This is a genomic window from Paenibacillus roseus, from assembly GCF_016424485.1.
GTDB lineage: Bacteria > Bacillota > Bacilli > Paenibacillales > Paenibacillaceae > Paenibacillus_D > Paenibacillus_D roseus.
In genome coordinates this window covers 85,227-140,922 of record NZ_JAELUP010000065.1, presented here as the reverse complement: position 1 = coordinate 140,922, position 55,696 = coordinate 85,227, and the positions used below count along the sequence as shown (strand labels likewise).

The window sequence follows — 55,696 nt, the reverse complement described above, 5'->3', positions numbered from 1 at the left end:
TTCTGTCAGTTCTTTAGCGCCAGCGCGGCAAAGGAGCATTGCGGAGGGATAAAGGGGTTCTGGAGAAACGTAAGTGGTTGCCTTTAAAGGGCGATTTCCTACAGATGAAAAATGTAATAAGGGGAAATTGGTCTTTAACAGCAATCGGAAGAACCCCTTTGTCCCGCAGCTTCGCCCAATTTTCGCTATTACCGGCAGCTTCGCCAAATTGAAACTTTCAAACCGGAAAATAATCGTCCCCCTGCAGCTTGTCCACAAACTGCTGAAGCCAGGCATAATACTCTATTGCATGGTTCAGCTTCTCCAGATCGCCCGCGATGCGTAGTTTCTCTTCCTCGGACACATCACGAGATTCAAGCAATGCTCTCAGCTCCGGGAATGCCTCCTCAATGGCGGCTGTCATCACATCGACCTCCCGCTGCAGCTTCATCGTGAAGAAGCTCTTGAAGGTTTGGAAGAAATTCGTCTCTGCCTTGTACAGGTCTTTGCGCTCCTGTTTTTCCTCCAATTTACTGACCATGCCGGAAGCAATGAGCGAGCGTACGCCATAGCTCATGTTGCTTTTGCTCATATTCATATATTGCTTCATATCTTCAAGGGTCATCGGATGATCTTCGAAAAACATAATGCCATAAAGCTGGCCGAATGAGTAGTTGGCTCCGTACAGATCCATCGTTTGGGCAATTGCGTCAATGACTTGGCGCAGCGCAAGCTCGCGCGGCGACAGATCCGGGTTATTTTCACCAAATGCTGCTTGTTTCACAGGCTCACCGCATTTCAATAGATTTCAATGTCCAGTGTACTACTATTCCAAGCGAAAAGCTTCTGTTCCTGCTGCGTCAAAAAAATTTACAAAAGTCGCAAGTCCATTTTACGCGGCTATAACCAATCGGCGCAAGGTTTAGTGTACAATTTTTTTTGAACAGAACATTGGAAGGGGCGTGCAACATTGAAAGGTTCGACGTGGGTACGCGAGCTGAGGCCGATACTTTTTACATTGCCCGCTATGATCCCATTCACAATTTTTTGGTTGGGGCCACTGGTTTACGTGTTTTATTTAAGTTTTACAGAATGGGATTTTATGAGTCCGGACAAGTTGTTTGTAGGGCTCGACAATTATCGCTATCTGTTTGAGAATCCGGCGTTCTACAAGGCGCTTGGCGTAACCCTGTTTTTTTGTATCGGGACGGTTGTGCCGGTCATCGTGATTGGACTTGGACTGGCGCTGCTGCTGAACACGCGTATGAAAGGGAGGGGATTTTACCGGACGCTGCTATTCTCACCTTGGGTGACACCGACAGTTGCAGTCTCGATTGTATGGTCGTGGATTTTCGAGCCGGAAGCCGGATTCGCCAACACTGTCCTCAAATTTTTCGGACTGCCGGAACTGGGCTGGCTCAAAGACCCGCAATGGGCGCTGGTCGGCGTCCTGATCGTGACCATATGGAAATTGGTCGGCTGGGCGATGATTTTCTACATGGTGGCGTTGAACAATGTGCCGGAGGACTTGATGGAGGCTGCCGATTTGGACGGAGCCAACCGGTTCCAGCGATTTATGCGGGTGACATTGCCGCTAATTTCGCCAACGACACTGTTCCTGTTCGTTGTCCTGATGATCCAGTCCTTGCAAGCCTATGACCAAATTAACGTCCTTACCCAGGGCGGACCTTCCGGTTCAACCCGGACGCTGCTGTATATGTATTATCAGTCGGCCTTCGAGTCGTTCAACATCGGGGAGGCCTCGACTGTAGCAACCATACTTATTATCATCTGTATGCTGTTTTCCCTGCTGACGATGACGGTTAGCCGGAAGACTACACATTACTAATTCCATGAAGCGATGAAAGGGGAGCAACCTGACTTGGCTTCCAATCCAAGACCGCTGAGCCGGTTTGTCAAACATCTGATTTTTGCAGTTGCATCCTTGCTGATGGCTTTCCCATTCTATTGGATGGTCACGAGCGCACTGAAAACGAACGACGAAATTTGGCGTTCCCCGCCCACACTATGGCCGGAGGTTCCGCTGTGGAGCAATTTTGCAGATGCTTGGGCCGCTGCTCCTTTTTGGAAATACATGAGCAACAGTATCTATGTCGCCTTTGCTATTGTACTGATCCAGATATTTAACTCTGGCATGATGGCTTACGCGCTTGCGCATATGAAATTCAGGCTTAAAGGAGCATTGTCGGCGCTTGTTCTGCTCGGATACATGGTTCCGAGTACGGCGGTCTATTTGCCGGGATATTTGGTGTTGTCCAAGCTGCAGCTCCTGGATACCTATACCGGTCTGATTATTTCCAACTGCGTGAGTGTATTTTCGATCTTTTTGATTCGCCAGGCATTCTTGCAGGTTCCTCATGAACTTGTGGAAGCCGGACAAATTGACGGGGCATCGCATATGCGCATTCTTTGGACGATTATTGCTCCGATTGCGCGCTCTTCATTTGCAGTGCTGGCACTTATTACGTTCATCGACCAATATAACAACTATTTCTGGCCGATGCTCATAACGAAGAGCCCGGAAATGATGCTTGTATCCGCCGGTCTTCGCAGCTTTTTCGTTGAAGGAGGTGCTTACGGGTTAAAATGGCCGCTCATTATGGCAGCCAGCGCATTCACCATCGCACCGCTTTTGATTGTCTTTGTATTCACGCAAAAAACCATTATGCAAAGCGTTAATATGACAGCAGGCTCGCAAAAGGGCTAAATGAAAAAGCTAGAGAACCGACATTTAATGGAAATGGGGAGAAAAAGCATGTTGAAAATGAAAAAATGGTGGGCAATGACTGTTCTGTGCAGCTTGATGTTTCTGGCGGCGTGCGGCGGAAATACAGGTGCAGGCAATACAGGTACGGCCAAACCCGGATCAGAAGCTTCAACTAACAGCGGACAACCTGCCAAGCAAGAAATCCCGGCAAGCAAAGATCCTGTAACCATTGAGTTCTGGTACGGGCTTGGCGGCAAGCTGGGCGAGAATATGGCTAAAACTATTGAGAAATTCAACGCTTCCCAGAAGGATGTCATCGTCAAAGGAATCGTGCAGGGCGACTATTCAGAGACAGAGAAGAAGCTGCAGGCAGCAATTGCATCCGGTCAAGTCCCGGCGGCTGTTCTGGGCTCCAACGTTGATTGGGCGCGCAAGGGCTACTTTGCACCGCTTGATGAGTTGGTCAAGAACGACCCCAACTTCAAAAGCGAAGATTTCGTTCAAACTTTCCTGAACCAAGGTAAAGTGGATGGCGTTCAATACTTCCTGCCGCTGTACGGTACAACTCAGGTGATGTACTACCGCAAAGATGCGTTCCAAGAGCAAAATATTGACCCTGCTTCCTTGACTACGTGGGAAAAGCTGGCGGACGCTGCTGCCAAGATGACGAAAAAAGAGGGCAACAAAACAACGTTCTACGGCTGGGAGCCAATGTGGGGCAAGGATAACATGATGGATGCCGTGTTCGGCAAGGGCGGCAAAGTGCTGAGCGATGACGGCAAGCAGGTGCTGATCGATTCTCCGGAATGGGTCGAGACTTGGGAGCAATTCCGCAAGTGGATTCATGAAGATAAAATCATGCGTATTCACTCCGGAGGCCAAGGCTGGGAGTACTGGTACAAAACGATTGATGACGTCATGAAGGGCCAAGCTGCAGGCTATACAGGCTCCAGCGGCGACCAGGGCGATCTGGACTTTAATATTCTGGGTGCAATGGAGCAACCGGGCTGGGAAGGTAAAGGCGAAGGCAAGCCGGTTGCAGAAGCCAGATTGGCGGGGATTCCGGCGAAAGCAAGCAAGGAGCAGCAAGAAGCGGCATATAAATGGTTTACTTTCTTCAGCAACACGGAAAACACAGCTAAATGGTCGATGGATAACGGATATATTGCCGTGCGTCATTCTGCGCTTGAAGATCCTGAATTCAAATCATTCAGTGAATCCAACCCGCAAATCAGTGTTCCGCTGCGTCAGGCGTCCCATGGTTCTGAACCATTCAGCGACCCAACCGGCGGTAAAATCAATGATGCTTTGAGAATTGCGGCGGACAAAGTACAAATCGAAAACATTTCGGCTGCTGAAGCGCTCAAAGCTGCGAAAGTAATCGCGCAAAAAGAACTGGATAAATTGAAGTAGAGGTGAGAGGCGCAATGCCAGAGCTGAGAATGGGTACCGGCCGCTACATGGTCGACGGCATATTGCTGGATAAAGACGGGACGCTGCTTGATTTTATGTCGCTATGGGGAAATTGGAGCCTGGGAATCATCAAACGATTCGCTACTGCCCTTGAGCTGCGGGGATTGTCCCTTCCCGCGGAGCTTACTCCGTCCCTGTGGGGCCTTATTCAAGACTCTCGGGGTGTTGCGGTTGATTATGACCGCAATGGCCCGCTGGCGATGGGCACACTGGACGATCTGCTCGCATTGCTGGCATGGCAGGGATATACGCAAGGACTATCGTGGGCGGAGGCCAGAGAACTGGCCCACGCCTGCCGGATATCTGCTGACGAGATGCTGGAGCGCGAGCGCCCGGTATTAAGCATTCCAGGCGTGGTTGGCTTCCTTGAGCAGTGCCGCAAGCTGCGCATTCCGCTTGCGGTAGTTACGGCAGACGAGACGGAACCTGCCGAGCGGCATCTGGAATGGCTGGGCATTCGCGATTACTTTGCCGTCGTACTAGGTACGGACAAGGCGGCGCGCGGCAAGCCGTTTCCAGATCTGGCGCTGCTCGCCTGCAGCGAACTGGGGATTGCGCCTTCACGTACTGCTATTATCGGCGACACGAATGGCGATATGATTATGGCCAAGGCGGCCGGGGCGGCTGCTGCCATCGGAATCGACACTTCAGGAGATGCCGTTTTAGTAAGCCGTAATTTGCAGGATGCCGATGTTATCGTGCATTCCTATGAGGAAATGGAATTCGGAGGGATGGAACGATGAAGGATGGAATCGGCTGGGGCTGGCTGTTTCTGATCCTGGCAATCGGATTTGAACTGTCCGGAACCATTTCCATGAAGCTGTCCCAAGGCTTCACGAAATTATGGCCGTCCATTCTCATGTTCGTCTGCTACGGAATCAGCTTTACATCGCTTAATTTTGCATTGCACTCATTCAAGATAAGTGTTGCTTATGCGATCTGGTCGGGTGCGGGGATCATTCTCATTACAGTGGCAGGCGTTTTCTTTTTCTCGGAGCGGCTGTCACTGGCCTCGCTCCTGTGGAGTGGAGTCATTGTGGCTGGTGTTGTGGGACTGAATCTGAGTGCAAAGGTTCATTGACAGCAGGGTCGGGACTTCAATAGTGAATTGGCTGATATGAAGCGGCTTAAGCTTATATAGAGAGGAGCTTTTAGACACATGTCAACAGACAAACCAGTCATTTCTTTTCAGGTGATTACAGATACGCATGTGACTATAGATTCGGAGCATGTGCATAATGTCAATTTTGACCGGTCGCTCAAAGATATTATTCAACATGCAGACAACAGCTGCGGCATTATGCATGCGGGCGATATTACGGACCATGGGCATCCGGAGGAGTATATGGAGCTGCACCGGATCATCGCTGAGAACAAAGAGGGATTGCCGAATATTCGCTTTACGCTCGGCAATCATGACGTCGGCTTAGGGGACTGGCAGGCGCGTTCCTCGCTGTATTTCAAGAATTGCGGGACGAACAGTCCTTACCATGATCACTGGATTGACGGCTATCACTTTATTTTCCTCGGCACAGAGAAGGGTTTGAGGCTCCACTGCGACCTGTCCCCGGTACAACTGCAATGGCTAGAAGAAAAGCTGGCTGAGCAGGCGTCTGCTCATCAGCCGATCTTTCTCTTCCTCCATCAGCCGCTTCTGAACACGGTTGCCGGTTCCATGGAGGAGCAGGAATGGTATGGGGTTGTACAGGATGAGGAACTCAGACAGATTTTGTCCCGGTATCCGCAGGCGATCTTGTTCACCGGACATACGCATTGGGAGCTGGAAGCAAAGGCGATCATGTTCGAAGGCGGAGATCATATGGCGACCTGCTTCAATGCCGCTTCTACAGCTTATCTGTGGACGGACGAAGATGAACATAAGGATGGAAGCCAAGGCTTCTATGTCGATGTATATGAGGATCGTGTACTTGTGAAGGGGAGAGATTTTGCAGAAGGCAAATGGATCGAAGCCGCGCAATTTGTAGTTCCTTTGAAGACGAGTTAACTCCAGATATGCCAAGCGCCCCTTTCTTGTGAGGAAAGGGGTGCTTGGCTTGTTTTACGTTGGGCTTTTCTTAACTTCTGTCAGCCTGCAGGCATGGCTACCCAGTGTCCCTGGGACACCTCGACCAGCTTGGAATTTTCCACCTGATACTTGTCCGCGTCTGCGTATTCCTTGAACGGCGCTCTCAACCGTTTGGATTCGATTGTCGGATCAGGTACGGGAATGGCGGCCAAAAGGGATTTCGTATATTCATGCTGCGGATTCGCGTATAACTCCTCGCTCTCGGCCAGTTCGACGATTTTTCCCATGTACATAACCGCTACCCGATCGCTGATATGTTTTACCATGGAGAGATCATGGGCAATGAACAGGTACGTAAGCCCAAGGCGCTGCTGCAATTCTTCCAGCAGCTTGACGATCTGGGATTGGATCGAGACATCCAGCGCAGAGAGCGGCTCGTCGCAGACAATGAACTTGGGTTCGACAGCGAGCGCGCGGGCAATTCCGATTCTCTGACGTTGGCCGCCGGAAAACTCATGTGGATAACGCAGAGCAAAGGCCGGATCAAGGCCGACCATATCAAGCAGCTCTTCGACCCGCTTGAGTCGCTGAGAGCTGCTGCCGGTGAGTTGATGCAAATCGAGCGCCTCTCCGATAATATCCACCACCTTCAGGCGCGGATTAAGGGAAGCATACGGGTCCTGGAAGATCATCTGCATATGGCGCCGCATGATCTTCATTTCGGATGAGGTCAGACGGTTCACCGCCATGCCCTGATACAGCACTTCGCCGCCAGTCGGCTGGTGTAGACGCAAAATGGCGCGTCCGGTTGTCGATTTGCCGCTGCCGGACTCGCCGACTACCCCCAGCGTTTCTCCCTCTTTAATGTGAAAGCTGATATCATTAACAGCCTTCAGCACATTCCCTTTGCCGAGGTCGAAATGTTGTTTTAACGATTTGACCTCAATCAACGGGTGTGAAGTGTCGCGTCCGGCTAATAAAGGAGAAACAAGCTTCGCCTTCTTCTTCTCATCCAGCCGGGGCAGGGAGTTCAGCAGCTTGAGCGTATAAGGATGGCGGGGTTGCTCAAAAATATCATGGGTCGTCCCGCGCTCGACGATCTCTCCGTTCTTCATGACAACTACCCGGTCGCACATGCCTGCCACAACGCCTAGATCATGCGTGATCAGGATGATGGAGGTGCCAAAGCGCTCCTGAATATTTTTCATCAATTTCAGGATTTGCGCCTGAATGGTCACATCCAGCGCTGTTGTCGGCTCGTCCGCGATCAGGAGCGCGGGACGGCAGGCCAAGGCAATGGCAATCATCGCCCGCTGGCGCATGCCGCCGGAAAACTCATGGGGATATTGATTATATCGTGTCTCGCTATTACGGATGCCGACAAGCTTCAGCATCTCCAGCGCTTCTTTTTTCGCTTCCTTGCGTGAGAGTTTCTGATGCTTGATCAGCACCTCTGCGATCTGCTCCCCGATCTTGATCGTCGGATTCAGTGAAGTCATCGGGTCCTGAAAGATCATGCCGATATCCCGTCCGCGGATGCTTTCCATCTCCTTCTCGGAGCAGGCGGAAAGATTGCGTCCGAAAAACAAAATTTCACCGTTCTTCATATGAGAAGGAGGTGAAGGCAGCAGCCGCATGATCGAGCGGGCCGTCACGCTTTTGCCGCTGCCGGACTCTCCTACAATACCAAGCGTTTCGCCCTTGCCAACCTCGAAGCTTACACTTCGGACGGCTTCGGTCTCCCGGTCTCCGCTGAAGAAGGAGACGCTCAAATTATTAACTTGCAATATGGATTCCATCTGTTACACCTGCCAGTTGTACGATTATTTAGACATAAGCTTGACAGAAAATTTATTCTTAAATAAAATATATTGTATTCTAAAATAAAATATACTATATTCATCGGAATAATGCAATTTGATCATCAAGGGGGCAAGGAATGTTGTGGACGCAGCGCGGATAACCAGCGAGCAACGCGGAGATACATCATTTAGCGGTATCCTTAGCAGCGCATTTGCCAAAATGCTTACAAATCCGTCTTATCGGGTTGTTGTGCTGGCATTAGGAGCTCCGGTTACCATCTTTATATATTTGGTCTACCTTTTAAGAAAGAGCAAGGGCACTTACTACACTCTATTGCAGGAGACACGCGCTCAATTGCTGCAAGACCGTCTGCTTGACAGACTAAGGGAAGAGAGCCGCCAGCAATTGATCCATAAGTACAACTTTTTTGGTCAGAAAGTCAGCCAAGGGGAGCTTGAACGCCATACTGAAAAATTGGCGAAAGCACGCTTTCGCGAGGCGGTAGAAGAGGAGATGTCGCGGCAGCTTCAGATCAGCCAAAAGCAGAAGCTTACATTCACGACGACAGCTCAATCGTTGATAGAACAGCGGTTATTCCTGACGCTTTCCTTTGTGCCCGGACTTTTGATGTACATTATAATTTTACTATATAGCAATCCGTATTTGAAATATATTTTTGAAAGATTTGTGATGAGCGTATTCGTTATTTTCGGTGTTTCGGTGTTGGTCTTTAGTATCTTGTATGTGTCGCCGATGAATCCGGCTGCCAATATTCTAGGGGAAACGGCAACCAAAGAGCAGATTGCCAATTTCAACCATGTGTATGGGCTTGATCAACCTTATCTCGTGCAGCTTTGGAACAGTATCAAAGGCATTGCCACCTTCGATCTGGGCAAATCCTTTGCCGGCAATGAACAAGTCACCGAGACGATCGCCAGGAAATTTCCCATTACACTTACGCTGACGCTGATTTCGCTTCTTTTGGCGATTATCATTGCTATCCCGGTGGGAATCATTTCAGCTACCCGTCGTAATTCATTGTGGGATTATAGCTTTATGTTCATCGCGCTGATCGGCTTGTCGATTCCGAGCTTCTGGCAGGGTCTGATCTTTATTTTGAACTTTTCCATCAAGCTTCATTGGCTTCCGGCTACGTTCAATCCGCAGAACTGGCTGTCCATCATCATGCCGACTATTGTGCTTGGGACAAGCCTGACGGCGGCTGTAGCGAGGATGACGCGATCCTCCATGCTGGAGGTCATTAGTGAGGATTATATGATTACGGCCAAAGCCAAGGGTCTTGGCAGGCGGCAAGTGCTGATGAAACATGCCATACGCAATGCGATTATTCCGATCATTACAGTGATTGGCTTGCAGTTTGGCGGTATGCTGGGCGGTTCCGCGGTAACGGAAAAAGTGTTCAACATTAGCGGGCTTGGCAGCTATATTATAGACAAGCAATTCATCCCCGATATTCCGAGCATTATGGGGGGCGTCGTCTATACGGCCATTACAATATCGCTTGTCAATGTCATTATCGATGTGCTGTATGCCTTTTTTGATCCCAGAATTCGAACCAAGATGAAACAATACTAAAGCAGGTGCAACCATGACTCAAACCCGTATACAATCGACCGGCGGCTCCGGAAATCCTGCCATCTCGGCGGCCTTTGCCAAGAAGCAAAGAAGCCCGGAATCCATTCTGGCTTTCTATATGCTGCTTAACGGTATTCTGGTTATTGCCGTATCGGCATTAAACATGTTCAAGCCTTATGTTTCGGACACCTTCTTGCCGTCGATGTTTGGCTTGACACTGATTTCCTTGTTCCATCTGGCTATTCTGCTGCCGATTAACCGTCATGTGAAGCGGGGCGGACCGGCGCCATGGCTGCCATGGGTAGCCGGCTTGCTCATTGCAACCTCTGTGACGGGAAATCTCTTCGCTCTGCTGCTCGGATTGAATCTGCTGGTGAAATACCGCGGCAAAGACAATCTGGCTGCCAACAGATGGGCAGATGTATGGACGAAGCTGACCCGGAGTACTATGCCGATGGTCGGGCTGTCATTTATCGTCTTTTTGTTTTCAATTTCGATATGCAGCTTTTTTACTTTTGATATTGCTATGGCGACCGAGAACAACTACGGTGCGATTCTCCAGCATCCAAGTCTGGCGTATCCGCTTGGCACAGATAATTTTGGCCGCTGCCTGTTCTCGCGCATTGTTTTCGGAGCGCGCATTTCCCTGATTGTCGGCTTTTTCTCGACGTTGCTGCCTGTTGTTGCAGGCGGTCTGCTAGGGGCCATATCCGGTTATTACGGACGGAGGACCGATAATATTATCATGCGTCTGCTGGATATTTTGTACGCGATCCCTGGTATTCTGCTCGCGATTGCGATAATTGCCGCTTTTGGGGCTAACACGGTAAACCTGATTATCGCGCTCGGCGTCGGTGCGATTCCGACCTTTGCCAGAACGATGCGGGCAAATGTGCTGCTCGTCTCGACATTTGAATATGTCGAAGCTGCGCGGGCGCTCGGAGCCAAAGATTCAACGATTCTCTTGAAGCATATCATTCCCAATTCGGTTGCTCCTATGATTGTCAAGTCTAGCTTGACGATTGGCGCTGCGGTCATCTCAACGAGCAGTCTTAGTTTCCTTGGGTTAGGCGTAGAGCCGCATATTCCGGAATGGGGCAACATTTTGAAGCTGGGAAGCGCCTATCTGGAGTCGCATTCTTATCTGGCAATTTATCCGGGAGTGGCGATAATTGCCCTTGTCTTATCTTTTAATTTCCTGGGAGACGGACTTCGGGATGCGCTTGATCCGAAGCTGGGCTGACGGGTATCCTAAAAAAGCTAGTCCACGTTTTTCGTACGCGAAAACCGACTATATATATAAATTAATGGAGGTAAACAGCAATGAAGAAACGCACTGTATTTACACTTTTGCTTGCACTTATGGTCGTACTTAGCGGATGCTCCGTTAAAACGAAAACCGACGTTCAAGTCAAGGATGGAGAGACTGCAACGGAGGATACCAAGAACCAGAAACCGGTAGACATTGAACTGCTCGCAATGAGCTCTAATGAATCAGATACCAATATTTTGCGGGATCAGTTGACCAAAAACGGTTTTAACGTTAAGCTGAACATCCAGCCGGACTACAGCACCTTCAAAGCCCAGCAGGATGCGGGCAACTATGACATTGCTGTATCAAGCTGGACAACTGTTACCGGAAACCCTGACTATGCCGTGAGATCCCTGTTCAAAACAGGCGGCGATTACAGCATTTTGGCGGATTCGGAAATCGACGCGCTGATCGAAAAAGCGGCTACAGAAACCAAAGAGCAGTATACCGAAACCTACAAGCAGTTGGAACAGCGCCTTGTATTTGACAAAGCTTATATCGCACCGCTTTATATTTCCTTGAAAAGCCAGGCGATCAACAAAGATATTTTGAACCCGGACAGCGTCAGACTGTCTAAATCTCGCGCTTTGACATGGGAAACGATTGATTTCAATGACACTTCCAAGCGGGATAAAGATTCATTGAACCTGACTCAGATCGCTTCCGTACTGACTTCCCTTGACCCGATCAAAGGCAACGACGGTTCGATCAACCAATTGAACACAAATATGTATGTTCGTCTGATTAACCTGACGGATGATGATGTCATTACATCCGACGGTTCCTTGTCTTACAACCATACGATTGCGGAAGGCAATTCCGAATACTATTTCATTTTGCGCGACGATATCAACTTCGCCAAAATTGAAAACAAAAAAGCGGTCGATTCCGGCGAGCGTGTAGGGGCCGATGATGTTATCTTCTCCTTGAACCGTGCGAAGGATAAAAACTCCGTACCGGATCACCGCACATTCACCTTGCACGAGCACATTAAAACTGTAGAGACAGTCAGTGACCTGTCTGCGCTTGAAGGTCTGAAGACAGCTGCAGGCGACAAATCGGTCAAAGAAGCGCTGGAAGCTGGACTGGACACGAAAATTCAATCGCTTGTATCCGATAAAAATCAAGCTGACAGCAAAGCAGGAAAATACCAAGTCATCAAGCTGACAACGACTGAGCCGTTCCCGCAAGTTCTGAACTATCTGGCTCACCAGTCCGCTGGTATTGTGTCCAAGAAGCAGGTAGAGAGCATCAATACGTATGACGTAGCCAAATTCGATGTGAACAAGGATATTCCTTACGGAGACCAGAACACCGTCACAGAAGGCAACAAGTACAACAATACGCTGTACACCAGCGGCCCTTACATTCTGTCTTCCAAAAATGACTATGAGGGTACCTTCTACAAAAATCCGGGTTACCGTAAAGGATCGGAATTCGAGCCTAAAATCTCGACAGTAAAAGTTCGCTTCATCTCGGATGCCGACAGTGCGCTTTCCGCGCTGCGCAGCAGTGAAATTCACCAATTGTTCGCGATTCCAGAGACCAAATATGATATTGTCAACGGCGACAGCAAGCTGAAGCTCGTAACGATCGAGAGCAATGCCGTAACGTATCTGCTCTTCAACACCGCCAACAGAGATGTAGCCAAGAGCGAGAATCTGCGTAAAGCCGTCCTGTACTCTGTGAACCAGGATGAGATTCTGCAATTTTACAAAAACAACAAAATTAAAGCTGTATCCACTGTAAGCCCAATCGTGAAGACTGGCAATGAGCTGGTAGCTGATGCGGCAAAAGTGAAGGAATTCCTGAACGCTTACAGAGCGGAAAAATAAGCATAAACGTATTTTGAAGCAAACCCTGGCAGTCTCTTGATGAGATCGCCGGGGTTGTTTTTTTTTGAATATTAAAACCTAGATTAAGCGGAAGAATGTAAAGATTTTATAAAGTTTCATTAAATGTCATAATTACACAGCATTCGACTTGTAATTGCGATTATACTGTAGTCAATTGAGAGGAGAGAAATAATAATATTTTATTTAATTCTTTAGTAGGGGGAATAAGTTATAGAAAAGGAAAAGAGAAAGCTCAAAATTACATTAAAGGGATTGCTTATCACGGTGATGCTTGTATTGAGCGGCGTATTGGGGGTTTATAGTTTTGGTTTAATAATGACAATACTTTTGACTTATCCAACTGACAGTGCTAGTGGATGGATAAATTTTTCAAATGGAAGCGAGTTTAAAAAAGCTTTATTAATTTTTATAAGTCTGATGGCTGTGTTTTCATCAGTATTGTACTTTTTAAGAAAACAGTTGGAAGCCTATGTAATTGCATGTATTTTTATATTTATTTTATCCATAGTTTTTACTCCATTTGTTCAAAGCCAGATAGCAAAAATTAAAAGTTATGAACCTCCTATACACGACAGTATTCAAGAGCAAACATTTAGTGAAGTAGAAAATATTATTCGTGAGTATGGGCTACCGTATGAAATAAATTTAAAAGAAAGTAAACATTCTACTAGTCGTAGTCGAAAGCTTACATTAATTTTAGTAAAAACAACAAATGAAGATTTTAAACGAAATGAAATTGATTTGTTAGTAAAAATTCGCTCGCTTAAGAATAAGAATTTAGATTATAGTTTGTTTCTTTTTTTTGAAAATAGATATGGAAGTTTGGCACTTGACGTAAATAATAAAAATACTATTACTGGCTGTGGTCCAATTAATGAATGCAAAAATCTAGGTTATGAGACTAATTAAGAGGAGTAGCATAAGTGAAAAATAAAATTATTTTAGTACTTATTATGGGGCTCAATCTAAAAATTAGTGGTTGACATCGAGGAGATAGCAGCGAAGGGGCAGAGGAATTCTGGAGAAACGCTAGTGGTCGCCTTTAAAGCCGGATTCCCCCTGCTAGTCTCCATCCTATAAAGGAATCGGGCTTTAACAGCGATCGGAAGAATCCTCTGCCACGCAGCGTTCCCTCCTTACTAGAGGGCAACCACTAATTTTGGTTTTGAGCCTATTATGGTATTAGTTTATTCTTTACAAGTTGCCGGGAATCACCGCTCTTTGCTCGTTTTGTGCGGATCTTATCCATTACGAATTGCATGCGTCGGCGCTGCATGCGATTGATGCACCACGGAGAATGATTCAAAAAATTCGTGACATTACTGAGGTGTCGCTCTCCTCTAGCAGCATGCTGGATTTGAGTTATATTTTTACGCCCGGCACAAAGAATGATACCGTGAACGAGGGTAAACAGATGACCAAGCTGCGGTTTAGAGAATTCCAGCTTCAAGGCTAAAATGAACTTGACGATCGGCAAATAGAGGGATACCATAGGATTGGGACATCTCCTTTAACTGAAAATTTTGGCGTCGTAACCCAAAATTTCTCTATTCAAAGGCGATGTCCTTCTTGTGTTCATTCATTCGACGAAGCTTCTATATTTCTGATCTTATACGACCTTCGTCGACGACAATATTTTCGCAACACTCAAGTATTTAAATTAAGTGATGGTAACCTTTCTATTGAAGGTCCTAAGTTGAAGTTACTCTCTGATAGCCAGGCATCTGGAAGTTAGTTCATAGTCATTAAATTGAAAAAGCTTTGAAGAGAGTTGATCAAGCCCTATTTTAATGGACAATTAGAAAAATCCTACTCAATAAGCTGGCGTCGGAATTAACCCAAGCCAGCTTATTGAATTTTATTTGCGGACAGCAATAGTTATACAACTTCAATAGAGCAGAAGCATAAAGTAAGGGGCTTCAGTCTTCAAATGAGGGAAGAAGCAGCGCGGTTTCCTGTCTAATAATACGTTTTTTCCTCACGTTTTTCCTTAATAATTTCCACCGCTTCCCGGAACCTGAGCGCGTGGATAATTTCCCGTTCGCGCAGAAATTTCAAGCCGTCTTGCAGATCGACGTCATCGGTCATATCGATCAGCCACTGGTAAGTGGCGCGGGCCTTTTCCTCTGCGGCAATATCCTCGTACAGATCGGCCAGCGGATCGCCCTTGGCAGCAATATAGGATGCGGTCCAAGGCACGCCCGCCGCATTCTCGTAGAACAGCGCCCCGTCATGATTGGCGAAATGCGCCCCCAGCCCTGCTTCCTCAAGCTGCTGCGGCGTAGCGTCCTTCGTCAGCTTGTAGACCATGGTGGCAATCATTTCCAAATGGGCGAACTCCTTTGCGCACTATACTTATCTGTGATGAAAAACCCTTATAAATCAAGGGATTAGAGGTGTGAGTTCAAGTTCGAATTTGTCTTCTTTTCCGCTCCAGCGCCCGCCGCTGGCCTTTCTGTACACAATCCTGCTCAACACAGACCTCATAAGTGCTTGTTTCTGGGCCGGATCATCAAGTTCTTTATAAATACTCAAAACATGCTCAACCTGGGGAATGATTTCGACTCTCGCTTCCTGTCTCTTCCCTTCTAGTTCAATCTCCGCGTTAGTCCTCTTAATCGCTTCTTCAATATCTGAGAGCCGGTCAGCAAGTGTAGCAGACCGGGATAAAAACATTTCAACAGTGTAAATCTTTTTTTCCAGCAAGTCATGCAATTCGTTTTGCTGCCCTGCAATTTCGTTCCTTTTCTTCTCTGCATTTTTTAATGATTCCTGCAAAGCTTGCAATTTCAGTTGGTCATTGCTACCAGTAAACATATCATTGTCCCAACTTGCCTTATACGCCTCCAGCCATTGAGCCAACCCCTGTAATACACGATCTTCAACGAGATGATAGTAAGAAGAAACATTCCTGCATCCCGGTTTGATGCACAGGACAAAATCATGTGTTTTCTTATCCGGTTTTTTGACGATGGCCCCCCCACAATAACCACAGCGGATTAGACCAGCAAATGGGTTGCTTATTTTCCCTGTTGGAGCAGGAGTGTGACCGTTTTGAGCCAGTAGTTGTAAAGCCAATTCATATGTCTCGATACTAATTAATGGATCATGCAGGCCCTTATATTCATTCCAATCTTTCCGTGCTCTGCGCGGCCTGCTTATTCCATCTCTACGTTTAACAGATGGTCTGCTATTCCAGCGCACAAAACCTGCATAAGTAGGATTACGTAGTATCCCGTTAACCGTAGCGACTATCCACATGCTGTTTGTCCTTGTAGGTATCTGCAGCACTTCATTGAGATGCCTGGAAATTCTTGAGGTACCCATGCGCTGTTCTGGGTCCGGGTGAGTGTATAGCGCAAATATCAACTGCACTATCGGTGCCTCTTGAGGATTTGGCTTCAAGGAAAATCCCTTGCTCGGAAGTTTGTATCTATCATAACCATAAGGAGCAATGTTACCGGGATATCTCCCTTCCTCAGCCGCTCCCTTTCGGCCGTTTTGTAGTCGGCGGGTGGTTACCTTAAACTCCCGGCGCGACATAAAAAGACCGAATTCAAAATATTCCTCATCGTCTGAATTATTTGGATCATAGACCCGCATAGGCGTAACGATTAGTGTGTCAGAAAATTTAAATGTTTGGGCTACGATCCCTTGATCCATTGTATCGCCTCGGGCAAGTCGCTCAACTTCAACCACCAAAACCCCTTTCCACTCATTGTCCTCTACATCTGAAAGCAATTCTTGCATTTCAGGGCGGGCTTTTATTTTCTCGCCGCTGATCGGCTGCTCACGATAAATCTTTTTAATAGTAATTCCGTACCGTTTGGCAAGATCAATCAGGATACGCTCATGGCGTGCGTATGTATCTTCATCACCACTTTTTTCCGCTTCTATGTCTTTGCGAGATTTGCGAAGGTAAGCGCAGTAGTCTCCTGGTGGTAGTGTGTATGCCATTAGCCAGCCTCCAATTGTAATTATTTATGCAATGACAACTGCTCCATAATCAACCAAAATATCTATGACATCATGAGAGAGCAGGTGAGGATTTGCAATTTTTAGCTATCAAGATATCGGACCGTTCGTGGGACGAGACAGACTATGAAGTTGTTAAATTGAAAGAAGTGAATTACATAACCCTGTACCGTCCTAAAAAATGGTCGGATGCGATTCCAGTTTACCATACATCCTATGGAGATTTTGCGCCGCTCATTACGTTGAGGGACATTAGTATAGCTTATAGGCCGCATGGATTTGAACTATATGATAAGTCAACGATAGTCAACACGAATAGAGTAATTAACACTCGAAACACAAGAAAAGGCCGAATCGTGAAATTTGTCGATAATTCCGAAGTTGTCGTATCTCCGAGAAGCCTTTATTAATAAGGAAAGTGTGCATTTGAACCCCCCTAAGTTGCATAGTTCTTACGACATGGTTCGACAGATTTATCTATCAAATGCATATATAATATAGTAAAAGGTTACACGATGTGGAACATTAAAAACTTCTACCGCAGTAGAAGTTTTTACCGGATCGGGAGGAAAAATTCCTCCGCGTCTCAATCTACTCTACGCCATGTATAGATAGGGTCTATATTAGGCAATCTCAAAGCTCTGGAAATTGTATAAGCTATTCCTAGTCCCATTATTTTGCGATTATGTGCGTAATCAGACAACTGACTCTCTGATAATCCTGTAAGTATATGGAGGTCTCTTTGAGATATACCAGTTTCTTTGTAGAGTTGATGGAGGCGACAACGATCCGGCTCATACCGCATCGTTACTCTCCTTTAAAGTGTTCTCTTGCGGGACACGAACATTTGTTCTAAAATAATTATATCTATGGAAAGATGTCCCTACTGCCATGCTATCTTGCAAAAATCACATAAAGGCGGGTGTGCTGCTATTGAAGAAAGAAGAAATAATTGAGATTGAACAAATAATAAATGAATCATCCCTGCGATTACTTGGAGAGATTTTAAATAATTCTGAGGAATTAGTTAATTTACTTTTTAGGCATACTCTTGACTAGATCGTACAAGTTCTGTTGAACATCGTCCGGTAACTTGTCAAATTCTTTGAGAAAACGCGCAGTAAATCCTCTTCTCTCAGAACTGTTAGGCTCTCCAGCTTCATCAAGCAAAGAGAGGATCATTTCTTCGTTAGAAAGATCCTTTTTTTCTGTTTTTGCCCCTGCTAACCAATCCACGCTTACACCGTATAGCGTTGCCAATCTAGCTAATGTATTTGTATCGGGGTCACGATAGTTTCTTTCATATCCTGATAGAGTTCCGTTGGAAATCCCAAGATTTTGAGCAACTTCCATTTGAGTAAGGCGTTTTTGTTCACGGGCTTTTTTTAGTCTTGCTCCTAAACTAACCATTAACACCTTCCTCCTTTCTAATAATTCAGTATATCAAAATTAAGCATATCGAATAATAAATTAAGCGATAAGCTAAAATAAATATTGACTAAGCGTTTCGCTTAATGTATATTCATCTCATAAGGTAAGCGAAACGCTTAGTTGAGAGGTGAGAAAATGAATGAAGTCATTTTGAAACTCGAAGAAATTCGAAAGAGAAAAGGAATAACCAAAACACATGTTGCTAGTCACTGTGGCAAAACTACTGCCTGGTATGTTGATATTGTAAAAGGTAGGCGGAGGGTTTACATGGAAGATGTATCTGCAATAGCTAACTCATTAGAATTAGAAGTTAGTTTTTCTTTTTCTCAAAAAGTAAGCGAAATGCTTAATTTGGTTGCTGTTAAGTAATCCAAGTTGTTCAGCAATCTTCCTAATATCTATTGTTACCACAAAATCACATCCTCAAAAGTATTGGAGGTGCTTCATTTGTCCAAGCAGACCGCGCATAAACTCTCCGATAGGGGGGATGTTTCAATGCAAAAGACAGTGCAGCCTGGAAACGTAGTTAAGACCATTGAAATCGGGAATACAACAATTAAGTTTTGCGATGACGCATATCGCGAAAACACGCCGGAGCAGAATGAAGAGATTTGGAAAAACGTCTGCCGGACTGCACAGCGTGCTTGGATCGCGAAGCAGCAGAAATTGCAACTTGGATAAAAAAGCCGCCGTTCAAATGTAGTGAGCGGCGGCTATGGGGAACGGTATAGCCAAATTATAGCTTATCAGTTATAAGTTGTCTGTCCGATTTTCGGACAAAGCTGTTGATTACTCAGCAGTCGTATCAAGGCAGAACCCTCCGGGCCAGTTTTAAATTAGGCTTTGCCTAAAAGATAATCGTTAGAAACATCAAGAGCATTTGTGATTTTTAACAAGTTTCGTTGCCTAGGTTCAAACGTTCCGTTTAGCCAGCGTTCTACAGTGGAATGCGAAACGCCGGTTATTTCGGAAAGTAAACGCGCATCTATTCCTCGATCTTTCATAGCGGATGCTAGCCGCTGGGGAAAATCACAGTGAAAAAAGAAGAAAAACACAGAGCATCACTCCTTCCGCCCGGAGGGTTCTGCCTTGATACGACGAGAACACTGCCAGTATTCGACAAGAAAGGGCGCAATCCCTTCAAAGGAGGGTAGAGGAACAGTGGATATGAGTTTCGCGCAATTGATGCGAACCTGTCGCGAAAAGGCGAAGCTAACGCAAGAGGCTATAGCAGAGCGAATGTATATTTCGCGCAGCGCCGTTGCCCGACTGGAATCGGGCATGAAATGGGATGTTGAAACAGCGAGGAAATGGTCCCAATTGACCAATTCGCAGGAAGTGTTGGCAGCCTATCTGTTCGGGGTAGATATTCATAGCATCATAACCAATATCATGCCATTTTTAGGAGGATGAAAAAGTGAATCGAGAAGAACTTGCAAGGCAGGCACGAGTTGCTGGGGCTGCTGCTATGCATAACCTGAGATGGATGAATCGTTATCCAGAAAGGATTAATCAAGCAAAAAAGGCGGACATGATTGCATACTTAAATATGTTGATTGCTTTTTCAAGGCAAGAATCAAGAAACACCCGCCGGCCAGGGCGAGTGTCACTCGGAACTCATTTAAAAAACATTTTGCTCAGTATAGCACAAAACAGCACTACTGCCAAGGAGGGGCGGCAAAATGGATAAGCGCAAACAATGTATTTCCATTCTAAACAAGTGTTTAGACATCGGGGAGCGGACAGAGTTCGTCGCTTCGGTCGAGTTCACAGCAATTGCAAATGCTGTGAATGTTCAGATTTACACCAAAGAATCACTTATGGAGAAAAATCTTTTAGTAAGGGTTTATACGTCCAGTCTCGTATTCTTCGACTGGCCAGAGGATAAACTGCATGGTTTACACAATGTGCTTGATTCCGTGCTTAACGGAGAGTTTGTTTGGGAAGGTGATCAGGCATGACGGGTAAACACGCTCTGTTAATGGACGGAGAGCAAATGCTACTGGCAGAGCAGGCTCTTCGAGAAAAAGCGGAAAACAGCTCCTCCGAATATTACAGGCGCAAGCTGCTGATTGAGGCGAATCGATTCATGGCAGCACGCCAAGCGTTTCACGCTGCTACATACGAACAAATGGCAGCAATATACCTAGTGGAGGAGGCGGCCCATGACAACCTATAGAGCCTATATCATCAGATTCCAGCATCCAGAGAGAGGAGCGGGCTTTGCTGAGATTGTGGCCGCAACAGAGGCAGAGGCTAGAGAGGATTTCGAGCATCGGTATCCGGGCTATGGAATCATCTCATCGCACCCCAAGCCAATTAAACCTTGAACAACCGCCTGATGATGGCCTGCTGCGGAGCAGGCCGAAACCTACCGGCTACGGCCGGGACGGTCGCGGGTATCCGCCGTGGCTTTGTCCATGAAATCTAATAATGAGGTGCGTTCAAAATGAATCCAAGTATCGGAAGAATTGTTCACTATATTGACGAAGAGGGAAAAACCTACGCTGCCTTGATTGTTGGCATTTTTGATGGGGTAGTTAATCTGAGTGTCTGGAATGAGTTCGGCAAACAATTTAACGTGCTGAATGTCCGACAAGGTAACGAACCCGGTCAATGGAATTGGCCGCCAAGAGTGTAAAACACCAAACGCTTGGGATTATGACAAGGCATTGTCCTTGTCTCGGGATGACTGATCTATCCCCCTTGGATCAGTCATCCCGAGATGCGGACAAGCATCCAGTAAAGGAGGGATTGGCATAATTGTCCTCAAAGGCGATACCGTGCGCACAGCTTCCGGTGAGACTGGAGAGGTCATAGAGCTGTGGGGGCTTGCGAGAAGTTTTTTGAAGATTCGGCTTCCTGATGGGAAAAAGCTTCCCATTTTCGAAAGGGAGGTTGAGGAAATCACCCACAGACCCGTAAGCAAAAGTAAGAAGTGGGCTGCGCGGTAGCCGTGCGGCCCCTATCGGCCCTATCTCAGGCCATCAAAATGAATTTGGTGTCCTGAGATGCTGCTGAAGCATCAGTACATAAGAGAGGAGGTAGCCATATGCCAAGCATGTATCTTGACATCAATGATTTGGCCGGGGGAGCGTTATCAGAAAAAATCAACATCGAGCTGCAAAAACTCGCTGCTAACGTTCTCGACGCCAACACCGAAGCTGAAGCAAAACGGTCGGTTACGATCAAAATTGCGGTTAAGCCGGATGAAAAGCGAGAGATAGGGAAGACCGAAGTATCTGTGACATCTTCTCTCGCACCTTCAAAAGGCATTCCGATGTCGTTCGTTTTTGATTACGACAACGATGGTAACGCCGTGATCGGTGAACTGATTACCAAAGACCGTCACCAGTTGGCCTTTAATAACCAAGGCGGCGTGATGGACGGCACCGGCGCACCCGTGCCACAGGGAAATGTAGTAAACGGATCGTTCGGGCAATCAGTCTATAAATAATGAGGAGGAATTCCGTTGATTAAAGAAGCGATTGAAAAGATTCTCGGCTTGGCATCTATTCAAACTCAAATCGTTGGTAGTCAAATATTCACCAACAGCGATTTGGAGCTTGTCAAGGATGCAGTAACCGATATCCTGAAAGTAAGAAATTTGAGCGGCATCGTTGATTATTTAAAAAACAACTTTGACAGCAAGCTCCCTGTCCTCATTCATGTTGAGTCGCCGACCAGAGTTAACGTTTTAACTAGATTTAACCGCGACCTGCATAGATCAACGTTAATCGAGGCACATGCGTTCACGCCGGAGATTGCTTTCGGTAGGTACTATGATATCGAGAGTTTCAACATCCTGCTTCAGAGCTGCTTTGTGCAAACGGAGCTGCGCGATACATTGCTAGGCATTGTAGGCAATGTAAAAGATGAAAATGTAACAAACTTTGGCGACGATGGAGTCAGCCAGCAAGTGACAGCGAAAACCGGGGTTGCAACAGTCGGGCCGGTTAAGCTGCCTAATCCGGTATGGCTCAAACCATTCCGAACATTTGTGGAGATTGAGCAGCCACTAAGTGCATTTGTCTTCCGAATGAAGGACGGGCCTTCTGCATCCTTGTTCGAGGCTGACGGGGGAGCATGGAAAGTCGTTGCTGTTCAGGAAATTAAATCGTATTTAAGCACAGCTCTAAATCTTCAAGTTGAAAGCGGAGAAATCGTCATCGTAGGTTAATTAATTCCTAAATCATTCATTGGGCGGACCTGTTCCGCCCTTTCAAGGGGGAGTTTGATTTGGTAAAAGAGGCACTTTTAAAGCTGCAGTCGGAGATTGAGAGTAAGCCGAAAAATAAACCTGTTATGGGGCTTGGCATGGAGCAGTACGTTCGTTACATTGGCGCAGAGTTGATGCGATTTGCCCGCGAAAATCCTGACAAGGCCGAACTGTTCATGGCCGAAGGGAAATCGATCATAGGCAGCATTTATGCCATGCGAAAGGTTGCCGAGAAGAAGAAAACAGGGAATATGGCGATGTTGACCCCTAATGAGGGTATGGCCGTTGTGCTGGAGTATTACGGCATTCAACAGCCGAAAGCAGCGCCTGAACCGGAACTGGAGCTAACTGGTTTCAATGTCGATATTGATGATCTTCTGTGAGGGGGGTGTGCATATGAATAAATCTGAGGAGAGGGAATTTCAAGTCTTCCGCTCTCATTTTGATGACGGGATCAGTCAAGAAATCATTGATTACGTGAACAACGATGTACTACTGCAAAGCAGATATATTTTTGTTCGGCGCACAGTTGGAGTCCAATTTGGGTATTGCACCCATTGCCGAACCAGATTCAGAACGGATGGGTTGAAACACAATGATTTCTCGATATGCCCCAACTGCAATTCTCGTTGCATGGTAAAGGCACATGGTATAAGTCGCAAATACCTAACAGACTGGGCCTTCGTAGTCTATTACGAGAAGTCAAAGGCCAATGATCAGGCAATCGTGGCTCGTGCGTTCAGAGTCAGCCGTGACTATTCCGGGAACTACATAGATATTGACACCAGATTCGCGCCACTAGCCATGTATTTGTTTGAAATAGGGAACAGCCAAATGTATGAAAATTGGTGGTGGTCGAATCAGAACAGGGAAACGTGGAAAAAAGAAAAACCCCTATCTCTTTTGAAAGTAAGTCCGAATATGCTCTTAACTGCTGTTCCAGAGAGAGCATTGTTCAGGCAATCAAAGGAACGCCGTTTCAGTATAGCACCTGGGATATGCATGAGCAGCCTCAGTGCGATTATGTTAAATTTTTCGGATTGTTTGCTAAGTACCCTTCAATCGAATATTTGACAAAGCTTAATTTTTCTTACTTCGTCCATGCGAAGTTGTTTGACAAAAAAACATATGGATGCATCAACTGGAACAAAAAAGACGTTAATGCAATCCTAAGAATGAACAAGCAGGATTTTAGTGAGTATCGCACATATAACAAGGAAGTCCACCCTATAGTTCTGCGTATCTTCCAAATGTCAAGAAAAGATATCATAAGACCAAGTTTGGAAGACATAGACGCATTTTATCATGTTACGGGTGATGTGTTGGATCAACTAAAGACGATTTTAAAACATGTATCAGTATCAAGGATGATCCGTTACGTATTTGGTCAAGTGAACAAATACGAAGAATCCTATAACACAGAAAAAAGCGTCGTTATTGCCTGGCGGGACTATATTATCGAATGTAAAACACTTGGATATGATTTAACGGATGATCGTATTGTCCGACCTTCCAATCTTTTCGAGTCTCATCAAAAGACGATGAAATTAGTAAGTCATAAGCAGAATCCAGATTTAGAAAGAAAAATTTCGTCGAGGCTTGGCAGCTTGAAAGGGTATTTCTTCGAAAATGAATCATTCTTAATTAGGCCAGCAGAAGGATGCTGGGAACTAATCGAAGAAGGAAAGTCTTTGGAAATATGTGTCGGAAGTTATGCAGAAAGATACGCAAATGGCGAAACGATCATTTTGCTAATCAGAAAAAAGGCTGCGCCGAATCGGCCGTTCTACACGGTAGAAATCAGAAAGAAAACCATAATTCAGGCGCAGGGGCTGAAACATCAATCCCCAATTAAGGAGGTTAAGGAATTTATTCATGAGTTTGAAAGAACCATTCTTAAAAAAAATAAAAAAGAGAAGGCGGTAGCAGTATGAGTAATCAAAAAAAACCAGCAGCTGAAATTGTACCAGCAGCAGAAACGGTCATTTCCAATCGGACGCCGGAGGTTATTGCTGCCGAGATTCGGACCATCGATCAGCAGGCACGCCAGGCAGCCTTGCAAGGAGCTATCGAAATTGGCAAGCGGTTGACGGAGGCCAAAGAGCTGGTCACTCATGGCGAATGGGGGGATTGGCTGAAAAGCAACGTGAATTATAGTCAGTCTACAGCGAATAACTTTATGCGTGTTGCCGATCAGTACGCTTCGTCGACAAGCCAGGCTATTGCAAATTTGAGTTATAGCCAAGCGGTTGCCCTTCTGTCCGTTCCTTCCGAGGATCGTGAACAGTTTGCCGAGGACAATAATGCTTCCGAGATGTCCAGCCGTGAATTGCAGGAAGCAATTAAGGCCCGGAAAGAGCTGGAGCAGCAGCTTCAGGCCGAGCAGCAGCGCCAAACAGAACAAAAGGCTGAATATGACGCTTGGGCGGCAGATCAGGCACAAGTTCAGAAAGAGCTGGAGGAACGCTACCAACTCAGCTCTGAACTGAAGGAACAGGCCGAGAAACAGGTTGCAGACCTGCAGGCCGAATTGGATAAGGCGAAGGAAGGTGGCGACGATAAGGCGGTTGCCAAGCTGCGGACAGACCTTCGCAAGGCTGATAAGGCCAGGCAAACGGAGGAAAAAAAGGCTGCCGAACTGCAGCAGCAGCTAGACAATTTCAAAGCAGCAGCTGAAAAAGCTGCTACAGAAATGCTTCAAAGGCGAGAAAAGGAACTTGCCGAGCAAGCAAAGCAGCGCGAACAGCAGCTTGCTGATGAGGCTGCGAAGAGAGCAGCAGACTTGCAGGCCGAATTGGACAAGGTTCGGCAGCAACTTGAGCGCAGCAATAACGAACCATTCCTTCGGGGCAAGATGTTCATGCAGCAGCTTGTCACAAATGGAGACGGAGTGGTGAAAGCAATTGCCGAGGTCAGCGATAAGGCCGAGCAGGACAAGTTGACCCATGCTGCGGTAACAGTCATTAAAAAGCTTCTTGACCGGCTCCAGCCGCCAGAGCCGGAAAAGGCTAAGTAATAGGCCGTGTGTTTCTTCTTCTTTTTCTTTGTAGAGGAAATTCAACCGGGTACTGTTTGTAGGGTTAAGGAGGGTGTTTGGCGGCGCTCTCCTGGCCTGCTGGTGGTTGTCGATAAGATAGTTGGTGAAACGTACTGGGCTTACGAGAATCGCCCAGTGCGCCACAGAATTAATAGAAAAGGCGATAGGGTGATAGATTTCGATCCGGCTTGTGTTACAACCATTTATAGCCGGGACGAACTCGAAGTAACAAATGAAATTCCCTTGCAGGAAGACGGCTGGGGCGCAAAATACAGACAGAAACGCCTGGGGAGGTAATGGGGATCGAGAAAGGTAGCTTTGCGCACGGCACTTTGCCGGGCCTGAGAGAGTTTTTTTTGCACATTGAATGGCTGCACTATGCCAGCCAATTCAAAAAGGAGTCGAAGACTATGAAAGCAATCAATTTGAACGAAGATCAAAAAGCAGTTTTGCTGAAGGAGACTAAGGATTTGTATTTTGCTGCGCAGCAGCTGCACGAACGAATTAAGGAGGATAAGCTGGCGCAGGACATGTCAAAGACCCTGCCTAGTCTAATCGAAAGTTATTTCGCATCCATCGCCAAACTGTTGAATTACGAAAGTCATCTCACGAAAGAACATGAAGAGCGATACGTTGAAATCCGTAAGGCAAACCAGCGTGCTCAGGACCTTGAACGCCAACTTGCATCCAGCAAACCTATTGACGGGCTTGCAGAGCAACTGGAAGGACTCAGAAAAATCGTGTATGACTGGTGGAAAGAAGAAGGATTCCGTCATGTTTCAGAGATTGGTTATACAGGACATGGCAGTATGAAGGTAGAGTTCTCGTTTATGCTCAGTTCAGGAGATAGCTCGCTGTTGTGTGACAATCCAGTAACTGATGCTAGAAATAAGGCAAAAAAGATTCAGCAATTGATCGACCGGGGATTTGATTTAGAGCCGGAAAGCGAGAATAGCCGGTCATGGGATGTGTTGGACACTGAGAATAATCGGCGGCTCCTAACAAATATGCTTTTTCAGCGGTTCCCTTCGATAGTCATTGCAAAAATTGAATCATGGAATAAGGGAAGAAAAATCCGTTCTGACAAATGGACCATTTGGAGATTAGAAACCTATATTCACGACCTTCGGGACATTCCGGGAGAGGAGCAATAACCATGAAAGAAGAAATAGAAAAGGCTCTTGCAGCTGCTACGCCGGGGCCGTGGTACTGGAACGGATACATGAAATCAAAATATGTTGATCTTTGCGCCAGGCATTCAGGGCAGCCTACGGTTATGAGTTTTAATCGCTGGGGAATGGGAGGGGCAGCACCGTCCTTCCGAACTGAGGACGGCATGAAGCGAATTGACGAACCCGGAATGGTACGCTTCCGGCAGGAGCATCGGAAAAATGAGTTCGTGGAAGTAAATCATCCAGACGCACACATTATCGCTAACGCTCCAACATGGCTGCGCCAGCTGCTTGACGAACTGGCAGCCAAGGAAGCAGAAATCAGCCGTCAACTGACGGCATTGAGTGAAATAGAGGACGAATCCAGCCGGGAAGACGCCTGTATCACTCGCATTAATGGAATTGCTCAGGATGCCCTATCAGGGGAGACACAAGAGGCGCAGTAAGTCCCGAATAAAGTGAGAGAAAATATTACTTTGTGCAGGCAAGGGAACTCTGACAGGGATGTTATGTCCATCGCAATATCTTGGGATCATTATAAGACCTATAGAGCGATGCAGCAGTTTGCCTGCTGTAAGGAATGCGATGACGAACACGAGGAACTTGGATGTCCGTTTGATCAGGGGATAAGGTACAGAAATATGAAATATTAGTGAAGGAGAAGTGTCATGCCTAACGCTACAGGAAGGTACTGCAAATCCGAGGTCGCCGCAAGCGGCCTTCCTTATTACATTCCGCGATCCAAGCGCTGGACAAGTCAGCCTTATGCGCACGCCGTCTTTTTGACGGCCAACCGATGCAAAATGTTCGGACTACCCGTCAGAGACAACGAGAGTCCGTCAGCGTTCCTGTTTTCGGCTTCTGCCGGTTATGGTACGGATGACAACAAGCACCGTTATTTGCCGCTCTACGAGCGCACGCAAGAGATGCTTAAAATGCGGGATGCAAGGTTATATCCGCATGAAATCATGAAATACAGCTAAGAGGTGGATATATGAATTATCTTGAGCTGATCGTCGGTTTTAGCCGATGGAAAGAAGTAAATCCGCTGCCTGCCAGCGCAATTGCATTGTGGTACGAGTTGGTATCTGCTTGCAATAAGGCTGGATGGCCGGAGGAATTTACTCTCCGCAGCGAAGTATTGCAGGCGAATGCCGGGGTAAGTAGAGGCAAGTTTGAGAGAGCGAGACAGCAGCTTGTCAGTTTCGGTCTCATTCACTATAAAAAATCGAACCGCATGAACTGCGCGGGAAATTACAAAATTATTTCCCGAGCGTTCAAAATGAACATCAAAACAAGCAACGAAACGAGATGCGAAATAGACAACGAAACAGGCGACGAAATGGACGCCTTTAAAGATAATAAATCTCTTAAAAAAACTAAAACGAAAAAAAGTTATGCACAATTCGTCAAAATGACCGAAGCTCAATATCAAAACCTGTCTGACGATCATGGCAAAGAGTTTGCCGATGCTTGCATTGCCGAACTTAACAGCTACAAGGGAGCTAGCGGAAAAACGTACAAAGACGATTACCTCGCCATTTTAAGATGGGTTGTCGATAAAATCAAACAGAAACACGGAATCCATTCCAGCAAGCAACAAAGAGCGTTTGATTTGCTCGACCAAATTGCCGAAGAGGGGGACGGAGAGTGAACAGGAGAGAGCTAAGCGACTTGTTAAAGCGCATTAAACGGGCCTACTCAAACTTTTATCTTCCCGACCATCCTAGCGAAATCGAGACACTAAAGGCCATACTGGATGACTGGCATGATTACCTTGTCGACATCCCTTTCAAGCAGGCAGCGCAGAACTTAAAGCGCTACGTGCTTGACCCTGGTCAAAGATATCCTCCGCATCCGGGCGCATTGGCACAGCCGCTCGAAACCGACATGGATCGCTATTTTGAGCGTCAGCAAGCCGAAGGGCAGTATACGTTAGAGCAGTGGGAGCAGATGCGGCGTGAAGCGGTAGGCCCGACAGACGAACAACGTAGAAAGGTGGCGGAAATTCGTGGACGAACAGTTTGAGCAGCTACTCCCGCATAGCTTGGAAGCAGAGCAGGCAGTTCTTGGCTCCGCATTGCTGATTCACGGCCTGGACGGCACTGAGAGACTGCAAGGGGATCACTTCTACAACCCTTCAAACCAGACCATTTTCGAGCATATGCGCAAATTAACTGAACAGGGGAAGCCTATTGATCTTGTCACGCTAACGGTACATCTTGAGGATAACAACAACTTGCATCATGTTGGGGGGGTCAGTTATCTTGCCAAGCTTGCAGGCAGTATGCCGACTGCGGCGAACCTAGCACATTACGTGGACATTGTTCATGATAAATATCTTCTACGTGAAACCGTTCGTATGCTGCATCGCATGAGCAAAACAGCCTGGGAGGCGGATAATCCGCGAGAGTTGATTGCAGAGATTCAGTCCGCTGCTGCGGCCTTGTCAGAGCAGTCTGTCAAGACGAGAGATTTCAAGACCTCGAAAGAGGTAGCGATGCAAGTCTTTGATGACGTTGAAAGACGTTTTGCCAATTTTGGCAACGAGGTGACTGGCATACCTTCAGGGTATAGGGATTTGGACAAACTCACAAGCGGTTGGCAAAATAGCGACCTGATCATTATTGCTGCCAGGCCCTCAGTTGGTAAAACGGCATTCGCGCTCAATTTGGCGCAGGCAGCAAGTATCGTCGAGCGTAAAAATGTCGCAATCATCAGTTTAGAGATGTCAGCAGTGCAGCTGATGCAACGGATGATGAGTAGCGAGGGTAATGTTGATGCAACCCGGCTCCGCACCGGATATATGGGCGGAGGAGACTGGGAAAAGCTTACCATGGCTATCGGCAAGGTTGCGGAGTCTAACCTTTTTATAGACGATAGTCCGGCGCAAACGGTGCGAGAAATTGCTGCCAAATGTCGGAGATTGCATAAAGCCGAAGGTTTAGACATGATCCTAATCGACTATTTGCAATTGATATCTGGTCGGGGAAAGTCCGGGGAAAACCGTCAGCAAGAAGTGGCCGACATATCCCGCGTTCTCAAGCAGCTTGCGCGTGAATTGGATATTCCGGTAATTGCATTGTCGCAGCTCAGTCGTGGTGTAGAGCAGCGCCAGGACAAGCGCCCGATGATGTCCGATCTAAGAGAATCCGGCGCAATCGAGCAAGATGCTGATATTGTCGCCTTTCTATATAGAGATGATTACTATGACAAGGAGGCGGAGAAGAAGAACATTATTGAAATCAACATAGCAAAGCAACGGAATGGACCGGTTGGCATGGTGGAGTTGGCGTTCTTGAAACAGTTCAGCAAGTTTGTGAGTTTGGATCGGTCGCATCAGGCGTCATGAAATCATTATAAATTTCACAAGTTAAGGGAGTGATTTGAATGTTTGAATATTTCGAATGTGAAGTCAAGATAAACATTAAAGATGAACCTTCAGTAACAAAATTATTTTTGAGGCTGCTACCTAGAGTTGGGGAACATCTAGGAATTGAAACGAAGAACGGCCATCTCCGATTCAAAGTAACCGACATTTGGCATTGGGCTAGTGATAAAGCGAAGAATCAAAAAGTCATCATTTATGTCAACCATGCTACGATGATCAATTATGATCTAAAATAGATAACCCTCCTAAAACGTTGGGGAACGGCCGGAGGGTTATCGAACTTACCTATGATTATTATATCATAGGGGAGCGTGGAATGGATGGCAGCTTTAGCCGATTGTGTGCAAACGGAGTTGTTTCCAAAAGCGACAAAAGAGGATATACAAAAGACTAAATCCAAACTGTCGCGCTACAGGAGAATGAAACTTGTTACACAAGAACTTGAACGTATCGGAATAGATAATCTTGCTCCGAAGCAAACAAACGTGTACAATGCATACCAAGAGGAGATTGCTCTGATAGATATAGCGGTTCGGATCATCGAAAACGAGAAAATTAGAAAGATGATCGAACTTAGATATATACAAGGAGAACGTCACAAAGTCTTGGTCATGCAAAATTGGTCTATTCACCCTTCGACGGTGGACAGACGAATTAACAAAGGTCTGGAATCCGTAGCGAATTCCTTGCTTCTATGGAGTTAAAAAATGCGTGTAAAATGCGCGTTTCGTGCGTCAAATATGCGAGTATAACCGAGGTATAGTGGGATTACAAAGAGCTGATAAGCTCAGGTAATGCCTACTATACCTCTATCATTGTAGGCACCCGGTCATGCGGTGGGATGCTTACATCCTTAGACGTTAATCGTCGAGCGTGTGGAGATGGGCATGGGCTCGAGACCCGTTACGAGGTGACTTGTCCCTTGTTCTGTGCATCGGCAGCGTTGTTGCCGGTTCGCAGATGAGGGGATAATCTCTCAATTAAATAGCAGGTGTGCGCAAGGGCCGTCCGATTGGGCGGCTTTTTTGCATGGGCAAATAACCCGTAACATCGTCAGGGAGGGGACAGGGATTAAGAAAAGAGTAAGAGTGCCGCCGCCAGTCATCCAGCAAGAAAAATGCCGTGGATGTGTGTGGGGGCGCTGGGAAGGGTCAGTACAATTTTGCAGCCGAGTGAGGTGTCCGAAAGGTGAAAACATTAAAGGGAATCAAAGTGATAATGAAGCCAATAAAAGAATACCTTTCGCTAGAGCCAGGAATGATTTCTCCCTTAGATAGTGAAATAGATAGTGAAATACTGCTCTTAGATAGTGAAATGCTGCCTTTAGTTCATGAACATGACTATGAATATTTGAGATCGGATTTTTCTGTGGAGGCAGGGGACGTCAGGAATTTGTACATGCTTATAGATATTTTTTATTGCCGTACATGCCTTAATTACGAAGAAAAGATTGCTAAAAAGGAACGATCATCAAAACCTCCGGGGTGGTATAAAGGATGAGTTGGTTCATGAGATGGGTGAAATGGATGGCTCCACGATCAGGGCCGCAGCCAGTTCAACCGAGAAACCGAGAAGAACGTAGACATGGGAGGCGATAAGATGAGCTTACACTTTTTAGCAGAAGCTCCTTCAATAACAGAGAGACTTAATGCGGCCTTGGAAGATGACTTTTATTTTCATAAAGCGTTTTACAATCGGAAAGAAGGAGCAACGACAGCACTTGTTAATTTAGCAAAAAACAACGATTCAATTGCATTGGTGGCAAAATTACCTGACAAATGGAGATGTTTGTTTCCGGATGTTGATTGGCATCATGCTGATTCCATTGATTTCGGGATGAAGCCTAATGTGAAAACGGTTATTGCTGATTGTGTTGAAGGTAGGGAGCTTCATCGTTTGTACGAGAGAGCAAGGGCGATGAGGATTAAATTGATCGCAATTACAGCAATAAATTAGTAGGGGGCAACGAGATTGAAAGAGCTTCGATGCAACAAATGTAAAAAGAAGCTGGGCATGATTCTTGGTGCATTTTCAATTCAATGCCCCAAATGCGACGAACTCAACGAATCGATGCTTTTAGACAATGAAGAACTAGCCGAGCTGATAGCATTTCACTTGCCGCTGTCTTCGGAAAAGGCGTTTGATTTTGTAAATAAAATAACAGATGGGAAGGAGATGACTCTGAAATGAGCCAAAGCCCGTCAAATACCAATGTAGTTTCATGTAATGCAGGGTGCAATAAGGATTTTAGTATTAAACAGTTAAACACTTCACGAATGGAAGATAGCATTGATCGTGTTTGGTTTTCTTGCGGCCATTGCGAGGCGGAGTATACTGCCTACTACACAAATCCTGAAATCAGAGATTTACAAAAAAAGATTAGCTATTATGTTTCAAGAAAAAAAGACGTTAGCCACCTGCAAAAAGAGTTATCTGAAAAAATGAATCTGCTCGAGAGTCGATTCAAAGACAATGCAAAATAAGATTCGAACCAGAGACCCCTAGAGGACCAGTGTTCAGTTTGCCAATACAGGCGCTGAATGCTGGTCTTTTTTTGTTTTTTGGATAATTCCAAACGCTTGGGAATTTGAAAAAGCGTTGAAATGCGAGGTGGTGATTATGAAGTTTGTCCAACCCATACGAGACAAAGAAATAATCGCAGACATCAGGAAACGATTGCTTGCGAAAAACAACAAAAGAGATTACATCTTGTTCTCGTTGGGTATCAACTGTGGTTTCCGTATATCTGACATCTTGCCTCTTCGTGTCTATGATCTCAAGAAAAGGACGCTCCAAATCAGAGAGAAGAAAACGAAAAAATGGAAAACCTTTGAGATGAATACGACGGTACGCCGCGAGCTTCTTGATCTGGTAAAGGACTGGGACGACATGGACTATCTAATTAAAAGTCGCGAAGGCGTGAACAAGCCTCTGACCCGATCCATGACCTATAAGATTCTCCGTAAGCTGACGGAGCGTTACAACATAGACGGAAGCATCGGGAATCATACCTTGCGGAAGACATATGGCTATCATTTCTACATGGCTACTAAGGATGTTGTCGCCTTACAAAAGATATTCAACCACTCTGACCCCAGCATCACATTGCGGTACATTGGGTATACACAGGACATCATGGGTTCAATTACCAAGAAATTCCGGCTGTGAATTACCCATAAAAAAGCAACGATGAACTCCTTTTCCCGAGGCGTCTGAAAGCCTTGGTAGGACTGGATTTGTTGGGGTGTCGCGAGTTCCCCACAATATAGGTTAAGGGGAATTCGTGGATAATGTGGATAAGGTGTTGAAAAGGTCAATTTTGGTCCCGATTTCGAGCGGGATGGCCACAAAAAAGGTACTTCCGGGGGGTCAAAAATAGGTACGGGTGCTAGCGACCCCGGTTTTCAGCTAGATACAAATTTTTTTTAGTCATTTCGCTTCGCGATTGTTTATTATACAGCGCTATACATGTCTATACATTGACCTCGATCCCTTACAGCATAAGGGATTTTTCGTGTTTCTGAAGGTTGATTATTCAGGGAGGTGATGCGGTGCCTGCCGATCAAAGCGAAATCGTATTTAACACCAAGCAGCTTGCCGATGCCTTTGATATGACTCCACGAAGGGTACAGCAGCTTGCGGAGGAGGGAGTTTTCCCCAAGGCAGGCAGAGGCAAATATTTAGCCATTGATTGCATCAAAAATTACATTAATTCCCTCCAAACCAAAACGGGGGGCGGAACCGTTGATTTGGACTATGAAAGGGCGCTTCATGAGCGGGCAAAGCGGGCGAAGACAGAGTTGTTACTCGCGGAAATGAAAGGAGACTTGCATCGCTCTGATGATGTGATGTTTATCATGAACGACATGATTTCTTCATTCCGTTCCAAGATTTTGGCGATGCCTTCAAAAATTTCGCCGCAGCTTGTCGGCAAAACCGAAATACCGGTCATTCTTGAACTGTTGGCCAATGAGGTGCGAACGGCCTTGTCTGAGTTGTCCGAATATGATCCGGCCAAATTTCGGGAAGTAAGTAGAGAATACGTGGAACTGGGTTCGGAAGATGACGAGGATTAAGAAAAACGTACGGGAGATTTTCCGAGCAGCTGTTCGCCTGGTTGCACCGCCTCCCTTGCTCACGGTGTCCGAATGGGCAGATGATCGCCGCAGGTTGTCTCCTGAAGCGTCATCGGAGCCAGGGCAATGGCGGACAGACCGTGCGCCCTATCAGCGCGGAATCATGGATGCGATAAATGATCCTTATATCGAGACCGTTATCGTGATGTCTTCGGCGCAAGTCGGGAAAACGGAATTCTTGCTCAACATGATCGGATTTCATATCGATTATGATCCGGCTCCGATCATGCTCGTACAGCCTACCTTAGATTTGGCTCAAGCCTATTCCAAGGACCGTCTTGCCCCAATGCTTCGTGACAGTCCAGCGTTGCGTGGAAAAGTCAAAGACGTTAAAAGCAAGGATTCAGGCAACACCTTGCTTCATAAGATTTTTCCCGGTGGTCACATTACAATGGCTGGATCAAATTCTCCAGCTTCACTTGCCAGCCGTCCAATCCGCATTTTGCTGCTTGATGAGGTGGACCGTTACCCGGTGTCGGCTGGTACAGAGGGCGACCCCGTTTCACTCGCTACGAGACGGACAGAAACGTTCTGGAACCGTAAGCGTGTGCTGGTTTCAACGCCAACTATTAAAGGGGCTTCGAGGATTGAGTTCGCTTATAATGACAGCACAATGGAGCAGTGGTGTTTACCCTGCCCAAGTTGCGGGGAGTCCCAGCCTTTAAAGTGGGAGCAGTTGGACTTCGACAGTGTACACATGGCTTGCAAGGAGTGTGGAGCGCTGCACGGAGAACAGGAGTGGAAAGACGGCAAAGGTCAGTGGATAGCGCGTCAAGAAAGCGAAGTGAGAGGCTTTCATCTAAACGCGTTAGCCAGCCCGTGGAAGCGTTGGTCGGAAATCATACGAGATTTCAAGGAGGCCAAGCGGGGCGGTCCGGAGATGTTAAAGTCCTTTGTCAATACGGTTCTGGGCGAGACCTGGGAGGAAGAGGGCGAGCAGCTGGAGGAAGAAGAGCTGATGAAGCGCTGTGAGGAATACAACGCGGATGTCCCGGAAGCAGTGAAGATACTGACGGCAGCCGTCGATGTGCAGGATGATCGTTTTGAAATAGAGGTCATCGGTTGGGGTGCGGGCAAGGAGTCGTGGGGAATCACCTACCATAAGATATTTGGTGATTTAAGGCAGCCTGAAATATGGGCGGAGCTGGATCAGTTTCTGCTGAGAACTTGGGAAAACAAGAATGGCCTACGTTTTGCGATTGCATGTACCTGTATGGACTCAGGCGGGCACTATACGACAGAGGTATACCGTTTCTGTGCGATCCGTGAATCGCGACGGGTGTTTGCGATAAAGGGGCAAGGGGCACAGAACGGTGAGTATGTGCCTTTAATTAATGGCAACTCACGAACGCCCCGTGAAAAGGCTGTGCTTTTTAAAATCGGCGTTGACGAAGGGAAGGGTAAGGTGTTCAGCAGCTTGAAAATTGAGGATGCCGGGCCGGGTTACTGCCACTTCCCTAGTGGTAACGGCTATAATGCACAGTATTTCAAAGGGCTGACCGCTGAAAAGCTTCAGACTCGTTACAAGTCAGGGGTCGCTTATCGTGTCTGGAAAAAGGTTCGTGATCGGAATGAGCCGTTGGACTTACGGGTATACAACACGGCGGCGCTTGAAATTCTGAATCCGCAGTTAGATGTACCGTTGTCTATTCATGACAATAGAAATGCCTCAGCTTCGAAGCGGATCAACAAGAAACGTTTTGTGAAAAAGTCCAAGCTATGGTAGGTGAGCAGATGCGTCCAGCAATGAAACAACGGTTGAAAGATGAATTGGAGATTATCGTTCAACGCCTTGCGTCCTATTACAAGGCTGAGGAAGCGATATTAACCGGTTCACAAGAATATCGGATTGGCACACGCAGTCTCAAGCGTGGTGATCTAAAAGAAATTGCTGCTGAGATTCAAGGGTTGCAGGATCGGAAGACAGAGCTTGAAAATGCGTTGGCAACCGGAAGCAGCCCGAACCAGCGAAAAGCGTTCCGGGTTGTTATGCGTGATCTGTAGCGGTTTCTTTTGTGACGATCAATAATTTTAGGAGTGATACTATCTTATACAACTTAGACTGCGTTGACGGCTCTGAAAAAATTATTGATGACGAATCCGTAGATTTACTGATTGCGGACCCTCCTTACAATCTTGGGTTTGGAGGAACAAAGCATACCAAAACAAAAAAGCCGCGCTTCAATATTATAGCAAACGACCAACTATCACATCGAAACTATCAGCGGTTCACGTTTCAGTGGCTGCGTCAAGCCTACCGAATTCTAAAACCAGGTCGACATATCTATGTATGCATTGATTGGCGTATGTACCCGTACATGGCTTTATGGATGAGGCGTGTAGGTTTCGTCATTAAGAATTGTATTACGTGGAACAAGGTTCATATGGGCATGGGGCATCAATACCGATTTCAACATGAATTTATTATTTTTGCTGTAAAAGGTGAGAAAGCACGCCGTATACGTTCTCGTTCTGCAACGGATATTTGGTCTATACCGCGAATTAGCGGGAACAAGACGATCCATCCGACCGAAAAGCCGGTGGAAGTCATGCAAAAGATGATTCTGAACAGCAGTGAGCCGGGGGAAATGGTTGTCGATTTCTTTTCAGGCTCAGGTCCGGTTGCAGAGGCGGTGATTCGGAGTGGCCGAGAACTGACCGCGTTCGAAATTGATCCTCATTGGTATGAAGTATCTAAACAGCGGATCGAAGCTGTTCAGCAAGAATTAAGAGAGGAGGGAGCCGATTTGTGAACATCATTGACAGGGCTGTAGATTGGGCAGTGGAAAGAGTCTCGCCGGGTCGTGCTCTAAGGCGTGAGACTGCTCGAATGAAACTATCCATGCTCAGGGAAGTTACAAACAGCGGGTATAGTCATAGCGGAGCCAGCAGGCGCAAGACGTCCATGCAAGGTTGGACAAGCGATAGCCGCAGCCCGCAGGAGGACATTGGAAATAACTTGCGGCTGCTGCGTGAGCGTTCAAGGGACTTGTACATGAGCGGTGGACTTGCTGCCGGAGCAATCAATAAAAATAAGAGTAACGTTCTTGGTTCAGGCTTGACACTCAAGTGCCAACTCAACTACCGGATGCTGGGACTTTCAGCAGAGCAGGCCAAAGAATGGGAAGAAAAAACGGAGTTTGAATTTAATCTTTGGGCTGCTTCGAAGATTGACCATACGGGTCTAAATGATTTTTACGACGCGCAGCGGATTATGCTGACGGGCTGGCTGCTGAACGGGGATTCCATTGCAATTCAAAAATATACAGACAAAGCAGAGGGGTTAAATCCCTATCGGCTCCGTTTGCATGTAGTGGAAGCGGATCGCTTAAATACCCCGAACCGGAATTTGGGGAACAGTTCGTTCGCTTCAGCGCTTGGCGATGGTGATGAAACAAGCAGCTACGCGGAACTCAAGAGCGGCGGGGCGATTCATAATGGAGTGGAAGTGGACTGGAGCGGTAAGGTGGTCGCCTTTTGGTTGAGCAATAAGCACCCGAACTCTGTATTTCCCCTTTCAAAACCGATGGAATGGGCGCGTGTTCAGGCAACTAACTGGGTTACCGGATTGCCAAACTGTGTGTATGTGGTTGATCCGGAGCGCCCGGAGCAATACAGGGGCGTTCCTTACTTGGCCCCTGTTATCGAACACATCAAACAAATGAACCGGTATGCGGAAGCAGAGATAACGGCTGCTATTGTAAATAGCTTCTTCGCGGCTTTTATTAAAGTAGATGGACCGAAAAATGAAGCTCCGCTAGGCAGCGCCATTGCGCCAGAAGATCAGATTGAAATGTCTCGTGAAGACAGATTGGCAAGTTATGAAATGGGACCTGGAACCATTAATGTTCTGGGCGCTGGAGAAGATGTTACCTTTGGCGATCCGAAGCACCCGACAATGGGCTTTGAGCCGTTTACGATGACGATGGCAAAGCTGGCAGGCAGTGCATTGGATATGCCCTATGAAGTATTACTCAGCGTATTTAATTCCAGCTATTCAGCCAGTAGAGCGGCTTTGCTGCAAGCATGGCGGGCCTTCCGTGACCGAAGAGACTGGTTTTCAAACGACTTTTGCCAACCGATCTATGAGTCTTGGCTGTTTGAGGCCGTAGCGACTGGCCGGATTAAAGCGCCTGGTTTTTTCAGTGATCCTGCCAAACGCAAAATGTGGAGCCAGGCCATCTGGATCGGTCCAAGCCCCGGCCAGATTGATCCGATCAAAGAAGTTCAAGCTTCGGTGATGCGTATTAACAATGGATTTTCAACGCATGAAAAAGAAACAAGTGAGCTAACCGGCATGGATTGGGACGGAAATATTGATGTGCTTCGGCGTGAGTGGGAAATGAGAAAAGACCTCCCCATTTCCCCAACTGTGAAGCCGAACGGGAGAGGAGGTGATAACAATGATCAGGATTGATGTTTCGGGTCGTATCATTCGAAACAATGAACAACCAGCTTATGACTACTACGGTTATGATGCAACCTCGCCCGGAAAAGTCAGAAAAATGCTTCAAGAAGCCGGAGGGCAGCCAATTGAGGTTTATTTCAACTCCCCCGGTGGCGATGTTTACGCGGGAGCAGAAATCTTCACGGAACTGAGAGAGTACAAAGGGGAATCTGTTGGCAAAATCCCTAGTATTGCGGCCAGCGCTGCATCGGTTGCAGCGATGGGCGTAAAAAAGCTTCTCATCTCTCCCCCTGCTCAACTGATGATTCACAATGCAGCTACCGGAACATGGGGGGATAAGAACGAGCATCAATTAACCTTAGACATGCTTAACGTGACGGATCGGGCAATTGCCAATGCGTATATATTCAAAACAAGAAAAAAGCAAGATGAAATTTTGAACTTAATGAGCAAGACCACGTTTTTTACTGCCGACGATGCGGTCAAACACGGATTCGCAGATGGGGTCATGTTCGAAGCTGAAAATCAATTTAGCGCAGTGGCGAGTCTCCACGACGAGGGGGAGTTGCCTGTTCGCGTCATTGAAAAATTCCAGAATGAAATTATTAATTTAATCCCGAATGCATCAAAAGGAGAAGATGATTCCATGTCAAATAACCAAATTCAGCCCCCAACAAATGCAGTTCCGCCTTCTGTACCTGTAGCCGTACCCCCTCTTGTAGCAGCGTCGGTGACGCCTGTGTCTACAGTTGCACCGCAGGCGGCTTCGAATCCCCCTGTCGCTCCGGTCGCAACCATTGATTTTGCTGCTCAGGAGCGTCTGCGCCTGCAAGCGATTGATGCTATTGCTGCAAACATTGACCAGGAGTTAGTCAATGAGGCCAAATACATCAATCCGATTACAGCTGAACAACTTGCCTTCAAAGCGATGAAGGAAGGCAAACTCCTGAATGCGGGTTTGTTCCAGGAAGCCGTTGAAGCCAACCGAGCAGCTGGAACGGAAGCGGTTCAGCCACAAGCGCTTTCGCAAAGTTCGGATCAGGAGTTTGATTTAAAGAATCTTGGAGACGTCAACCAAATTTTTAATGCCCTTGCATCCCAATCCCAACAAGGGCGGCCACATAACATTCAAAGGAGGTAACTATCGTGGGTGTAATTAAAACTGACTTTTCTTCATTTGAGGACCATTCGTTTTTTGGCGGCACCGAAGTTTCTGCGCTGACGACTTCCGTCACGCTGGCTGCGAATCAAGGTGTTCTTTATAGAGGGGCGCTGCTTGGAAAATTAACCGAAGGCGGGACATATAAACTGGTTGATTCTTCGGCATCTGATGGAAGTAAGGTTGCCAGCGTGGTATTGGCAGTTCCGAAGGTTGACACATCGACAGATGATTTAACTGTCTTAGCGTATAAAACCGGCGTGTACAATTACGACGCTTTGTACGTAGCAGCAGGGGACACGGTAGAGGATCATGAAGAAGAACTTCGCCGGGTCAATATTCATTTCAAAACAGATTATAAAGGGGTGTAACTATGAAGCTGAAGAGAAATGCTATCGCGAATTACATGCAATCAAGTGCTCCTGTCGTGAACAACGCAGCGGCAAATATAGACATTTATGAGCCGCAAACGCTGCACCAGCCATTCCAAAAACGGATGCCAGTCACCACGTTTCTGAGAGACACGTTCTTCCCTGGGTATCAAACGTTTTCGACCAAACATGTGTTGATGGATTTTGTGAAAAACAATCAGTCCGTGGCCCCGTTTATCGCGGAAGGCTCCGGATCGATTAACATCCGGCGACAAGGGTACAAAACGAAAATCTATGAAGCCCCCTATATTAGCCTTTCAGCCCCTTATGATGTCAATTTGCTTCAGGGGAGATTGCCGGGTGAGAGCGTCTTTAATAGCGGGTTAACGCCAGAAGAACGTGCGTTAAGGCTAATGCAGCAAGATTACAACGAACTTGATGATCGGATCACACGAAAAGAAGAGGTTATGGTCGCGGAAGTGATGCAGCGTGGTAGTACAACGGTGACCGGGTTTGTGGACGATACGGCAACTAAAGTGCGGACAGATACCGTGGATTATGACTTTGACAACCTGATTGACTTGTCAGGCGGCGGGCAATGGAATCAAAACTCCTCGAAAAAGTATAACGATCTGTATGAAGCAGTCACATTGGTCCGCCAGGGCGGATACAACCCGGAGATTGCTATTCTTGGTGAAATGGCTACTCGGAATCTATTGGCGGACGAAGCATTTATGAATCACTACATGGACAAACGTTTTGCGCAATTTGGGTCGATTAATCCTCAATTGAATTTGCAAAATGGTAACGGGTATGCCTATATTGGACGGTTAACCGAGCTTGGCCTTGATTTGTTCTCGTATATCGCTTGGTATTTCGATGAGGTGGACCAAAAGCTAAAACCTTACATCAAACCAAATAAGGTTATTGTCGGCACCAGAAATATGGGTGAGATGTTGTACGGCGCGATTACGATGATCCCTGAGGGTTCTAACGATTTCGCAACTTACGAGTCTCCTCGTGTTCCAAAAGTGACGATTAACCGCGAAAATGATGTGAAAAAGCTTCATTTAAAATCAAGGCCGCTTCCAAAACCTTTCGACGTTAGTTCGTGGTCCGTTATTGATACGGTCAGAGAATAATCCCAAACGCTTGGGAAAATGAAGGAGAATACACATGCCACAATATCAGGTCAAAAAAGGATATGTTTTACACGAGGGAGCCATGCACGGACGCGGCTCCCTTTTTTATGCCGACGAAAGCGAGGTTTCGCATTTGTTGGCAAAAGGAAAAATCGATTTGTTCAGCCCGGTCGCCCCGGACTCGTTTGAATTTAAGGCTGCGGATGAGGATGTCGTGGAACTTCCCGATCTGGAAGAGTTCGCGAAGCTCGCAGCCGACAAGCAAAAAAGCCTGCTGAAGGAACTCGAAATCGACCCTGCATCCAATGCCGAAGAGCGCGTGCTGCAGTATACCGACTACTACACGAATGCGGATAGCACCGATGAGCTTTAAAGATTGGATTGCCCAGGACAATCTACGGGTCTTTATCAACCCGGATGAGTTCGGGGAGCCGAAGATGATTGATGGGGTCGAGTTATCGGTTGTGATCGACAATGATTTGATTAACGAGCGCAACAGCTTGTCCGCCTATGGGATGAACAATGTAACGGCTGAGGGTGTCTACCTGTCGACAATCACCTTTTTCGTCCGGCAGTCGGATTTGGGCTATGTGCCCAAAGAGGGGGAAAGGATGCAGTACGGAGATGTTGACAAGAAGGGGTACTCCTACATGATCGCCAAAGTGTCAGGTGCTGATGGCATCCTTGAAATCACGCTTGAGGGCAATCAATCATGAAGCTTTCAATCGACTCCAAGCAACTGAAGCAAGCGACCATCGGAATTGAGTTTGTTCAAAAAAACATTCCCAAAGCATTCAGTGCTGCCCTTAACCGGGTGGGACAGGGAGTCAAGACGGAAGCATCCCGACAAATCCGGAAGACTTACGACATCAAGCATAAGGACATTGTGAAGTACGGGAACATTAAGGTTTCAAAGGCCAATCCAGCCCGGATGGAGATGTTGCTGACATCCAGAGGACCAAACATTCCTTTGATTCGCTTTAAAACAAACCCGTCTAAACCGCCGTCACGCCCACCCAAGGTATTAAAAGCCTCGGTCAAGCGTTCGGGCGGTAGGCCAATTCCCGGCGCTTTCGTTTCTTCGATGGGGAGCGGGCATGTCGGCGTGTTCAAGCGGCAAGGGAAAGCACGTACGCCGATTCAGGAATTGTACGGTCCAGCCGTCCCGATTATGATGGGAGAGCCGGGCATAGCCGAGCATCTAAACGATGAAGCAAACAAACGAATGAATAAGCGCCTGGACCATGAAGTAGGCCGGGTGCTGGGGAGGTTGAAGATAACATGACACCCGTTTTGCTGTTGAAAGAGTTGGTCCAGTTTCTTCGCAGCGCGGTTGATGACTACGCTGCTACAAAAGGCGAAAGCGGCGAATACCGGGTGCCGGAAGTTTTTGACTGGTACTTGCCATTTAAAAGCGGGAGAGATGCGGAAAAAACCGACTTCCCGTATGTCACCGCGAAAATTGTCGACATTGAGGAAACGGATGATCAGCAACGCGTCACCGTTATTCTATCCTTTGGCGTGTATCATGATGGAATCGACGATAACGCGGATCGTCAGCGCGTCCATCCAGACGGTGCCTACGACTTGCTGAATTTAATGGAGCATGTTCGGCAATCGCTTTATCGCAAAGGGATCATTAACCGACAATTCCGGCTGAAAAAACCATACAAGGCCCATATCCCAGAGGAGCAGCCCTACCCGCTATGGGTTGGGCAGGCTATCACAACATGGGAGTTGCCGCCAATTAAACGGGAGGTGCCGATCATTTATGACTGATCGAAAAAAAGTAGAACAAGAAGAAAAGGAAGAGCTTCAGCATCTTGACGATGCGGCGAAAGAGACGGGGCGAGTCACATTCGAAGCTGCTCAAGCAGCAGCAGGGCCGTGGCTGGGAATGAGCATCTATTTGGGGCCAAACTTGCGAGGCGGACGTTTGTTGCAGTCCACGGTTTTTCGCGATGGCGTACCGGACTATCTGCAATCTCTACTTGAAGAGTTGCCGGACGTCGCCAGTCTTATTGTTTCGCTGGAACAAATTGCGGACGTTGAGCAACGCATTCAAAAGACCGGTACGGCAGAAAACGTAGCCTATCAACGACTCGCGAAAGGGGAAGTCAAAGAAAATGGCATTTAAACATGGTGTAACCATTATTGAGCAGCCGACTTCCGTTCTTGCGCCATCGCAAGCGGCGACGGGGATTCCGTTTGTCGTTGGGACGGCTCCGGTACATCTCGCTTCAGATGCTGTACCGGTGAATACGCCGGTGCTGGCCTTTACCTACGCCGAAGCGGTAAAGGCGCTGGGTTATGCGGATAACTGGAAGGACTATACCTTGTCCGAAATGGTTTATTCGCATTTCGTGCTTTACCAAAAATCGCCTTTAATTCTGGTCAATGTACTTGACCCGGACAAGCATAAAACGACAGTTGCTCCGGCTAGTGTTGCGGTCAGCAATCGGGTAGCCATCATTGCGGTGGACGGCGTGTTGCTGCCGTCCCTTGTTGTCAAGTCTCAAGACGGCGCGACGACGTACATCAAGGACACGGACTATGTGGCCGCTTTTGACGATGCCGGTCATGTTGTAGTCACGACGCTGGCCAGCGGAGCTATTGCCGCGAATGCAACACAGCTCTCGATGGGCTACAACAAACTGAATCCGAGCGCTGTGAATGCGGCGGATATCATTGGAGGCGTGACAGCAGCCGGTGCCTATACAGGGTTTGAGCTTGTCAATCAAGTTTATCCGCGCTTTGGTGTGCTGCCGGACTTGCTCGTTTCTCCGGGCTGGTCCCACCAACCGGAAATAGCAGCGGTCATGAAAGCCAAGGCCGGGAATATTAACGGAAATTTTAAGGCGATGGCCCTGACGGATATTGATCCGGAGAAAAAATATACAGATGCAGGCGCGTGGAAGTCGAACAATAACTACACGGGCACCTTGCAGATTGCCACGTATCCCAAGCTGACACTGGGCGGACGTCGCTTCCATTTTTCGACGCAATTGGCCGGACTCATCGCGCAGACGGATGCAGATAATGGCGGCATCCCGTATGTATCGCCGTCCAATAAGTCGCTGCAGGCAGACGGCACGGCGCTGGCTGATGGTACGGGTCAATACCTAGGGATCGACCAGGCCAGCTACCTGAACAGTCAGGGGATTATGACCGCCCTGAACCTGGGGACGAGTGGTTGGAAGTCTTGGGGCAATACGACCGGGGCATTCCCGGCCAACACGGACCCGAAAGACAGCTTTATCCCTGTTCGGCGCATGTTTAACTGGATCGGAAACAGCTTGATGCTCACGTATATGCAAAAAGTGGATGATCCGATGAATAAGCGTCTGATTGCGGCTGTAACGGACAGCATCAACATTTGGCTCAACGGTCTGACGGCGACCGGGGCGCTGCTGGGAGGCCGGGTCGAATTCAATCAATCCGAAAATCCCGACACCAGTTTAATGGCAGGCAAAATCACGTTCCATTTGTTCTTGACTCCACCGGGTCCGGCACAAGAAATTGCTTTCGTTCTCGAATACGACACCAGCTATTTAAGTGCGCTGTTCGCATAGCGCAGGAAGGAGATAACACATGCCTAAAAGATCAGAGCGCGTCATTGATTATTCGGTGTTCTTGAACGGCACCGAATATTTGGGGACGGCAACGGCAGATTTGCCGGAAATCAACTATTTAACGGATACGATTAAAGGCGGGGGCATCTCAGGTGAGGTGGAAGCTCCTGCTCCCGGTCAAACTGGGCCGATGACCTTGACACTCAACTGGAGCGCCATCGAAGAGGCGGCTGCCAAACTCATGGCCCCGCTTGTTCATGCAATCGACTTACGCGCATCGATTCAATCCTTTGATCCGGCTGGCAATGCCTTTGATGAATACCCATTTAAGGTGACGGTACGTGCCCGGCCTCTTGGATTGTCTCTTGGTAATTTGGAGCCTGCATCCACCATGGATACAACAAACACATTCAGCGTCACGTACATCAAAGTCATGATCAAAAACAAAGAAATGCTAGAGATTGATAAGTACAATTACGTTCACAAAGTCAACGGTGTGGACTATCTCGCAAAAACCAAGGCTAATCTTGGATTGTAATTATATAGGAGGGACGCGAAATGGCGAAGTATACATTAAAAAAACCGGTGGAGTTCGAAGGGCAGACGATTGAAAGTATCAATTTGGACTTTGATTCCGTTACCGGCGACGATATGATTGCAATCGAAAGAAGATTTTTGGCGGCGGGGAATGGACATGAATTCCTGGTCGTGAAGGAATTCAACAAGGAATATCAGATCCAATTCGCTGCACGTGCAAGTAAGCTGCCTTTGGAATTTTTCAAATTGGTCAGTGCTTTTGATTTTTCGCGAATTACTGTCCAAGTCGGAAATTTTTTCATGAATGGGGTTTCGGTCCCCGAGGAGTTGGAAACCGAATAACTCCGGCAGGTCTAATAAAGCGCATTTCGCTCTCCTTATCCCACCATACGCACACGCCGGTTTCGTACTGGCTCCAGCTCCCGTTTCGGGAGCTTTTTGATTGGCAGGATACGCTGATCGACATGAGGGAGGAGGGCAAAGGTAAACCATGAGTAAGGAATATGAAATCGCCTTTAAACTGGGCGCACAAATGGAATCTTCCTTTGTGCGCTCTTTTTCTGATGCTTCGAAGGATTTCAAGGAGCTTCAGCGCTATGTTGAGCGGATGAATAAAGAAACCGGACCTGCCAATACCACGCGTCCATTGCGGGATGACCTTAAGCGTACGCAAAAAGAACTACAGAACATGCAGCAGAGAGCGGATAAGGTGTTTTCCTTTATTAAACGGGCAGGGGCGACGGTAGCCGGTGTTTTTGCCGTCAACAAGATTGTTGGGGCAGGCAAGGACATTATGCAGACCTTTGCCAACTTCGAACAAGGGATGGCGGATGTTAAGGCGGTTTCAGGGGCTTCGGGCAAGGATTTCGAGCTTCTGACGGCCAAGGCCAAGGAAATGGGTTCTGCAACATCTAAAACAGCTACAGAGGCCGCTGAAGGGTTGAAATATTTGGCGCTTGCAGGCTGGAATACTGAACAGGTACTTGCCGGAATTGAGCCTGTGCTTCGGCTATCCGAAGCGGGCACGATGGATTTGGGGCTTGCTTCCGATTTAGCGACGGATTCGATGGCCGCGATGGGGATTGGTGTCAATGAGCTTATGCCCTATCTCAACATGGTCGCCCAAACGGGGCGTAAAGCGAATACGAGCGTGCAGCAACTCATGGAGGCTTTCGTTATAGGCGGTGGCGTATTCAAAACGTTCAAAGTCCCGCTGGAAGAATCGAATGCGCTACTCGGTATTTTGGCAAACCGGGGCTTTAAAGGTACTGAGGCCGGTACAGCGATGAATGCCATTGTGACCAACCTTACAAGCGGGTTGGGACAAGCAGGCACGGCCATGGAAGATTTGAAGCTATCTGCCTTTGATTCCAAAGGGAACTTCAAGGGACTGGAGCGGACGTTCCGGGATATTAAAGCCAGGCTTGATCCGATGACCGATGCTCAAAAAGCGCAGTACATTGCCATGATTGCGGGTAAGGAGCATTTAAAAACGTTCACGGGTATTTTGGACGGACTTGGCAACGAGTATGATGCGCTTAAAAAGAGCGTCCTTAACGCGGACGGCGCTTTGATGGACATGTCTAAAACGCAAATGGACACCTACTTGGGATCGTTGAACTTGTTAAAGGCGGCGGTCGACGGATTTAAAATATCCATCGGTAACAAGCTGGCACCTACCATTCGAAGCACGGCAGATCAGTTGACAGCCTACATTCCAAAAGTCATGAATCGCTTTGAAAAAGAGTATGACGCCATGACGAAAAGCCCGGTGTGGAAAAATACGGACTGGCTCGGTCAAATCAAGATTGCTTGGGATCGGCTTATCTCTCAACCTTTCGACGCTTGGTGGCAGCAATCCGGCAAGAGCGAGTTTGTGCGAATCATCAACACCATGGGCAGTACAGCAAAAAAACTGTTTGGCAGTATGGTCAATGAGGCGTTTTCGTTCAACGGAACGTCGAGTTTATTGGCAGCCGGAGCGCTTGCGATTCCTGCTTTCAAAATGGGGAAGGGCACGCTGGAGACTACGAAGTCCATTGCCGTCCTCACGAAGCTTTTAGGCGGCGCGGAAAAAGGAGCCGGTAAAGCGGCCAAAGGGTTGGCGAAAGCGGGGGAAGCTGCAGGAGAAGCTGCCAGTGGCGTGGGCCAGGCTGCAAAGGCTTCGCGACTATTCGGGCCGGCGTTATCCATGATGACAAGTCCCGTAGGCTTGGCTATCGGCGGAATTGGTTTATTGACCGCAGGCGTCATTGCGTATAAAAAGCATCAGGAGCAGGCGCGTCAATCGCTTATTAATATGGGCAGCTCGCTGCAAGAGGCAAGCAAGCATTATAAGGATGTGTCCGAAAAGTCCGACTTTACGAAAAACTTAACGCGGGAATATCGGGAGTTATACGATGCCGTTCGGAAAAATGCAGGATCGGCGGAAGAGTTGGCCGAGAAACAGCAGCGTATGCGAGATATCGTCGTGGAGCTGCAGCAGTTGTTCCCGCAAACGCTGACGAACTATGACATCGAGAACGGCAGAATTATGGAGCGGCTAGGCTTGCTAGATCAGATGAGTGAATCAGAAATGGCGCTGGAACGGCTCCGTTTAGAGGGGGCCGTTGCTGAAAAGAGAGCCCAACAGCCGAAGCTGGAAAAAGAGATTAAAAGTTTGGAAGCTCAGGTTGTCAAACGGGAAGAGAATGTAAAATCCTTGGTGGCGGAGCGCGATGCTGTCGACCGTGCAATTCCTGTTATGGAGCAGTATGAGGTGCAGTTACGGAGGATTTTTGAACTTTATGCAGCAGAGGAAAGAACCGCAAAAATAGAGAACCTTCTCGAAAAAGCGAATGAACTGGGGAGTACGGTCGGACTTACTTTTAACAATGCTGGCCAGATTCTCGGAGCATCTGCTGGAGCATTAGACAGTAAAAGGCAAAAATTAAACGAAGATTTATCAAAAGCAGTAAACAAGAAAATGAAGTCGGATGATGAACTCAGGGCTGCAAAGTCCAGCTACCAAGAACTCTACGATTCCCAAAAGAAAATTATCGAGTTGGACTTAGGCGGGACGTTAGAACAACAGGCCAAGAAGTTTAAGGACATGTCAACAGAAGAACAAGCCCGCTTCAACCAGGCCGTCATTAAAATTGATGAGGTCAATAAAAGGATGTCGCAAATTCCGACCGACCACAAAGTCAACATTCAAGTAATTTGGTCAGAAATTGGCGGAAGCATTGCGGACGCCATCCGGAATCCTGGCTTTAAGGTAACGGCCCCTTCGGGAATAGATGAATATGCCGAAGGTGGCTTTGCAAGCAAGCCTTCCATTTTTGGAGAAGCTGGGTTAGAGGCGGCCATCCCGATTAATGACAAACCACGTTCCCACGCGATCCTGGAACAGACCAATCGCATGATGGGGTATGATCGGGCAGAGGCGGCATCACAAATGATTAACTCCACGACGAACCATAACGCCGGAGACGTTCAAGTTCATTTCAATCCAACCATTACTGTGCATGGGGGCGGCGATTCCAAGGATGTAGATGGGAAAATCACGCAGGCGATGCAGCGGGCCAAAAATGAATTCGTGCGTGATTTCAAGGCGATGCTGCAACAAGAGAAGAGGTTGAGCTTCCGGTGATGACGTATACGACGATTCAAGGCGATACCTGGGATGGTATCGCCTATAAGCTGTTTCAGAATGAAAGCAGCATGACGCTGCTGATGCAAACTAATCTGGCTCATATTCGTACAGTCGTATTTGGAGCTGGCGTGTTGCTGCAAGTGCCGGAGGTTGCACCGGCAGTGGCGGAGGACCTTCCGCCATGGAGAAGATAAGAAAGGGTGAGGGCGATGGGAACTACTCAAAAGGTGATAGACGCGGCTCTAAATGCTTTGGAAAGAGAATTAAAGGAAACTCCGATAGCTCCAGAAAGAATCGATGTCCTCTCTAAAGCTATCGAGATTTTAAGTGGTCTTATTCATCCTGCAAAGCAGTGAGAATTTCGTTGTAAGCCAATCCTACCATTTCGGATACTGTTTTGACTTGAGGATATTCAGATCGTAAAAGATATTTATGCTCAATCATAGCAAGAATAATCTCTTTTGCGATTTCCTTATCTGTCATTTGAATTCACCTCCGTATCGGGAATTTAGATTGAGACAAATAGCAATATTCGACAGAATCATGCAATATTCCTCCAAAAATGGGGTGATCAAATGAAGCCGCGTAGAGCGGAAATAGAGCTGATTTACGAAGGAAAGAACATTTCCCGCGATATCTCCCCTTATCTAGTATCTCTGTCGTTTACAGACAACACGGGCAAGGCGGATGATTTACAGATTGTCCTAGAGGACCGCGAAGGCAAATGGAGTAATCCATGGCTGCCAAAAGCCGGGGATAAAATCACGGCGAAGATTATTTTGTACAGCTGGTATCGTCCCGGCAGTGTGCATTCCGTTCCTTGTGGGACTTTCGAGGTAGACAGTATCAACATCTCTGCTCCTCCAGAATCCGTAACAGTCCGCGCATCCAGCCTGCCGAGCAATTCCAGGCTGAAAAACGAAAGAAATACTAAGGCTTGGGAAAAGGTGACGTTATCTCAAATCGCGAAGCGGATCGGCGCGGCCGCTAAGCTGAAGGTTTTGTTTGAGACCGACGATGTGACGTATGACCGGATTGATCAGACGAATCAAACCGATATTGCGTTTTTGGTGGACATTGCTGACAAGGAGGGCGTGAGCGTCAAAGTAACCAATGACGCCATCGTCCTCTTTGACGATTTGAAATATGAGTCCATGGTGCCGGTTCGCAAGATTGAGCGAGGTCAGTCGGATATCTTGTCGTATGCGTTTGATTTAAATACGGTGGACGCTGCCTATGCAGCTTGTACGGTTTCGTACTTAACCACCGTCAAGCCTGCTAAAAAGAATGCAAAGGACAAGCCGACCGAAAGAAAAAGGAGACCTACCAAGAAAAGGACGAAGCCTGCGAAACTCATGATCAAAGGATCATATCGCATTCCCGGAAAAATCGGGCCAGAACTGAAACTTAACGAGCGGGTTGCTTCGGTGGCAGAGGCCATCAAAAAAGCGAAGAAGGCCCTTCGGCAGAAGAATAAAGAGGTGGAGCGGGGAAGCTTGACTTTGATGGGAGATTACGTGCTGGTTCAGGGTGTTACCGTCAATCTTTCCGGATTTGGCGGATTTAACGGCAAATATTTTATTGAGACGGCCACGCATACGGTAAGCGGCAGCGGGTATGATGTACGCCTTGAATTAAGAAAGGTGCTGGGATACTGATGGATATCATTCGCATTGGTGAGGTGTCAGATGTAGACGAGGACGAGTTGGCCATCCGGGTCACATTCCCGGATCGTGAGGACCAGGTATCCGATTGGCTCACAGCCATCATGCCTCCGATCGAATTAAATGATGATGTGCGCATCCAGATGCCGGAGATTGGAGACGCCGTGCTGTGCGTCTTTCTGGGTAACGGGATTGAGACGGGGTTTTTCCTGGGCACAATTGGCGTTGATGAACCATGATCGGCTCGTTCGGCGGGATTGTATTTGTGGTTCGGGAAAACACGGTTCGGACCATTGACGATTTGCAACGGTCCACTACAGCACGCTGGGCCACTCATGATGTGCTTCGGGCGAAGCCAAAGGCTGTATTTATCGGGCCGGGTCAAGATACGATTAGCTTCACGATGCGTTTTGATGTGCAGTATGGCGTAAGGCCGCGGCGAGAGCTTAACCGGCTGCTGACCTATTGCCAGTCAGGGCGCGTGGAGAAGCTTATTATTGGTGGCGCTCCGGAAGGATCGGGAAAATGGTACATTGAGAGTGTCAATTCGACTTGGACCTATATGGATAACAGGGGCCGGTTGTTGGTTGCTGAAGCAACAGTGACACTAAAAGAATTTTTGTAGGTGATCAAATGGAATACGAAGTGACAGGAGATCCGTTCACGGTTGATTTTGGGGCATCTGGATCAGATGCCATTTTGCAAAATATAAAAACGATTTTGACAACCATCTCCGGAACGGTGCCGCTTGACCGAAAATTTGGCGTGGATGTTCCGCTGGATCAACCGGCTATGGTTGCTCAAGCCCTACTGACAGCCAACATAATCGAAGCAATCGAACAATATGAGAGCCGCGTTGAAGTGGTGTCTGTCATGTACAGCAACAACGATAATGAAGGGATTTTGATTCCCATCGTCAAATTTCGCATGAAAGAAGGTGAGGAGTTTGAGCCTTCCCGATTTGCCGGATATTGAGTTTGTGAACTCCGATCCGGAAGAAGTCAAATTGAATATCATCACAGCGTACGAAGCCATATCGGGCCGGAAGTTATTCCCCGGCGATCCGGTACGGCTTTTTTTGTACGCTGTGGCCAGTATCATTGTTCAGCAGCGGGCGCTGATCAACTATAGCGCAAAGCAAAACCTGTTGCGCTACGCGAGCGGTGCTTACCTGGATCACTTGGGCGCACTGGTGGAAACGGTAAGAGCGCCAGCCGGGACGGCAGTAACGACCGTCCGCTTTACTCTATCAGCTCCCCAAGCTGGTCCGGTAAGTATACCCGAGGGCATTCGCGTGACAGCAGGAGCTGATCTGTTTTTTGCGACCATCCAGTATGCGGAGATACTGGCAGGAGAGTTGAGCATTGACTTGCCGTGTGTGTGCTTGACGCCGGGTGTCATTGGCAATGGGCTACTGCCTGGGCAGATTAACACACTCGTTGATCCACAGCCGTATATAGCGGATATCGCCAATTTAACGGAGAGTTCTGGCGGCACGGACGTTGAGACGGACGAGCGTTATCGTGAGCGCATATACACCTCTCCGGAACGATTTTCCGTTGCCGGGCCAACTGGAGGTTATGAGTATTGGGCAAAAACAGCCAGCCCTGACATTTCGGATGTGCTGGTATGGTCTCCAGCGCCGGGAGAAGTTGAAATACGAGTATTGATGGCCGGTGGAGAACTGCCGACTCAGGACACGCTAGACGCGGTATATGGCGTATGCAACGACGAACGTATTCGGCCACTGACCGACCGGGTAGCGGTCCTTGCTCCAGATCGGGTACCCTATGATGTCGATCTTACCTATTGGATTGACAGCCGGTCTGCAACAGCCGCGATGACCATTCAAGCTGGCGTGCAGGCTGCTGTCCGCGATTATGTTCTGTGGCAAAAGTCGCGAATTGGACGGGACTTGAACCCGTCAGAGCTGACCAGACGGGTTATGAATGCCGGGGCGCGTCGCGTAGTCATTGGGCAACCAGAACATCAGGTTATGGACAAAACGGCGGTTGCTGTTGCGGTGAACACGAACGTTACTTATGGAGGGCTTGAAGATGATTGAAATCAGGCAAATCAATCTTCTTGACCTGATTCCGGCGAATCTACAGCACGACGAACAAGTCAGGGCCGCAGCGGAAGCAATCAATCAGGAACTGCTTCGAGTAACGCAGCTCGCATCACAGACGGCCATCCTGCATCATGTGGATAGCCTGGATGAACGATGGGTAGACGAGTTGGCCTATCAATTTCACGTTGATTTTTACGATCCCGACCTACCATTGTCACAGCGCCGACAATTGGTGCAAAACTCGCTTGCCTGGCACAAGCGAAAAGGCACGCCATCCGCTGTGAAAGAATTGATTGCAACCGTTTTTGGAAGCGGAGATGTGCAGGAATGGTATGAGTACGGCGGGGAGCCTTATCATTTTAAGGTTGTCACCAGCGATCCGAGCGCAACAGGAGAGCGGGCAAAGGAATTTGTAGCGGCTATTCAATCCGTTAAAAATACTCGTTCTTGGCTCGACTCCATTGAGATCACAACTGAAGGTATCATGCAGATGTATTTCGGGAACGTCCTACAGATGGGCGAATTCATGACAGTGGAACAGGTGGTGTAGACTATGGCCGCATTTGGCGGTATGCAAATTACAAACAGGGGCCGGACGCTACAGGCAAAGGCTCAAACAGGCACGCAGCTTAAATTTACGCGAATCGGGATCGGTAGCGGACAACTTGGCGGGCAGATCATCGCGGACCTCAATGGTCTGATCGATCCTAAAATGTTTTTAGAAATTCGGAAGTTACAGACGCGGCCTGCTGGCCGTGCATTAGTGGGATCGTATCTTTCAAACTCTTCCGTTACGGCGGGGTTTTATTTTCGTGAGCTGGCTGTATTCGCTCTCGATCCAGATGTCGGGGAGGTGCTGTACTGCTACGCCAATTCGGGGTCAACAGCGGAATACATTCCTGCCGGTGGCGGACCGGACATTGTGGAAAAGTATATTGATGTCATTACCATTGTCCAAAACGCCCCGAACGTGAGCGCGGACATTGACCAATCTTTGGTTTATGCGACGCATAAGGACTTGGAGACGCTTCGCATCGAGATGACACAGCACAGGACGGCTGCCGTGCTGGATCATCCTGACAAGTCCGTCACAACGGCAAAGTTGGCAGATAAGGGAGTCACGCAAGCAAAGATCGGGGATAAGGCCGTGGGGAGCGGGCAACTGGCGGACGGAGCTGCAACTGATGCTGTTATTGGTAGTCGGACGATATCTGATGCCGAAGCCCCCACAGGAAATGACGGACCTCCTATTAAGTTGTGGGGCTGGCTGGCTTATATGATCAAAGCCATAACCGGCAAAACCAGTTGGCGAACGCTGCCAGCGGTTACGCTGGAAGACGCGAATGCTCATATTAACGCTGCTTCACCGCATAGCGGACATGCGGTGACCGGTAGAAAAATCAACACCAGCGGCGGACTAAGCGGCGGCGGGGACTTGTCCGCTGACCGAAGCCTATCCATTACCGATAACGGCGTGACCGATGCCAAGATAGGTAACCGGACGGTAGACCCTAACATATCGACGGCGTTTAGCTTGACGGGTACGGTGACCCAGCTACTAAGTTGGATCACGAAGCAATTGAAGGCGATCACCGGTGAGGCAAATCCTTTTGATACCCCTGCCGTAACACTCAAACAGGCCAAGCTCAAGCTGGATGAGCTAGACGGCAAAGCAAAAGAGAGCGCTACGCTCCAGGCGCAGCTTGGGCGCGGCGTGAATAAAATCGAAACCGACCAAGCCAGCCCGCTCGACGGTACGGTATATGGGCGGACGATGCAAAATATAATTCCGCCGCAGCGCTTCGAAGCAAACAACTCTGCCTGGGCGTTATCAGGCGGTACCGTCCAATATGACAATACGGTCGGCAACTACGAAATTGGTTCTGCCAGCGCAAAGGTGACGTTAAGTAGCGATAGTACATCTTTTCATTTTTCGACGATTTTGCCGGTACTGCCGGCTAACAAGCATTTTGTTGTAGTAGCTCGATATAAAAACGGGAATCTATCTAATGGTCTGACAATCGGCATTAGTAACGCAGCGGATAATTTATCCGTTGAGACAAGTTCGCGGATAAATTCAACGTCGTTTGCTACTGTAATGCGGCGCTTTAAGACGCTCAAAAATACTCCGGCTGACATAATTAGGATCGGCCCTTACGCTGACGGTGGGGAGGCCGGTCAGTATTGCTGGCTAGACGCTATGGCTATTTTCGAGATAAGCGAGGCTGAGTACAACATTCCGCGTGCTCAGTGGGATGATAACCGTTACCCATACATCGACGGTATGCAATCCGTCCGGGGCGCGGTGATCGAGCATCCGGGGCGTAACCTGATTGATGTAATGTCCAACATGTCAACACCAACATCTGGTGATATCTTCGGCTATACCGGGCGTCACAGTTTCGATTTTACTCCTTCTGTTGCTAATCGCACTATGTATATTACATTGCCGGTTGTACCGAATGAGATTTATGCGATGTCGTGCGATATGAGCGCTAACGGAGAGTTTGCGCTATATTCTGACGAATCATCACCAATTGCTTTAATGAGTTACAGGAGTACACCAGGCGCGGCTACGGTAGGTAATAGAACGCGTATTAGAGTTTATTTTCGCGGGAACATAGCAGGAACGAAAGTTTCGTTTGCCAATCCGATGCTCGTAATGGGCGGACTGGATAAGCTGCCGCCGTCATTTGTAGCGCGTGAAGATCAGCGGATTATCATTGACGAGGTGTTACGCAGCGTCGGGCCTGTGTCTGATCAGGTCAATCTGGCGCGTAAACAGGTTACGCGACTTATTGGCGTTTGGGAGCCAAGCGCGACCGGAACGTATACCCTTGACTCATACAGCGGAGTCTATGTTCCGAGGATAGCTATTCCTGCGGATTCCAGTAAATCTACTTTACCTGTCATGGTTAGATATGATGGGCTAATGATCAGGATAGGCGCCCCCTCAACAGATGGGCCTAATATAGTTAGCTCGTATAATTGGGGCTTAGGGACA

The 55,696-nt window shown here is 47.6% G+C and carries 70 protein-coding genes and 1 pseudogene (1 of these 71 running past the window's edge); 62 read left to right on the top strand and 9 right to left on the bottom strand.

All coding sequences use genetic code 11. The features are described 5' to 3' along the window. Together JFN88_RS12845 and JFN88_RS12840 are read right to left on the bottom strand one after the other, a co-directional pair. A protein-coding gene (locus tag JFN88_RS12845) for a hypothetical protein (protein WP_199019692.1) crosses the window boundary here: on the bottom strand, window positions 1–144 show its 5' portion. The gene continues 129 nt to the left of window position 1, outside the view; 144 of the gene's 273 nt are visible here — the first part of the coding sequence; the start codon lies at window positions 142–144; its stop codon lies beyond the left edge, outside the window. Window positions 145–217: 73 nt separating this feature from the next. Beyond that, window positions 218–763, bottom strand: a complete 546-nt coding sequence (locus tag JFN88_RS12840) for a GbsR/MarR family transcriptional regulator (protein ID WP_199019691.1) — start codon at window positions 761–763, stop codon at window positions 218–220. Window positions 764–1,006: 243 nt separating this feature from the next. On the opposite strand from JFN88_RS12840, the gene JFN88_RS12835 reads away from it, so the two are divergent. The 6 genes from JFN88_RS12835 to JFN88_RS12810 all read left to right on the top strand — a co-directional run bounded on the left by JFN88_RS12835 (window position 1,007) and on the right by JFN88_RS12810 (window position 6,185). Next, on the top strand, window positions 1,007–1,828 hold the full coding sequence (locus JFN88_RS12835; protein WP_199019869.1) for a carbohydrate ABC transporter permease: 822 nt from the start codon (window positions 1,007–1,009) through the stop codon (window positions 1,826–1,828). 33 nt (window positions 1,829–1,861) lie between these two features. Further along, window positions 1,862–2,707, top strand: coding sequence for a carbohydrate ABC transporter permease (locus tag JFN88_RS12830; RefSeq protein WP_233167775.1), 846 nt, complete (start codon window positions 1,862–1,864; stop codon window positions 2,705–2,707). Window positions 2,708–2,755: 48 nt separating this feature from the next. Beyond that, on the top strand, window positions 2,756–4,120 hold the full coding sequence (locus JFN88_RS12825; RefSeq protein ID WP_199019689.1) for an ABC transporter substrate-binding protein: 1,365 nt from the start codon (window positions 2,756–2,758) through the stop codon (window positions 4,118–4,120). Window positions 4,121–4,134: 14 nt separating this feature from the next. Continuing rightward, entirely contained in the window at window positions 4,135–4,923 is a 789-nt protein-coding gene (locus JFN88_RS12820) for an HAD family hydrolase (protein ID WP_199019688.1), read from the top strand. Next, window positions 4,920–5,261: a DMT family transporter gene (locus JFN88_RS12815; RefSeq protein WP_199019687.1), complete on the top strand. Its 342-nt coding sequence runs from the start codon at window positions 4,920–4,922 to the stop codon at window positions 5,259–5,261. Before JFN88_RS12820 ends, JFN88_RS12815 begins: the two co-directional genes overlap by 4 nt. Before the next feature lie 78 nt (window positions 5,262–5,339). After that, window positions 5,340–6,185 carry a metallophosphoesterase family protein gene (locus JFN88_RS12810; RefSeq protein WP_199019686.1) on the top strand — a complete coding sequence of 282 codons (846 nt, stop codon included), beginning with the start codon at window positions 5,340–5,342 and terminating at the stop codon, window positions 6,183–6,185. An 80-nt stretch (window positions 6,186–6,265) separates the two neighbouring features. Here JFN88_RS12810 and JFN88_RS24860 read toward each other — a convergent pair whose 3' ends face one another. Continuing rightward, window positions 6,266–8,005 carry an ABC transporter ATP-binding protein gene (locus JFN88_RS24860; protein ID WP_199019685.1) on the bottom strand — a complete coding sequence of 580 codons (1,740 nt, stop codon included), beginning with the start codon at window positions 8,003–8,005 and terminating at the stop codon, window positions 6,266–6,268. Window positions 8,006–8,150: 145 nt separating this feature from the next. Between JFN88_RS24860 and JFN88_RS12800 the strand changes: the two genes are divergently transcribed. The 5 genes from JFN88_RS12800 (at window position 8,151) to JFN88_RS12780 (ending at window position 14,229) form a co-directional block, all read left to right on the top strand. After that, complete coding sequence (locus JFN88_RS12800) at window positions 8,151–9,605, top strand: ABC transporter permease (RefSeq protein ID WP_379166897.1); 1,455 nt, start codon at window positions 8,151–8,153, stop codon at window positions 9,603–9,605. Window positions 9,606–9,618: 13 nt separating this feature from the next. Then, window positions 9,619–10,848 (top strand): ABC transporter permease, encoded by a 1,230-nt coding sequence (locus JFN88_RS12795; protein WP_199019684.1) that lies wholly within the window; start codon window positions 9,619–9,621, stop codon window positions 10,846–10,848. An 80-nt stretch (window positions 10,849–10,928) separates the two neighbouring features. Next, window positions 10,929–12,752: an ABC transporter substrate-binding protein gene (locus JFN88_RS12790; RefSeq protein ID WP_199019683.1), complete on the top strand. Its 1,824-nt coding sequence runs from the start codon at window positions 10,929–10,931 to the stop codon at window positions 12,750–12,752. Window positions 12,753–13,037: 285 nt separating this feature from the next. Next, window positions 13,038–13,682, top strand: coding sequence for a hypothetical protein (locus JFN88_RS12785; protein ID WP_199019682.1), 645 nt, complete (start codon window positions 13,038–13,040; stop codon window positions 13,680–13,682). 388 nt (window positions 13,683–14,070) lie between these two features. After that, window positions 14,071–14,229 carry a hypothetical protein gene (locus JFN88_RS12780; protein WP_199019681.1) on the top strand — a complete coding sequence of 53 codons (159 nt, stop codon included), beginning with the start codon at window positions 14,071–14,073 and terminating at the stop codon, window positions 14,227–14,229. Window positions 14,230–14,732: 503 nt separating this feature from the next. Here the strand turns inward: JFN88_RS12780 and JFN88_RS12775 are convergent. The 4 genes and pseudogenes from JFN88_RS12775 to JFN88_RS12755 all read right to left on the bottom strand — a co-directional run. Beyond that, window positions 14,733–15,116, bottom strand: a pseudogene (locus JFN88_RS12775) (manganese catalase family protein); the annotation flags it as partial. A 39-nt stretch (window positions 15,117–15,155) separates the two neighbouring features. Further along, complete coding sequence (locus JFN88_RS12770) at window positions 15,156–16,730, bottom strand: recombinase family protein (RefSeq protein ID WP_199019680.1); 1,575 nt, start codon at window positions 16,728–16,730, stop codon at window positions 15,156–15,158. Window positions 16,731–17,334: 604 nt separating this feature from the next. Continuing rightward, window positions 17,335–17,553 (bottom strand): helix-turn-helix domain-containing protein, encoded by a 219-nt coding sequence (locus JFN88_RS25450; protein ID WP_199019678.1) that lies wholly within the window; start codon window positions 17,551–17,553, stop codon window positions 17,335–17,337. 227 nt (window positions 17,554–17,780) lie between these two features. Then, window positions 17,781–18,158, bottom strand: coding sequence for a helix-turn-helix domain-containing protein (locus JFN88_RS12755; RefSeq protein WP_199019677.1), 378 nt, complete (start codon window positions 18,156–18,158; stop codon window positions 17,781–17,783). Between the two features lie 156 nt (window positions 18,159–18,314). On the opposite strand from JFN88_RS12755, the gene JFN88_RS12750 reads away from it, so the two are divergent. Together JFN88_RS12750 and JFN88_RS12745 are read left to right on the top strand one after the other, a co-directional pair. Then, entirely contained in the window at window positions 18,315–18,548 is a 234-nt protein-coding gene (locus JFN88_RS12750) for a helix-turn-helix domain-containing protein (protein WP_199019676.1), read from the top strand. A gap of 126 nt (window positions 18,549–18,674) precedes the next feature. Beyond that, window positions 18,675–18,860, top strand: coding sequence for a hypothetical protein (locus JFN88_RS12745; RefSeq protein WP_199019675.1), 186 nt, complete (start codon window positions 18,675–18,677; stop codon window positions 18,858–18,860). Window positions 18,861–19,015: 155 nt separating this feature from the next. Here JFN88_RS12745 and JFN88_RS25445 read toward each other — a convergent pair whose 3' ends face one another. After that, on the bottom strand, window positions 19,016–19,234 hold the full coding sequence (locus JFN88_RS25445; protein ID WP_369123009.1) for a helix-turn-helix domain-containing protein: 219 nt from the start codon (window positions 19,232–19,234) through the stop codon (window positions 19,016–19,018). Window positions 19,235–19,346: 112 nt separating this feature from the next. On the opposite strand from JFN88_RS25445, the gene JFN88_RS12735 reads away from it, so the two are divergent. The 42 genes from JFN88_RS12735 (at window position 19,347) to JFN88_RS12535 (ending at window position 49,151) form a co-directional block, all read left to right on the top strand. After that, window positions 19,347–19,592 carry a helix-turn-helix domain-containing protein gene (locus JFN88_RS12735; protein WP_233167818.1) on the top strand — a complete coding sequence of 82 codons (246 nt, stop codon included), beginning with the start codon at window positions 19,347–19,349 and terminating at the stop codon, window positions 19,590–19,592. 4 nt (window positions 19,593–19,596) lie between these two features. Beyond that, window positions 19,597–19,869, top strand: a complete 273-nt coding sequence (locus JFN88_RS12730) for a hypothetical protein (protein WP_199019672.1) — start codon at window positions 19,597–19,599, stop codon at window positions 19,867–19,869. Next, window positions 19,862–20,140, top strand: coding sequence for a hypothetical protein (locus JFN88_RS12725; protein ID WP_199019671.1), 279 nt, complete (start codon window positions 19,862–19,864; stop codon window positions 20,138–20,140). The genes JFN88_RS12730 and JFN88_RS12725 overlap by 8 nt, the downstream gene beginning before the upstream one ends. Further along, window positions 20,137–20,358, top strand: coding sequence for a hypothetical protein (locus JFN88_RS12720; RefSeq protein WP_199019670.1), 222 nt, complete (start codon window positions 20,137–20,139; stop codon window positions 20,356–20,358). Before JFN88_RS12725 ends, JFN88_RS12720 begins: the two co-directional genes overlap by 4 nt. Next, a complete protein-coding gene (locus JFN88_RS12715) occupies window positions 20,345–20,509 on the top strand; it encodes a hypothetical protein (protein ID WP_199019669.1) in 165 nt (54 codons plus the stop codon). The genes JFN88_RS12720 and JFN88_RS12715 overlap by 14 nt, the downstream gene beginning before the upstream one ends. A 119-nt stretch (window positions 20,510–20,628) precedes the next feature. Continuing rightward, a complete protein-coding gene (locus JFN88_RS12710) occupies window positions 20,629–20,820 on the top strand; it encodes a hypothetical protein (protein WP_199019668.1) in 192 nt (63 codons plus the stop codon). A gap of 411 nt (window positions 20,821–21,231) precedes the next feature. Continuing rightward, a complete protein-coding gene (locus JFN88_RS12705) occupies window positions 21,232–21,636 on the top strand; it encodes a hypothetical protein (protein ID WP_199019667.1) in 405 nt (134 codons plus the stop codon). Between the two features lie 15 nt (window positions 21,637–21,651). Next, window positions 21,652–22,359, top strand: coding sequence for a hypothetical protein (locus tag JFN88_RS12700; protein WP_233167773.1), 708 nt, complete (start codon window positions 21,652–21,654; stop codon window positions 22,357–22,359). Window positions 22,360–22,418: 59 nt separating this feature from the next. After that, window positions 22,419–22,781, top strand: coding sequence for a hypothetical protein (locus JFN88_RS12695; RefSeq protein ID WP_199019666.1), 363 nt, complete (start codon window positions 22,419–22,421; stop codon window positions 22,779–22,781). A 492-nt stretch (window positions 22,782–23,273) separates the two neighbouring features. After that, window positions 23,274–24,332 carry a PcfJ domain-containing protein gene (locus JFN88_RS24990; RefSeq protein WP_199019665.1) on the top strand — a complete coding sequence of 353 codons (1,059 nt, stop codon included), beginning with the start codon at window positions 23,274–23,276 and terminating at the stop codon, window positions 24,330–24,332. Further along, complete coding sequence (locus JFN88_RS12685) at window positions 24,329–25,414, top strand: DUF3102 domain-containing protein (protein ID WP_233167771.1); 1,086 nt, start codon at window positions 24,329–24,331, stop codon at window positions 25,412–25,414. The genes JFN88_RS24990 and JFN88_RS12685 overlap by 4 nt, the downstream gene beginning before the upstream one ends. Window positions 25,415–25,420: 6 nt before the next feature. Next, complete coding sequence (locus JFN88_RS26335; RefSeq protein WP_500048322.1) at window positions 25,421–25,732, top strand: hypothetical protein; 312 nt, start codon at window positions 25,421–25,423, stop codon at window positions 25,730–25,732. Beyond that, the gene (locus JFN88_RS12680; protein ID WP_233167769.1) at window positions 25,732–26,589 is read left to right on the top strand and encodes a hypothetical protein; all 858 of its coding nucleotides are present in this window, start codon (window positions 25,732–25,734) and stop codon (window positions 26,587–26,589) included. Before JFN88_RS26335 ends, JFN88_RS12680 begins: the two co-directional genes overlap by 1 nt. A gap of 2 nt (window positions 26,590–26,591) precedes the next feature. Next, window positions 26,592–27,053: a hypothetical protein gene (locus tag JFN88_RS12675; RefSeq protein ID WP_199019664.1), complete on the top strand. Its 462-nt coding sequence runs from the start codon at window positions 26,592–26,594 to the stop codon at window positions 27,051–27,053. Window positions 27,054–27,275: 222 nt separating this feature from the next. After that, on the top strand, window positions 27,276–27,590 hold the full coding sequence (locus JFN88_RS12670) for a hypothetical protein (protein WP_199019663.1): 315 nt from the start codon (window positions 27,276–27,278) through the stop codon (window positions 27,588–27,590). 11 nt (window positions 27,591–27,601) lie between these two features. Further along, window positions 27,602–28,261 (top strand): hypothetical protein, encoded by a 660-nt coding sequence (locus JFN88_RS12665; RefSeq protein ID WP_199019662.1) that lies wholly within the window; start codon window positions 27,602–27,604, stop codon window positions 28,259–28,261. Further along, a complete protein-coding gene (locus tag JFN88_RS12660) occupies window positions 28,258–28,635 on the top strand; it encodes a replicative helicase loader/inhibitor (protein ID WP_199019661.1) in 378 nt (125 codons plus the stop codon). Before JFN88_RS12665 ends, JFN88_RS12660 begins: the two co-directional genes overlap by 4 nt. After that, complete coding sequence (gene dnaB / locus JFN88_RS12655; RefSeq protein WP_199019660.1) at window positions 28,619–29,959, top strand: replicative DNA helicase; 1,341 nt, start codon at window positions 28,619–28,621, stop codon at window positions 29,957–29,959. The genes JFN88_RS12660 and dnaB overlap by 17 nt, the downstream gene beginning before the upstream one ends. Window positions 29,960–30,318: 359 nt before the next feature. Next, on the top strand, window positions 30,319–30,702 hold the full coding sequence (locus JFN88_RS12650; RefSeq protein WP_199019659.1) for a hypothetical protein: 384 nt from the start codon (window positions 30,319–30,321) through the stop codon (window positions 30,700–30,702). Window positions 30,703–31,186: 484 nt separating this feature from the next. Next, window positions 31,187–31,498 (top strand): hypothetical protein, encoded by a 312-nt coding sequence (locus JFN88_RS12645; RefSeq protein ID WP_199019658.1) that lies wholly within the window; start codon window positions 31,187–31,189, stop codon window positions 31,496–31,498. 99 nt (window positions 31,499–31,597) lie between these two features. Continuing rightward, a complete protein-coding gene (locus JFN88_RS12640; protein WP_199019657.1) occupies window positions 31,598–31,954 on the top strand; it encodes a hypothetical protein in 357 nt (118 codons plus the stop codon). Between the two features lie 15 nt (window positions 31,955–31,969). After that, complete coding sequence (locus JFN88_RS12635) at window positions 31,970–32,188, top strand: hypothetical protein (RefSeq protein WP_199019656.1); 219 nt, start codon at window positions 31,970–31,972, stop codon at window positions 32,186–32,188. Next, window positions 32,185–32,481 carry a hypothetical protein gene (locus JFN88_RS12630; RefSeq protein WP_199019655.1) on the top strand — a complete coding sequence of 99 codons (297 nt, stop codon included), beginning with the start codon at window positions 32,185–32,187 and terminating at the stop codon, window positions 32,479–32,481. Before JFN88_RS12635 ends, JFN88_RS12630 begins: the two co-directional genes overlap by 4 nt. A gap of 136 nt (window positions 32,482–32,617) precedes the next feature. Then, entirely contained in the window at window positions 32,618–33,166 is a 549-nt protein-coding gene (locus JFN88_RS12625) for a tyrosine-type recombinase/integrase (protein ID WP_199019654.1), read from the top strand. Between the two features lie 383 nt (window positions 33,167–33,549). Beyond that, window positions 33,550–34,074 (top strand): hypothetical protein, encoded by a 525-nt coding sequence (locus JFN88_RS12620; RefSeq protein WP_199019653.1) that lies wholly within the window; start codon window positions 33,550–33,552, stop codon window positions 34,072–34,074. After that, window positions 34,061–35,860 (top strand): phage terminase large subunit family protein, encoded by a 1,800-nt coding sequence (locus JFN88_RS12615; RefSeq protein ID WP_199019652.1) that lies wholly within the window; start codon window positions 34,061–34,063, stop codon window positions 35,858–35,860. Before JFN88_RS12620 ends, JFN88_RS12615 begins: the two co-directional genes overlap by 14 nt. A gap of 20 nt (window positions 35,861–35,880) precedes the next feature. Then, window positions 35,881–36,138 carry a DUF6148 family protein gene (locus JFN88_RS12610; protein WP_199019651.1) on the top strand — a complete coding sequence of 86 codons (258 nt, stop codon included), beginning with the start codon at window positions 35,881–35,883 and terminating at the stop codon, window positions 36,136–36,138. A gap of 11 nt (window positions 36,139–36,149) precedes the next feature. After that, the gene (locus tag JFN88_RS12605; RefSeq protein WP_332908472.1) at window positions 36,150–36,887 is read left to right on the top strand and encodes a DNA-methyltransferase; all 738 of its coding nucleotides are present in this window, start codon (window positions 36,150–36,152) and stop codon (window positions 36,885–36,887) included. Beyond that, window positions 36,884–38,551 carry a phage portal protein gene (locus JFN88_RS12600; protein WP_332908471.1) on the top strand — a complete coding sequence of 556 codons (1,668 nt, stop codon included), beginning with the start codon at window positions 36,884–36,886 and terminating at the stop codon, window positions 38,549–38,551. The genes JFN88_RS12605 and JFN88_RS12600 overlap by 4 nt, the downstream gene beginning before the upstream one ends. After that, on the top strand, window positions 38,538–39,683 hold the full coding sequence (locus JFN88_RS12595; RefSeq protein ID WP_199019650.1) for a head maturation protease, ClpP-related: 1,146 nt from the start codon (window positions 38,538–38,540) through the stop codon (window positions 39,681–39,683). Before JFN88_RS12600 ends, JFN88_RS12595 begins: the two co-directional genes overlap by 14 nt. A 5-nt stretch (window positions 39,684–39,688) precedes the next feature. Beyond that, window positions 39,689–40,072: a head decoration protein gene (locus tag JFN88_RS12590; protein ID WP_199019649.1), complete on the top strand. Its 384-nt coding sequence runs from the start codon at window positions 39,689–39,691 to the stop codon at window positions 40,070–40,072. 2 nt (window positions 40,073–40,074) lie between these two features. Next, window positions 40,075–41,214 (top strand): major capsid protein, encoded by a 1,140-nt coding sequence (locus tag JFN88_RS12585; protein ID WP_199019648.1) that lies wholly within the window; start codon window positions 40,075–40,077, stop codon window positions 41,212–41,214. 34 nt (window positions 41,215–41,248) lie between these two features. Beyond that, window positions 41,249–41,587 (top strand): hypothetical protein, encoded by a 339-nt coding sequence (locus JFN88_RS12580; RefSeq protein WP_199019647.1) that lies wholly within the window; start codon window positions 41,249–41,251, stop codon window positions 41,585–41,587. Next, window positions 41,577–41,930: a hypothetical protein gene (locus JFN88_RS12575; RefSeq protein ID WP_199019646.1), complete on the top strand. Its 354-nt coding sequence runs from the start codon at window positions 41,577–41,579 to the stop codon at window positions 41,928–41,930. The genes JFN88_RS12580 and JFN88_RS12575 overlap by 11 nt, the downstream gene beginning before the upstream one ends. Continuing rightward, the gene (locus JFN88_RS12570; protein ID WP_233167767.1) at window positions 41,927–42,499 is read left to right on the top strand and encodes a phage tail protein; all 573 of its coding nucleotides are present in this window, start codon (window positions 41,927–41,929) and stop codon (window positions 42,497–42,499) included. Before JFN88_RS12575 ends, JFN88_RS12570 begins: the two co-directional genes overlap by 4 nt. Next, a complete protein-coding gene (locus tag JFN88_RS12565; RefSeq protein WP_199019645.1) occupies window positions 42,496–42,993 on the top strand; it encodes a hypothetical protein in 498 nt (165 codons plus the stop codon). Before JFN88_RS12570 ends, JFN88_RS12565 begins: the two co-directional genes overlap by 4 nt. After that, entirely contained in the window at window positions 42,986–43,351 is a 366-nt protein-coding gene (locus JFN88_RS12560) for a hypothetical protein (protein ID WP_199019644.1), read from the top strand. The genes JFN88_RS12565 and JFN88_RS12560 overlap by 8 nt, the downstream gene beginning before the upstream one ends. Then, complete coding sequence (locus JFN88_RS12555; RefSeq protein WP_199019643.1) at window positions 43,341–44,786, top strand: phage tail sheath family protein; 1,446 nt, start codon at window positions 43,341–43,343, stop codon at window positions 44,784–44,786. Before JFN88_RS12560 ends, JFN88_RS12555 begins: the two co-directional genes overlap by 11 nt. 19 nt (window positions 44,787–44,805) lie before the next feature. Then, window positions 44,806–45,324, top strand: a complete 519-nt coding sequence (locus JFN88_RS12550) for a phage major tail tube protein (RefSeq protein ID WP_199019642.1) — start codon at window positions 44,806–44,808, stop codon at window positions 45,322–45,324. 20 nt (window positions 45,325–45,344) lie between these two features. Then, window positions 45,345–45,665: a phage tail assembly protein gene (locus JFN88_RS12545; protein WP_199019641.1), complete on the top strand. Its 321-nt coding sequence runs from the start codon at window positions 45,345–45,347 to the stop codon at window positions 45,663–45,665. Window positions 45,666–45,813: 148 nt separating this feature from the next. Beyond that, complete coding sequence (locus JFN88_RS12540; protein ID WP_199019640.1) at window positions 45,814–48,954, top strand: phage tail tape measure protein; 3,141 nt, start codon at window positions 45,814–45,816, stop codon at window positions 48,952–48,954. After that, entirely contained in the window at window positions 48,951–49,151 is a 201-nt protein-coding gene (locus JFN88_RS12535; RefSeq protein WP_199019639.1) for a tail protein X, read from the top strand. The genes JFN88_RS12540 and JFN88_RS12535 overlap by 4 nt, the downstream gene beginning before the upstream one ends. Before the next feature lie 139 nt (window positions 49,152–49,290). Here JFN88_RS12535 and JFN88_RS12530 read toward each other — a convergent pair whose 3' ends face one another. Next, the gene (locus JFN88_RS12530) at window positions 49,291–49,440 is read right to left on the bottom strand and encodes a hypothetical protein (protein WP_199019638.1); all 150 of its coding nucleotides are present in this window, start codon (window positions 49,438–49,440) and stop codon (window positions 49,291–49,293) included. A gap of 92 nt (window positions 49,441–49,532) precedes the next feature. Here JFN88_RS12530 and JFN88_RS12525 point away from each other — a divergent pair, with 92 nt between their 5' ends. The 7 genes from JFN88_RS12525 to JFN88_RS12495 all read left to right on the top strand — a co-directional run. Then, the gene (locus JFN88_RS12525; RefSeq protein ID WP_199019637.1) at window positions 49,533–50,615 is read left to right on the top strand and encodes a phage late control D family protein; all 1,083 of its coding nucleotides are present in this window, start codon (window positions 49,533–49,535) and stop codon (window positions 50,613–50,615) included. Beyond that, window positions 50,615–50,860 carry a phage baseplate assembly protein V gene (locus JFN88_RS12520; protein WP_199019636.1) on the top strand — a complete coding sequence of 82 codons (246 nt, stop codon included), beginning with the start codon at window positions 50,615–50,617 and terminating at the stop codon, window positions 50,858–50,860. The genes JFN88_RS12525 and JFN88_RS12520 overlap by 1 nt, the downstream gene beginning before the upstream one ends. Continuing rightward, complete coding sequence (locus tag JFN88_RS12515) at window positions 50,857–51,246, top strand: phage tail protein (RefSeq protein ID WP_199019635.1); 390 nt, start codon at window positions 50,857–50,859, stop codon at window positions 51,244–51,246. Before JFN88_RS12520 ends, JFN88_RS12515 begins: the two co-directional genes overlap by 4 nt. A gap of 8 nt (window positions 51,247–51,254) precedes the next feature. Next, complete coding sequence (locus tag JFN88_RS12510) at window positions 51,255–51,596, top strand: GPW/gp25 family protein (protein WP_199019634.1); 342 nt, start codon at window positions 51,255–51,257, stop codon at window positions 51,594–51,596. Beyond that, window positions 51,568–52,686 carry a baseplate assembly protein gene (locus JFN88_RS12505; protein WP_199019633.1) on the top strand — a complete coding sequence of 373 codons (1,119 nt, stop codon included), beginning with the start codon at window positions 51,568–51,570 and terminating at the stop codon, window positions 52,684–52,686. The genes JFN88_RS12510 and JFN88_RS12505 overlap by 29 nt, the downstream gene beginning before the upstream one ends. Next, a complete protein-coding gene (locus JFN88_RS12500) occupies window positions 52,679–53,242 on the top strand; it encodes a phage tail protein I (RefSeq protein WP_199019632.1) in 564 nt (187 codons plus the stop codon). Before JFN88_RS12505 ends, JFN88_RS12500 begins: the two co-directional genes overlap by 8 nt. Before the next feature lie 3 nt (window positions 53,243–53,245). Next, window positions 53,246–55,696, top strand: a 2,451-nt coding sequence (locus JFN88_RS12495) for a phage tail protein (protein ID WP_500048321.1), incomplete at its 3' end; no start/stop codon positions are given.

Excerpts from the sequence above, each read along its gene's own strand:
- JFN88_RS12835 (WP_199019869.1), top strand. The coding sequence starts at position 1,007 with ATGATCCCATTCACAATTTTTTGGTTGGGGCCACTGGTTTACGTGTTT.
- JFN88_RS12825 (WP_199019689.1), top strand. The coding sequence starts at position 2,756 with ATGTTGAAAATGAAAAAATGGTGGGCAATGACTGTTCTGTGCAGCTTG.
- JFN88_RS12820 (WP_199019688.1), top strand. The coding sequence starts at position 4,135 with ATGCCAGAGCTGAGAATGGGTACCGGCCGCTACATGGTCGACGGCATA.
- JFN88_RS12815 (WP_199019687.1), top strand. The coding sequence starts at position 4,920 with ATGAAGGATGGAATCGGCTGGGGCTGGCTGTTTCTGATCCTGGCAATC.
- JFN88_RS12810 (WP_199019686.1), top strand. The coding sequence starts at position 5,340 with ATGTCAACAGACAAACCAGTCATTTCTTTTCAGGTGATTACAGATACG.
- JFN88_RS24860 (WP_199019685.1), bottom strand. The coding sequence starts at position 8,005 with ATGGAATCCATATTGCAAGTTAATAATTTGAGCGTCTCCTTCTTCAGC.
- JFN88_RS12795 (WP_199019684.1), top strand. The coding sequence starts at position 9,619 with ATGACTCAAACCCGTATACAATCGACCGGCGGCTCCGGAAATCCTGCC.
- JFN88_RS12790 (WP_199019683.1), top strand. The coding sequence starts at position 10,929 with ATGAAGAAACGCACTGTATTTACACTTTTGCTTGCACTTATGGTCGTA.
- JFN88_RS12780 (WP_199019681.1), top strand. The coding sequence starts at position 14,071 with ATGATTCAAAAAATTCGTGACATTACTGAGGTGTCGCTCTCCTCTAGC.
- JFN88_RS12770 (WP_199019680.1), bottom strand. The coding sequence starts at position 16,730 with ATGGCATACACACTACCACCAGGAGACTACTGCGCTTACCTTCGCAAA.
- JFN88_RS25450 (WP_199019678.1), bottom strand. The coding sequence starts at position 17,553 with ATGCGGTATGAGCCGGATCGTTGTCGCCTCCATCAACTCTACAAAGAA.
- JFN88_RS12755 (WP_199019677.1), bottom strand. The coding sequence starts at position 18,158 with ATGGTTAGTTTAGGAGCAAGACTAAAAAAAGCCCGTGAACAAAAACGC.
- JFN88_RS12750 (WP_199019676.1), top strand. The coding sequence starts at position 18,315 with ATGAATGAAGTCATTTTGAAACTCGAAGAAATTCGAAAGAGAAAAGGA.
- JFN88_RS12745 (WP_199019675.1), top strand. The coding sequence starts at position 18,675 with ATGCAAAAGACAGTGCAGCCTGGAAACGTAGTTAAGACCATTGAAATC.
- JFN88_RS12735 (WP_233167818.1), top strand. The coding sequence starts at position 19,347 with ATGAGTTTCGCGCAATTGATGCGAACCTGTCGCGAAAAGGCGAAGCTA.
- JFN88_RS12725 (WP_199019671.1), top strand. The coding sequence starts at position 19,862 with ATGGATAAGCGCAAACAATGTATTTCCATTCTAAACAAGTGTTTAGAC.
- JFN88_RS12720 (WP_199019670.1), top strand. The coding sequence starts at position 20,137 with ATGACGGGTAAACACGCTCTGTTAATGGACGGAGAGCAAATGCTACTG.
- JFN88_RS12715 (WP_199019669.1), top strand. The coding sequence starts at position 20,345 with ATGACAACCTATAGAGCCTATATCATCAGATTCCAGCATCCAGAGAGA.
- JFN88_RS12710 (WP_199019668.1), top strand. The coding sequence starts at position 20,629 with ATGAATCCAAGTATCGGAAGAATTGTTCACTATATTGACGAAGAGGGA.
- JFN88_RS12705 (WP_199019667.1), top strand. The coding sequence starts at position 21,232 with ATGCCAAGCATGTATCTTGACATCAATGATTTGGCCGGGGGAGCGTTA.
- JFN88_RS12685 (WP_233167771.1), top strand. The coding sequence starts at position 24,329 with ATGAGTAATCAAAAAAAACCAGCAGCTGAAATTGTACCAGCAGCAGAA.
- JFN88_RS12680 (WP_233167769.1), top strand. The coding sequence starts at position 25,732 with ATGGGGATCGAGAAAGGTAGCTTTGCGCACGGCACTTTGCCGGGCCTG.
- JFN88_RS12675 (WP_199019664.1), top strand. The coding sequence starts at position 26,592 with ATGAAAGAAGAAATAGAAAAGGCTCTTGCAGCTGCTACGCCGGGGCCG.
- JFN88_RS12670 (WP_199019663.1), top strand. The coding sequence starts at position 27,276 with ATGCCTAACGCTACAGGAAGGTACTGCAAATCCGAGGTCGCCGCAAGC.
- JFN88_RS12665 (WP_199019662.1), top strand. The coding sequence starts at position 27,602 with ATGAATTATCTTGAGCTGATCGTCGGTTTTAGCCGATGGAAAGAAGTA.
- JFN88_RS12650 (WP_199019659.1), top strand. The coding sequence starts at position 30,319 with ATGGCAGCTTTAGCCGATTGTGTGCAAACGGAGTTGTTTCCAAAAGCG.
- JFN88_RS12640 (WP_199019657.1), top strand. The coding sequence starts at position 31,598 with ATGAGCTTACACTTTTTAGCAGAAGCTCCTTCAATAACAGAGAGACTT.
- JFN88_RS12630 (WP_199019655.1), top strand. The coding sequence starts at position 32,185 with ATGAGCCAAAGCCCGTCAAATACCAATGTAGTTTCATGTAATGCAGGG.
- JFN88_RS12625 (WP_199019654.1), top strand. The coding sequence starts at position 32,618 with ATGAAGTTTGTCCAACCCATACGAGACAAAGAAATAATCGCAGACATC.
- JFN88_RS12615 (WP_199019652.1), top strand. The coding sequence starts at position 34,061 with ATGACGAGGATTAAGAAAAACGTACGGGAGATTTTCCGAGCAGCTGTT.
- JFN88_RS12610 (WP_199019651.1), top strand. The coding sequence starts at position 35,881 with ATGAAACAACGGTTGAAAGATGAATTGGAGATTATCGTTCAACGCCTT.
- JFN88_RS12595 (WP_199019650.1), top strand. The coding sequence starts at position 38,538 with ATGATCAGGATTGATGTTTCGGGTCGTATCATTCGAAACAATGAACAA.
- JFN88_RS12585 (WP_199019648.1), top strand. The coding sequence starts at position 40,075 with ATGAAGCTGAAGAGAAATGCTATCGCGAATTACATGCAATCAAGTGCT.
- JFN88_RS12580 (WP_199019647.1), top strand. The coding sequence starts at position 41,249 with ATGCCACAATATCAGGTCAAAAAAGGATATGTTTTACACGAGGGAGCC.
- JFN88_RS12575 (WP_199019646.1), top strand. The coding sequence starts at position 41,577 with ATGAGCTTTAAAGATTGGATTGCCCAGGACAATCTACGGGTCTTTATC.
- JFN88_RS12570 (WP_233167767.1), top strand. The coding sequence starts at position 41,927 with ATGAAGCTTTCAATCGACTCCAAGCAACTGAAGCAAGCGACCATCGGA.
- JFN88_RS12565 (WP_199019645.1), top strand. The coding sequence starts at position 42,496 with ATGACACCCGTTTTGCTGTTGAAAGAGTTGGTCCAGTTTCTTCGCAGC.
- JFN88_RS12560 (WP_199019644.1), top strand. The coding sequence starts at position 42,986 with ATGACTGATCGAAAAAAAGTAGAACAAGAAGAAAAGGAAGAGCTTCAG.
- JFN88_RS12555 (WP_199019643.1), top strand. The coding sequence starts at position 43,341 with ATGGCATTTAAACATGGTGTAACCATTATTGAGCAGCCGACTTCCGTT.
- JFN88_RS12550 (WP_199019642.1), top strand. The coding sequence starts at position 44,806 with ATGCCTAAAAGATCAGAGCGCGTCATTGATTATTCGGTGTTCTTGAAC.
- JFN88_RS12545 (WP_199019641.1), top strand. The coding sequence starts at position 45,345 with ATGGCGAAGTATACATTAAAAAAACCGGTGGAGTTCGAAGGGCAGACG.
- JFN88_RS12540 (WP_199019640.1), top strand. The coding sequence starts at position 45,814 with ATGAGTAAGGAATATGAAATCGCCTTTAAACTGGGCGCACAAATGGAA.
- JFN88_RS12530 (WP_199019638.1), bottom strand. The coding sequence starts at position 49,440 with ATGACAGATAAGGAAATCGCAAAAGAGATTATTCTTGCTATGATTGAG.
- JFN88_RS12525 (WP_199019637.1), top strand. The coding sequence starts at position 49,533 with ATGAAGCCGCGTAGAGCGGAAATAGAGCTGATTTACGAAGGAAAGAAC.
- JFN88_RS12520 (WP_199019636.1), top strand. The coding sequence starts at position 50,615 with ATGGATATCATTCGCATTGGTGAGGTGTCAGATGTAGACGAGGACGAG.
- JFN88_RS12515 (WP_199019635.1), top strand. The coding sequence starts at position 50,857 with ATGATCGGCTCGTTCGGCGGGATTGTATTTGTGGTTCGGGAAAACACG.
- JFN88_RS12510 (WP_199019634.1), top strand. The coding sequence starts at position 51,255 with ATGGAATACGAAGTGACAGGAGATCCGTTCACGGTTGATTTTGGGGCA.
- JFN88_RS12500 (WP_199019632.1), top strand. The coding sequence starts at position 52,679 with ATGATTGAAATCAGGCAAATCAATCTTCTTGACCTGATTCCGGCGAAT.